The following is a 42,997-nucleotide window of genomic DNA, read 5'->3' as shown; positions in this document are numbered from 1 at the left end:
TTAGATACTATTATAAAGATAAAAATTCGTTAGACTATGTAGATTTAATTTATCAAATATCATAACTACATTATACGAGGTGGTAAGGTGGTAAGCAAAACCAAAAGGCCACCAGAGGTGGCATAAGTGCTGCACTCTGGTGGCTTAATAATTTTAAATTCTCAATTGTTAGCGAAGCGCATAAAAAGTGAATAATTAACCTATAAATGGGTAAATAAAAATGAGACGAATGAAGCAACAATCTGCAAACCATTACATGTAGAAAGCCAAAAAAAATTGTGATAGAATATCGAATAGGTTCTTTGTAATACCTACTTTAACAGTAGGTTATATTATATTAACAGAAGGAGGAAATGCAGTGAAGGGAATTGGTGCGTCACCAGGCATTGCAATCAGTAAAGCATTCGTATTAAAGGATGTTGTGATTGAAATCAATACTGCCAAAATCGACAATGTACAAGACGAATGCGCTAGACTAAAAGATGCAATTGAGAATGCAAGAATTCAAATAAATAATATAAAACAAAAAGCAATTGAAGAATTAGGTGAAGAGGAAGCTAAAATCTTTGATGCTCACTTAATGATTCTAGATGATCCTGAATATACAGGGCAAATAGAACAATTAATCAATAGTGAAAAAATTACAGCAGATAATGCGGCAAATCAAGTAACAGAGCAATTTGTAATGATCTTCGGCATGATGGAAGACGAATACATGAAAGAAAGAGCTGCAGATATTAAAGATGTTGGTTCTAGATTAATTCGAAATATATTAGGTGTGCAAACACAAAACCTAAGCGAAATTTCAGAAGATGTAATCATTATTGCAAAGGATTTAACACCATCTGATACTGCACAAATGAACAAGCAAAAAGTCAAGGGCTTTGCTACAGATATCGGAGGAAGAACTTCTCATACAGCAATCATGGCTAGAAGTTTAGAGATCCCAGCAATACTAGGATTAAAAAATATTACTTCTAGTGCAAACGATGGAGATACGATTATAATAGATGGTATGACAGGAGAAGTAATCATCAATCCTGAACAAGAAGTACTTAAGAGCTACCAAGACAAAAAAGCAGAATATGAAAATTTCAAAAAAGAGCTTGAAGAATTAAAAGAGCTTCCAGCACAAACAAAAGATGGACATGTAGTAGAACTCGTTGGAAATATTGGCACACCAAAAGACATCGAAGGCGTTATTCGAAATGGCGGACAAGGCGTAGGTCTATACCGTACAGAGTTCCTATATATGGACAGCGATGAAATGCCAAGTGAAGAAAAGCAATTTGAAGCATACAAAGAGGTTTTAGAAGGCATGAAAGACATGCCAATCATCATCCGAACTTTGGATATTGGTGGAGATAAAAAACTTCCATATTTACAATTAGATGAGGAAATGAATCCATTCTTAGGCTTAAGAGCAGTAAGACTTTGCTTTGTTGAAAAAGACTTATTTAAAACGCAACTTCGAGCCATCCTAAGAGCCAGTGCATTTGGAAAAGCACTCGTTATGTTCCCAATGATCTCAAATGTAGATGAAGTAAGACAAGCAAAAGCCATATTAGATGAATGTAGAAAAGAGCTAGATGCTGAAAATATAGCTTATGATAAAGACCTTAAAGTAGGTGTTATGGTAGAAATTCCATCTGCAGCAGTTTGTGCAGATATTATTGCAAAAGAAGTAGACTTCTTTAGCATTGGTACAAATGATTTATGCCAATACACTTTAGCAGTAGATCGAATGAATGAAAACGTAAGCTATTTATATCAACCATTCAATCCTGCAATTTTGAGATTGGTTCATAATGTAATAAAAGCTTCTCACGAACATGAAGGTAAATTCACTGGAATGTGTGGAGAAATGGCAGGAGAACCTCTTGCAGCATTAATCTTACTAGGTCTGGGCCTAGATGAATTTAGTATGAGCGCGTCTAGTATTCCACAAATTAAAAAGATCATTAGAAGCGTTACATTAAAAGAAGCTCAAGAAATCGCTCAAAAGGCGCTAGAGCTTGCAACAGCTGATGAAGTAATAGCCATGGTAACAGAAGAATTAAAGAAATTAAATATTACAATTATTTAGGAGGAAAATCAATTGGTAAATAAAGAAGTTACAGTATTAAACGCAACAGGATTACATGCAAGACCAGCATCAATGTTTGTACAAGAAGCAGGGAAGTATAAATCAGAAATCAATATTATTAAAGACGATAAAAAAATCAATGCAAAAAGCATCATGGGAATCATGGCAGCAGGCCTTTCAAAAGGCACAGTATTAACGATCGAAGCAGACGGCGAAGATGAACAAGCTGCATTAGCTGCATTAGTAGCGTTAATCGAAAGCAAATTTGGAGAAGAATAAAAAATAAAGAATGTCCTCGTAAGAGGACATTCTTTTGTTTTAGCGGAAAGCTGAATGCGGAAAGCGAAAAAAATCATACCTCGCCTCTAGGCGAGATAATAACCTGGTCTCTCGCCCAGTCATCCTGGAGCGAAGCGAAGGATCCAAGACCCGCAGAGCCCGACCCTAGAAATGCCTTTGCTGACCACCTTTTTTTTCAAAAACCTGTTTACAATCCAAATATTGGGGTATAATTTTAAAAAGTATAAATTGGAGGGAAAATTATGTCTAAAAGTTCAGATTTTATGAGTGGCGTCTTATTAGGTACAATTCTTGGAGGGATTGCTGGTATTTTATTAGCTCCAGAATCCGGAAAAGATACCATACAGAAATTAAAAGATAAAAGTGAAGATTTTATCGACAGTGTTAAAGACTTAAGCAATGATGCCGTAGATCAAATGGGTGAATACAAGGACGAAATCAACGAAAAAGTTGAAAATTTGAGTAGTAAAGTATCTGACAAAATGAAGTATTACAAAACAGAGTTAGAAGATAAACTAGAGGATATGAAGGATTCAGTAGAAGACGCTATTGACAATATAGAAGAAGAATTAGATGAAGATCCAGATCCTCAAGATACTCAAATATAGCTCAAATACACATAGAAGCTAGAAGGTGAAAGAATAATGTTTGAACCAATCCACTTATGGGAAGCGGGCATTCTTTTAATAGGAATTGCCTTTGTAGTAGGTGCTGTATACCTAGCAAAGACGATGAAAAGTTTGACAATAGCCGTAGAGGACATCACTAAAACGGTTTCGGAAAACAGAAAACAAATTGATGATATCATAAAAGATGTCCAGAGCATAACAAATAGTTCTTCAGAAGTAATGGACAGCGTAGAGGAAACATTATACTCTGTAAAGAAGTCTGTCACAGATGTACAAAAAACCGTTGCCACCACAAAGAGCTATATCCTCAGACCAGTCTTAAAAACGCTAAGATATACACATTCAGCAATTAATATTGCTCAATCACTTACAGGAAAGAAAAAAAAGCAAAAGATAAAATCATAAAGACACGTTTAACGTGTCTACCTTTTTGAACAATATTGGAACAACTTTTGAGCGATAGTTAATCCATAATAAATTTAAAATGCATAATTAGGTTAGACGAGGGGGAAATACTTTGTTATCAATAACAACAAAAATAGAACAAGATTATTACCAAATTAAGTTAAATGGTGAAGTAGATATTTACACTGTAGATCGATTAAAGGATGCTATAGATGACAAGATGAAACAAAATCCTAAAAATATTGTTTTTGACTTTGGGGATTTGGGGTACATAGATAGTACCGGTATAGGAGCACTTATAGGAATAAAAGGTAAATATAAGGATACTGACATTAAAATTATCAATTTACGCTCCAATATAAAAAGACTGTTTGAAATTACCGGAATCATAAAAATATTTTCAGTTGAATAAGTGGAGGAATTAAAAGAATGGAAAATAAAAACATGACAGTAAGCCTTACACTGCCTAATGCTCCTGAGTTTGTAAGTGTGGCTAGACTAGCGTTATCAGGCGTAGCTGATAGAATGGGATTTGATGTAGACGATATTGAAGATTTAAAGGTAGCTGTATCAGAAGCCTGTACTAATGCTCTTAAGCACGGTAGTAAAGATGAAGCTGGCAAGTATTTTGTACACTATACAATTAAAGAAAAAAAGCTTATAATTGAAGTATGTGATGATGGTAAGGGCATAGATGTAGAAAATATAAAGGCCCCAGATTTAGACCATCCAAAAGAAAGCGGCTTAGGATTATACATTATTCAGACTCTGATGGACGAAGTAGAAATTACAAATCGAGAAAATAATGGAGCCAGCATACGCATGATTAAAAACATAAGGGAGTAGTTGTATGAGTAAACGTCTATCGGCTTCTCAAGATAACAAAAGTCTTAATCGTAAGGCATATATCGATGAGTTATTCAGTGAGTATATAGCTACCAAAGATCATCAATTAAGAAATAAGATATTCGAAGAACACATCTATATAGCTGAAATCTTATCAAAAAAGTATGTGAATAAAGGTGTAGAATACGACGATATCTATCAGGTAGCTAGCTTAGGTTTGATTTATGCAATAGAAAGATTTGATCCAAGTAAAGGATTTGAGTTTTCAAGCTTTGCTACGCCTACCATATTAGGAGAAATTAAGAAGTATTTTAGAGATAAAGAGTGGATTATTAAGGTACCTAGAAGAATACAAGATTCCTACCGAAGAATAAACCAAGCAAAAGAAGAATTGCAACATAAATTGATGAAAGTACCTACAGTAGACGATATAGCAAACTACCTTAATCTTACTCACGAAGAGGTTATAGAGGCTATGGAAGGAAGTTTTGCCTATCAGCCTACATCATTAGATGTAAAAGTGTCTAATTCAAACGATGATAGCGACTTATCTTTATTTGAAGTCTTAGGTTTAGAAGATACCAAAATAGCTGAAATAGAAAATAAAGATTTCCTGCGTACGATATTTGATAGCCTATCAAAATACGATAAAAAGATTATCGTCGACAGATTCTATAATAATAAAAGCCAAAACGAAATAGCAATGGAATTAGGCGTCTCACAAATGACCGTATCGAGACTAGAAAAAAAGATCCTTATAAAATTAAGAGAAAAAATAGCTGTTTAAAATCCTCCTTATTGTGAGGATTTTTTGTAAAAACAGGTGGTCAGGTGGTAAGCAAAGGCAAAGCTCGCCGAAGGTGAGAAAAAGGCCTAGCTTCTGCAGGAGTCATTCTGGAGCGAAGCGAAGGATCTAAAGACCCAAAAGGAATACATGCAAGCTAATGACTAGAGACTAAAAGTGCCTAAGGCACTTTTTTGCAACTAAGTTTGATTAAACTATAGATATATGGTTTGAAATGATATAAAATGATAATAAGTTCACATTTTAAAAGGTTATACTAAAGTTATACTATAGCAAGATTATTTTGACGAGGAGGAAGATTCAAGATGAAAACGTATCCAACTAGGCAAATAAGAAATGTAGTATTATTGGGGCACAGCGGAAGTGGGAAGAGCACAATCCTTGAAGCGATGGCTTTCAATGCGAAAATGACCGACAGAATGGGAAGAATTGAAGACGGCAATACCTTATCCGATTTTAATCAAGAAGAAATTCAAAGACAAATCTCCATTAGCACATCTATCGTACCTATTGAATTCAAAGACCACAAATTAAATATATTTGACGTACCAGGTTACTTTGACTTCGTTGGCGAATTAGTAAGTGCAGTAAATGTAGCCAATTGTGCAGTAATCGTCATTGATTGCCTTTCAGGTCTAGAAGTTGGCGCAATAAAAGCGTGGGAGTATGTTCAAGAGAAAAAAATTCCTACCTTTATTTTAGTGAACAAGATGGACCGAGATAATGCACAATTTGAACCAGTGATGGAACAGATCAAAAACACATTAGGACCTAAGGCAGTTCCATTTGAAATTCCGTATGGAGAAGGGGCAGATTTTAAAGGTGTACTAAATGCAGTAGATATGACAGGAAGAGAAAGAAGCGGAAATTGCTGCATCGATATTGAATTACCACCAGAGACTTTAAATTCCATATCTCCTTATAGAGAGATGATTGTAGAATCCGTTGCTCAAAGCACAGAAGAACTTATGGACAAATACTTTAACGGTGAAGAGCTGACAAATGAAGAAATTCATAGAGGTTTAAGAAAAGGAGTATTAGAAGGAGAATTAGTTCCAATTTTATGTGCCTCTGGTCATTTAAATGTAGGCGTTGAAACTTTAGCAAATATGATTATTGAGTTTTTCCCGTCGCCAGAAGATATACAAAAAGAAAGAAAAATTTCCTCAGAAGCACCTGTTTCTGCATTCATATTTAAAACGATAGTAGATCCATATGTAGGGCGATTGTCGCAATTTAAGGCCATATCAGGAACGATAAAATCCGGTATGGAACTATTAAATACGAGAACAAATAAAAAGGAAAAAGTTTCTCACCTTTATGTTTTGCAAGGGAAGAAACAAATAGAAGTAGACAAAATTGAGGCAGGAGACATAGGGGCCTTTTCAAAATTATCAGATACAACCACAGGAGATACCTTGTGCGATCCAAAGGAGCCTGTGAGTTATAAACCAATAGAATTTCCAAAGCCTAATTTATCTATGGCCATTGAGCCAAAGACAAAGGGCGATGAAGACAAGATCGGCGTAGGTCTACAAAGACTACAAGAGGAAGACCCAACTATTAAAGTGTATCGAAATGACGAAACAAAACAGACGATTATATCTGGTATGGGTGAAATGCATTTAGAGATCATACAAGATAAGATGAAAAATAAATTTAGTGTAGATATCCTTCTTAAAGACCCACAGATTCCATACAGAGAAACCATAAAGAAAAAAGCTACTGCAGAAGGAAAGCATAAAAAACAATCCGGCGGTAGAGGCCAATTTGGTCATGTACTTGTAGATTTTGAACCAATAGGAACAACAGATATCGAATATGAATTTGTAGATAAAGTAGTAGGTGGAGCTGTACCTAGAAACTTTATTCCTGCGGTAGATAAAGGTTTACAAGAATGCAGAAAAGAAGGAGTTTTAGCAGGATTTCCTGTAGTAGGATTAAAGGCAACTTTACACGACGGCTCTTACCATTCTGTAGATTCCGATGAAATGTCCTTTAAAATGGCATCATCTCTAGCCTATAAAAAAGGTATGAAAGCTGCAAACCCAGTACTCTTAGAGCCTATCTACAAAGTAGAGATAACTGTACCAGACCAATATATGGGAGATGTAATAGGCGATATAAATAAAAAAAGAGGCCATGTTCTAGGTATGGAACCAGCCGATAATGGCCAAAAGATCGTAGCAGAAGCTCCACTAGCAGAAATGTTCAAATACGCCACAGAACTCCGCTCCTTAACTCAAGCAAGAGGAGAATTTGAAATGGAATTCCAACGCTACGAAGAAGTTCCAGCAAATATAGCGGAAAAGATAGTAGAAAATCAGGTGGTCAGGTAGTCAGGTGGTCAGGTGGTCAGCAAAAGCAGCGCTCGCCTTCGGGCGAGTTAGGGAACCTAGCTCCGGTAGGAGTCATCTTAAGCGCAATGAAAGTGACAAAAAGGGGACAAAAGGGCAAAGGGCAAAGGGCAAAAAGAAGGGGACACATTTATAAATGTGTCCCCTTTTTGCCCTTTGTCCTTTCCGCTTTCTACTTTTACCGAATAATTTTATCTAATGTACAAAAGATAAAGTAAATCAAAAAGAAAGGAGATTCAAATGGATAAACATACAGAGAGAAAAAAGAGTGAAGAATTCAAAGAAGCAATGCGTGATAAAACGGTAGGGGAATTTTTAAACGATCAGCTTTATGAACACGGAATAACAAATAAGGGCGATATGCTGTCCCAAGATAATACAGATTATTATCTAAAAGAAAATGAAAATAAAAATAAAATAAATAAATAAAAAATAGAAAATCGTCAATAATACTAATGAAAACTATATTAAACAAAAAAAGGAGTCCTTAACATGGAAAGAAACAACAACAATAATAACAGAAACGCACAAAACACAAGCAACAACAATAACAGAAATACTCAGAACAACAATAACAACAACAATAACAACAGAAATGCACAAAATAATAATAACAACAATACCCAAAACAATAATAACAGAAATGCTCAAAATAACAACAATAGAAATGCTCAAAACAACAACAACAGAAACAATAACTGCTAATAAAAAAGCAATCTAAATTCATGAATTGAACATAAAGTATTCAATGTATAAAAAAGTTGACAAAGAGAACGGTTCTTTTTGTCAACTTTTTGTTTACTTATAAATAGTATGGTGATAGAATAAAGTAAAGACAGGTGATAAGGTGATAAGGTGGTAAGGTGGTAAGGTGGTATGTCGTAGGTTGCTGGCTGCAGGGCCCGTCATCCAGAGCGCAGCGAAGGATGCCACTAAACGAACTACACGCAACTTAAAACTTGTAAAAGCAGAAAGCTGAAATCGCCTTTGGGCGAGATAAAGGCCCTAGCTCCTGCTCCCGTCATCCAGAGCGCAGCGAAGGATCGCACTAAACGAACTACACGCAACTTAAAACTTGTAAAAGCAGAAAGCTGAAATCGCCTTTGGGCGAGATAAAGACCCTAGCTCCTGCTCCCGTCATCCAGAGCGCAGCGAAGGATCGCACTAAACGAACTACACGCAACTTAAAACTTGTAAAAGCAGAAAGCTGAAATCGCCTTTGGGCGAGATAAAGACCCTAGCTCCTGCTCCCGTCATCCAGAGCGCAGCGAAGGATCGCACTAAACGAACTACACGCAACTTAAAACTTGTAAAAGCAGAAAGCTGAAATCGCCTTTGGGCGAGATAAAGACCCTAGCTCCTGCTCCCGTCATCCTGGAGCGAAGCGAAGGATCTTTGACCCAAAAGGAATACAAAAGCCCTTTCTGCATTCCGCTTTCAACTTTCAACATATTAATCGAGGTGGTATCTTGTCTAGAGTTCCAAGGGAAATTAGTGATTTATCCTATTATCATGTACTAGTAAGAGGAAATGACAAACAAAAGATTTTTTTTGACGATGAAGATAAGAAGAAAATCCTACAAATCTTAAAAAATTACTCTGATGTTGATTTATTAAAGCTAATCGCTTATTGCATACTTGATACCCATGCACATTTCTTATTAAAAATTGAGAAATACGATATTTCAACAATCATGAAAAAAGTAAATGTCACGTATGCATATTATTATAACTGCAAATACCAACGAACAGGTCACGTGTTTTATGATCGATTTAAGAGTACATGTATAAGAGAAAAAAAATATATTCTTCCAGTAATAAGATTTATCCACAATGATCCCATTAGTAATGGCATTGTACAAAAACACGATGCTTATAAATGGAGTAGCTATAAAGATTATATTGAGATGAATGATGATACCGTTGTTTTCTATAAAAAAATCATATTAGCTCAATTTGATTCTAATACAAGGGAAGCTGTTCATAAATTTAAAGTATATACAAAAACAGAGAACAAGGATCTGTTTTTAGATGTAAAGGACAGCGTTGAAAACAAAATTAATCGCATGTTAGAAATATATTTAGCAAAAAATGATATTAATTTAAGCGAACTGGGGTATAAACAAAATAAGTGTCATCGTACTCATCTCGTTTTAATGTTAAAAAACACAGGTATACTTTCAATACGCAAAATTGGAGAAATACTTCAGTTAAACAGAGGAGTCGTATATAAGATTATTAAAGAGCATTCAGGGGAAGATGAAATTCAGTAAGATTGTAAATTTAGCCCGTTAAGGAGGGATAATATGCTTTGTCAAAACTGTAATCAAAAGCCTGCCTCGATCCATATTACGCAGATTACCAATGGTGAAAAAAAGGAAATGCATCTTTGCGAGCAATGCTCTGTATTACAGGATACTTATAATATATCCTTTAACTTTCCAAGTTTTATTGCAAACTTTTTAGATTTAGGAGATTACTCTCAACAATCTAGCGAAATAAATGAAAATACAAACAATCTATATGTGTGCCCAGCTTGTGGCATGGACTATGATACTTTTAAGAAATATGGAAAGTTTGGATGCCGGGTATGTTATCATACATTTCGGTCACACATTAACCCTATGATCAAAAAATTGCATGGCAAAGACCAGCATATCGGTAAGCTTGTAAAGCATGGAGGCGAAAATTTAAGATTAGAAAGAGAATTGGCAGAATTAAATGCAAAATTGACAAAAGCAGTGGAGCTAGAGGAGTATGAAGATGCTGCAATATACCGAGATAAAATAAAAGCGATAAAAAAGACGATTGAAGAGCAAAATAGTATTAATAGTTAATTCTTCGAGGTGTTAAAATGTCAACTGATTATAAAGAAAAAGATATAGTAATAAGCAGTCGCGTGCGATTAGCTCGAAATATTAAGGATTTGCCTTTTGCAGCTATGATTCAAGAAGAAGATAGTAAAAAAGCAATTAAATTAGTAGAAGGGGCTCTTAACAATCAAGATCAATCTATGCCCTCTTTTAATAAAGTGGAAGTTAAGGATTTAAACACAAATGAAAAGCGAATGTTAGTAGAAAAACATCTAGCGAGCAAGGAATGGAGTAAGAATGACGAAGCCGCTGTTTTTATTCGCAAAGATGAAAATGTGAGTATTATGGTAAATGAAGAGGATCATATAAGAATTCAATGCATATTAGATAGCTTTCAATTACGCCGTGCTTTTGACATTGCCAATGAAATAGATGATATATTAGAGGAAAAAATTCGATATGCCTTTGATGACAAATACGGATACTTAACAGCTTGCCCAAGTAATGTAGGAACAGGGATGAGAGCTTCTGTTATGATTCATTTGCCTTCCTTAACTTTAGGCAATCAAATGAACGATTTGATTCAAACATTAGCTCGCTTTGGCATCACTATTAGAGGTATCTATGGAGAAGGCAGTCAATCTTTAGGTGATTTATATCAGATTTCCAATCAAATAACACTGGGACTCAATGAAGAAACTATTATTCGTAATTTACACAGTGTAATAAAAGAAATCATCAAAAGAGAAAGAAATGTAAGAAATGAAATGTTAATCAATAATAGAATATATCTTGAGGACAAAGTTTTTAGAGCTTTAGGAATATTAGAAAATGCAAGAACAATCACCGTAGAAGAAAGTATGAAGCTCATATCTCTTATCCGATTAGGAACGGATTTAGAAATTATTGAGCAGGATATTTCAGAGATTAATCGATTGATATTATCGATTCAGCCAGGGATTTTATCCCATACTTATGGGATTCCAATAACAAACAAATTAGACAACACGAGAGCAGAGCATATAAGAAAAATTTTAGGGAAAAACAATACATAGGAGGTGGCAAATATATGCCTATTTTTGGAAGATTTACAGAAAAAGCGCAAAGAGTATTAGTATTATCACAAGAAGAAGCAAAAAAACTAAATCATAATTATATTGGGTCTGAACACTTGCTTCTTGGATTAATTCAAGAAGGAGAAGGGATCGCAGCAATAGCTCTTAAGAATCTTGGTATTGAATATGAAAGTGTGTGTACAGAAATTGAAGATTTAGTAGGCAAGGGAGAAAGAGAAGTTAGTGAGATTATAGGCTATACTCCTAGAACAAAGAAAATCTTAGAACTCAGTTTAATGGAAGCGAGAGCTCTAAACCAAAGCTATATTGGAACAGAGCACATTTTACTTGGACTTATTCGAGAAGGGGAAGGTGTAGGCGCCAAAATTCTACTGGATATGAACCTGAATTTTGAAAAGATCAGAGAAGAAATCATCAAATTAATGAACAATACAGTAAATCAAAGCAATAAAAGCAATGTAGCAAAAAACAGCAATACAAAGACATTAGACAAATACGGCAGAGATTTAACCGTTATGGCATCTCAAGGTCAATTAGACCCTGTTATCGGCCGTGAAAAAGAAATAGAACGAGTCATTCAAATACTAAGCCGCAGAACAAAAAACAATCCAGTTCTAATAGGAGAACCAGGAGTTGGCAAAACAGCTGTAGCAGAAGGTTTGGCTCAAAAAATTGCGGAAGGTAATATTCCTGAAAATCTTAAAAATAAGAGAGTCGTTTCTTTAGATATGTCTTCTATGGTAGCAGGTGCTAAATATCGTGGAGAATTTGAAGACCGATTAAAAGGTGCTATGGAGGAAATAAGAAATGCAGATAATATTATTCTCTTTATAGATGAACTCCATACGATTATCGGCGCAGGCGCTGCAGAGGGCGCTATTGATGCTTCTAATATTATGAAACCTGCCTTATCAAGAGGAGAACTACAAGCAATTGGCGCTACAACTCTTGATGAGTACAAAAAACATATTGAAAAAGATGCAGCTTTAGAAAGAAGATTCCAACCAGTAAATGTTGGAGAACCAAGCAAAGAAGAAGCTGTAGAAATCCTGAGAGGTCTTCGAGATCGATATGAAGCACATCACAAAGTAACCATTACAGAAGAAGCCATTCATGCAGCAGTTGATTTGTCTTCTAGATATATTAATGACCGTTATCTACCAGATAAAGCCATTGACTTAATCGATGAAGCAGCTTCAAGGGTAAGACTTTCTCAATTAACAGCTCCACCAGATATAAAAGAAATTGAATTAAAAATTGAAAAATTAGAACAAGAAAAAGAAGAAGCCGTTGCATCACAAGATTTTGAAAAAGCTGCTGAAATAAGAGACCAAGAAAACAAAGCCAAAGAAGAGCTAAAAACCATAAAAGAATCTTGGAAACAAAAAAACAATATTAGCAAAGAAGCTGTTGTAGGAACAGAAGAAATCGCCGATATTGTAGCGAGTTGGACTGGGGTACCTGTAAGAGAGTTGTCTAAAGACGAATCTGCTAGACTTCTAGATTTAGAGGGTATTCTTCATAAGAGAGTAATCGGGCAAGACGAAGCCGTAAAAGCGGTATCTAAGGCTATTAGAAGAGCAAGAGTAGGGCTAAAAGACCCTAAGAGACCAATAGGTTCCTTTATCTTCTTAGGGCCAACAGGTGTAGGAAAAACAGAGCTCAGCAAGGCTCTTGCAGAATCTATGTTTGGCGATGATGATGCAATGATACGAATCGATATGTCAGAATATATGGAAAAACATACCGTGTCTAGACTCATTGGTTCACCTCCAGGATATGTAGGATATGACGAAGGCGGACAATTGACTGAAAAGGTAAGAAGAAAACCTTATTCTGTAATCCTTCTAGACGAAATCGAAAAAGCTCATCCAGATGTATTTAATATCCTTCTTCAAATATTAGAAGATGGTCGATTGACAGATGGTAAGGGAAGAACAGTAGACTTTAAGAACACAGTCGTTATCATGACATCAAATGTTGGTGCTCATACAATTAGAAAACAAAAAACACTAGGCTTTGCTACATCTGAAAGCGAATCCGAAAGCCAATACGAAAAGATGAGAACCAATATCATGGAAGAGCTAAGAAAAACCTTCAGACCAGAATTCTTAAACAGAATCGACGAGGTCATTGTATTCCATCAACTAGACGATAAACACATTCATTCTATAATTGACTTAATGTTAAAACAATTATCGAAACGATTAGTAGAACTAGAAATCGAATTAGAATTTGACCAAAGTGCCAAAGAGTTCATTGCTACAAAAGGAACCAATTTAGAATACGGAGCAAGACCACTAAGAAGAACCATCCAAAAGGAAATAGAAGATAAACTCTCCGAAGAAATGCTAAGAGGCAATGTACTCCAAGGAGCTAAAATCAAGGCAACAGTAGAAAATGACGAGCTGAAGTTTGTAAAGGTATAAAAAAGGCACGTATGTGCCTTTTTTGCTTGATACATAGATTGGTTTTTAGGTGGTAAGGTGGTCTGTCGTAGGTTGCGGGCTTGTAGCTCCTATTAGTCGCTACAAACCTCGCCAACCTTGACAGGGGTAATACCATTTGATTTCTCTTTGCCTTTGGTCAAGACAAATCAGGTATTACTCCCAGGTGGTCAGCAAAAGCAAAACTCGCCTTCGGGCGAGATAAGCCTTTGACCCCATTAGGAGTCATCCGGAGCGAAGCGAAGGATTTAAGATCCAAAAGAAATACCTAAACCCTGGCTGCTGACCGCTAATAGCTGGCCGCAGGCCCGGTCATCCTGGAGCGAAGCGAAGGATCTTTAACCCACCGAGACACACTCGTAGAGCCCCTACTCCAGTCATCCTGGAGCGAAGCGAAGGATCTTTAACCCACCGAGACACACTGGTAGAGCCCCTACCCCAGTCATCCTGAAGCGAAGCGAAGGATCTTTAACCCATCGAGACACACTGGTAGAGCCCCTACTCCAGTCATCCTGGAGCGAAGCGAAGGATCTTTAACCCACCGAGACACACTGGTAGAGCCCCTACCCCAGTCATCCTGGAGCGAAGCGAAGGATCTTTAACCCACCGAGACACACTGGTAGAGCTCCTATCCCAGTCATCCTGAAGCGAAGCGAAGGATCTTTAACCCACCGAGACACACTCGTAGAGCCCCTACTCCAGTCATCCTGGAGCGAAGCGAAGGATCTTTACGAACGAACTACCAAGATATACACTGCATACTATAAAGATTTACATTAATTGAAAAATAAAAAATGAACATTGAACAATGAACAGTACAAATATGCTATTCTTGTAAAGTATTCATATACTGTTAGTTACTCATTGTTCCATGTTCATCGTTCATTGCGACGTAAGTCGCATATTTGCTTACCACCTTACCACCTTACTACCTGACCACCTTACCACCTTACCACCTTAAAAAGAAAATGGAGGAATGCACATGGATCCACGAATCAAAACATTAGCCAAAAATCTCGTAAATTACTCTTGCAGCGTACAAAAGGGTGAAAAGGTACTTATCTCCTTGTCCGGCATAGAGGGGAAGGATTTAGTTAAACAATTAGTTAAAGAAGTATACGCTGTTGGCGGATACCCTTTTGTAGAAATTGGAGATAGTTCCGTTAGCAGAGAAATATTAATGGGAACTAGTGAAGAACAATTACAGATTCAATTAGATTATAGTTTACACAAAATGAAACAAATGGATGCGTATATTGCCATTAGCGCAAGTCCGAATACATCAGAATTATCGGATGTTCCCTCTGAAAAATTAGTCCTACAGAGCAAGATTTTAAGACCAGTATTAGATTATCGTGTAAATAAAACAAAATGGGTAATACTAAGATACCCAAATTACGCTATGGCTCAACTTGCTACTACTAGTTTAGAAGCTTTTGAGGACTTTTATTTTGATGTATGCAATGTAGACTACGGAAAAATGTCCGTAGCAATGGATTCTTTAGTTAACTTAATGAACAAAACAGACAAAGTAAGAATTACAGGACCAGGAACAGACTTACGTTTTTCTATTAAAGACTTACCAGCAATAAAATGTGATGGAAAAGAAAATATTCCAGACGGTGAAGTATTCACAGCACCTGTCAAAGATTCTGTTAATGGAGTAATTACGTACAACACACTATCAGAATACCAAGGCTTCACGTATCAGGACATATGTTTTGAATTTAAAGATGGAAAAATTATTAAGGCTACTTCCAATAATACAGAGAGATTAAATCAAGTACTAGACAGCGACGAAGGTGCTCGATATATAGGAGAATTTGCTATAGGCGTAAACCCTTATATCATCCACCCAATGAAAGATACTTTATTCGATGAAAAAATCATGGGAAGTTTCCACTTTACCCCAGGAATGGCATACGAAGAAGCGAATAACGGAAACAAATCCTCCGTCCACTGGGACCTAGTAAACATCCAAACCCCAGAATACGGCGGAGGAGAAATCTACTTTGACGACGTTCTTATTCGAAAAGACGGTATATTCGTCCTCCCAGAGCTGGAATGTCTGAACCCGGAAAGACTAAAATAAGGTGGTAAGGTGGTCTGTCGTAGGTTGCGGGCTTGTAGCTCCTATTAGTAGCTACAAACCTCGCCAACCTTGACAGGGGTAATACCATTTGATTTCTCTTTCCCTTTGGTCAAGACAAATCAGGTATTACTCCCAGGTGGTAAGCAAAGGCATTTTAGCCACCCTTGGTGGCTTAATGGCGCAACGACGAGGGCGTCGTTCCCAACAATACCTCGCCCGAAGGCGAGTAAAGGACCCAAGCTCCTGCTTTTGTCATCCTAGAGCGGAGCGAAGGATCTTGCTTTTCCTTACCTCGCCCGAAGGCGAGTAAAGGACCCAAGCTCCTGCTTTTGTCATCCTAGAGCGGAGCGAAGGATCTTGCTTTTCCTTACCTCGCCCGAAGGCGAGTAAAGGACCCAAGCTCCTGCTTTTGTCATCCTAGAGCGGAGCGAAGGATCTTGCTTTTCCTTACCTCGCCCGAAGGCGAGTAAAGGACCCAAGCTCCTGCTTTTGTCATCCTAGAGCGGAGCGAAGGATCTTATTTTTCCTTATCTCGCCCATAGGCGAGTGTTTTTGCTGACCACCCGCACTCACCCAATCTGATACTGATCTTCTTCCTGCAGTACACTCAATAAGTAGTCGATGACATCCTGCCTTCTAATAATGCCTATAAAGGTTCCATTGTCATCTGTCACAGGGATGAAGTTTTGATGTTTTGCCATATTAATAATCTCTTCTAGAGGTTGATCAATTCTAACAGACTCAATTTTTTTATGTAGGGTAATATCCTTTAAATCATATTTACCACAGTTGTCAAAATGAATATGAGGATTATTTTTAAATGCCCAAAGCAAATCCCCTTGTGTAACGGCTCCTATATATTTACCTCTGTCGCTTATTATGGGGATTGAGCTATAATCATTTGTCTCCATTACCTCCAAAGCAAATTTCAACGAACAATTAACATTCAAGAAAACAACATCCTTCTTCGGTAAAAGAAAAAACAAAATATTCTTCAAGACATCTCCTCCAAAACAAATATTAATAAATCTTAACATAATTATTATACAACATTTAACAATCAATTTAAAGCGGAATGCGGAAAGCGAAATGGGGAAACTTTTAAAGTTAGAATTGTGAAGAGGAGAAAATAGTCAGGTGGTCAGGTGGTCTGTCGTAGGTTGCGGGCTTGTAGCTCCTATTAGTCGCTACAAACCTCGCCAACCTTGACAGGGGTAATACCATTTGATTTCTCTTTCCCTTTGGTCAAGACAAATCAGGTATTACTCCCAGGTGTTAGCAAAACCAGAACTCGCCTTTAGGCGAGATAAGCCTTAGACCCCAGAGGAATACCCAAGCTCTGGTGGCTGAACGCTGATCGCTGGCCGTAGGGCCTGTCATCCTGGAGCGAAGCGAAGGATCTAAGACCCCAAATCCTGACCCTAGAATGCTTTTTCTGACCACCTTGTTCAATAAATTCTCAATTGTTCGCGAAAGCGCACTAAATAAACTATTATAAACCAATCTTATTTTAGTAACAAAATTTAATATAAAGTTCCGCTTTCCACTTTCCGCTTTTAGCTAAAGTGTGGTATAATTCCAACAGATGTATTTTGGAGGGTAAAAATGTTAGATAAATTAGAAGCAATAGAACGTAAATTTATAGATCTTGAACAAAAAATCAGCGATCCTGAAATCATTGGGAATCAAACGGAATGGAAAAAGTTTGTCAAAGAACACGCAAAATTAGATCCCATTATCGTCAAGTTTAGAGAATACAGAGATATATTAAATTCAATAGAAGAATCAAAAGAAATGCTTCAAGAAGAGTCCGATAAAGAATTTAAAGAAATGGTACAAGTAGAATTAAACGAATTAGAAGAAAAAGAAAAAACTTTAAAAGAAGAATTAAAAATCCTTCTTTTACCTCAAGATCCTAATGATGATAAAAGTGTTATTGTAGAAATCCGGGCAGGTGCTGGTGGTAGTGAGGCAGCTCTTTTTGCAGGGGATTTGTTTAGAATGTATACGCGATATGCGGAAAGACAAGGCTGGAAATATGAAATCATGAGTTCAAATATTCCAGAACTCGGTGGTATAAAAGAAATTGTATTCTCTATTAATGCAGACGGCGTTTATAGTAAACTAAAATACGAAAGCGGTGTTCATCGAGTACAAAGAATACCAACTACAGAATCAGGTGGACGAATTCATACATCCACTATAACTGTAGCTGTATTACCAGAAGCAGAAGATGTAGAAATTGATATCAATCAAAACGATCTAAAAGTAGATGTATATCGTTCTTCTGGTAATGGAGGGCAAAGTGTCAATACCACAGACTCAGCAGTGCGTATTACCCATTTACCAACAAACTTAGTAGTAACTTGCCAAGATGAAAAATCACAGCTAAAAAACAAAGAAAAGGCCATGAAAATTTTAAAGGCTAAACTATACGAAATAGAGCAAAGCAAACAAAATGCCGAAATAGCTGAAAATAGAAAGAGCCAAGTAGGAACAGGAGACCGAAGCGAAAGAATCAGAACCTACAACTTCCCACAAGGTCGAATAACCGACCACAGAATAGGTCTAACCATCTACAAACTAGATGCCTTCCTAGACGGTGAAATCGAAGAAATGATCGAAGCCCTAGTAACAACAGATCAAGCTGAAAAATTGAAGAGTCAAGCATAACAAAAAAGCTTCCGTAAGGGAGCTTTTTTGTTATGCAGGTGGTCAGGTGGTCAGGTGGTCAGGTGGTCAGGTGGTAAGGTAAATCCTAGTGCGTGCCTTCCAGCCAGATAATGATTATTTGTAGTTTCACGGCTTCTACATCTAAAATCTTAGTGGCGGATGACCTGATCCGCCTAAAGAGACACCCGCAGAGAGGACCCGAAAGGAATACCCAAACACTGACCGCTGACCGCTGGCCTCGTCATCCTTGAGCGTAGCGAAGGATCCCTACGCACTAACTATTAAGCAAATAAACCATGTAATAAGCTATCATTAGAACAAAATAAAAAAACCTTTAAAGAACAATGAAAAATGAACATTGAACATTGAACACAGAACAGTACAAATATGCGACTCAACTACCCTTTATATTGTTCATTATTCATTGTTCCATGTTCACTATTCACTGCGACGTAAGTCGCATATTCGATCACCTGACCACCTTAATCCCCCCCCTCAATTCACTTCTAATTTCTCCCCAAACCGAATATAAATAAAAAATAACAAATCTACATAAAAAAACACAGGGGGCTTTTGAATGAACTTTGATACATTGTTTAAAATCACACTGCTAGGATTTCTAGCTGGGACTATTGGGACAGGATTGGGAGGCTTTTCTTCTTTTGTAATTACAAACCCATCTAATCGCCTCTTTAGCTTTACCCTAGGTTTTTCGGGTGGACTAATGATTTCTATCGTATGTTTTGACTTATTGCCTGAAGCTTTTATGTCTGGATTAGGAATATCTATAATAGGGATCATAATAGGGGTAGCATTAATTAGTGCAGTTGATCAGGTGCTTTCTTTTCATTTCTCAGGGAGTCATATGAAAAATGAATTTCTCAAAACTGGAACATTAATGGGCATTAGTATTGCAGCCCATAATTTTCCCGAAGGACTAGCTATAGGTTCAGGCCTTGTGGCAGATCCACACTTAGGAATTAGCTTGGCAATTATTATCCTCATCCACAATATACCAGAAGGCATGGCTATGGCAGCCCCTTTAAGTATTAGTGGAATCTCAAAAATTAAAATACTCCTCTACACTATATATGCAGGGGTGCCCATGGGCATAGGGGCCTGGATAGGGGGCTATATCGGAAATGTATCAAAAAACTTCATAGGCTTGTGTCTAGGCTTTGCAGGGGGAGCTATGTTATTTATCACCTGCCAAGAAATCATCCCCAAATCCAGCGCCCTCTGGAAAGGCCGCACCTCTGGTTTTTCTATTATATTTGGAATCATATGTGGAATACTGCTGACCAAATGGCTGGGGTGAAGTCAGGTGGTCAGGTGGTAAGGTGGTAAGGAGGTGGTAAGGTGGTCAGCAAAACCAAAACTCGCCTAAGGCGAGCTAAAGACCCAAGCTCCTGCAGTAGTCATCCTGGAGCGAAGCGAAGGATCTAGGACCTGCAAAGCCCAACCCAAGCAATGCCTTAGACTCCGCCAGTAGTCATCCTTGAGCGAAGCGAAGGATCTAGGACCTGCAAAGCCCAACCCGAGCAATGCCTTAGACTCCGCCAGGAGTCATCCTGGAGCGAAGCGAAGGATCTAGGACCTGCAAAGCCCAACCCAAGCAATGCCTTAGACTCCACCAGGAGTCATCCTTGAGCGAAGCGAAGGATCTAGGACCTGCAAAGCCCAACCCAAGCAATGCCTTAGACTCCGCCAGGAGTCATCCTGGAGCGAAGCGAAGGATCTAGGACCTGCAAAGCCCAACCCAAGCAATGCCTTAGACCCGCCAGGAGTCATCCTGGAGCGAAGCGAAGGATCTAGGACCTGCAAAGCCCAACCCTAGCAATGCCTTAGACCCGCCAGTAGTCATCCTGGAGCGAAGCGAAGGATCTAGGACCTGCAAAGCCCAACCCAAGCAATGCCTTAGACTGCGTCAGGAGTCATCCTGGAGCGAAGCGAAGGATCTAGGACCCCCGGACCCAACCCAAGCAATGCCTTAGACTCCACCTCAGAGATCCATTTCACTCTCGCACAAATTTCCGCTCTATGTTATAATTCCTATTAATAGTAAATCCAGACAGTAAAGCAAAGGAAGTAAATTATATGACAAAAGTATTTAATATAAGCAGCGAAAATCTAAATATGGAATTGATTCGACAGGCTGCGGATATTATCAATAATAAAGGAACGGTAGCTATGCCAACGGAGACGGTCTATGGTTTAGGTGCAGATGGTTTAAATGAAGAGGCCGTAAAAAAAATCTATATTGCTAAGGGTAGACCTTCTGACAATCCCTTAATCCTTCACATATCCAATATGAATATGTTAGAAAAGCTGGTTGAAGAGATACCTGAGACAGCCAAACTTCTAGCCAAAACCTTTTGGCCAGGTCCGTTGACGATGATCTTTAAAAAATCAAGCATCGTTCCAAGGATTATTACAGCAGGCCTTGAAACAGTGGCCATTCGAATGCCTTCTAATAAAATCGCAAGATGTTTAATAGAAGAAGCCAATACACCAATAGCTGCCCCTAGTGCCAATATATCAGGAAAACCTAGCCCCACAAAGGCAAAGCATGTTATTGAGGACTTAGATGGAAGAATAGACGCCATTATCACATCTGACGACAGCACCATAGGATTAGAATCCACCGTAATTGATCTAACAGAGCCTATTCCTAATATCCTTAGGCCAGGAGCGATTACCTTCGAGGCAATAAAAGAAGTAATAGGACAGGTTCAAATAGATCAAGCAATCCTACACCAAACAACGCGAATAAAAGCAAAATCCCCAGGGATGAAATACAAACACTACGCTCCAAAAGCACCTATGAAAATCATAAAAGGGGATAGGGTAAAAGTAGTAAAAGCCATAAACGAACTCACCCAAGAATATCAAAAACAAGGGAAAAAGGTAGGCGTCTTAGCCACAGAAGAAACAAAAAAAGAGTACAAAGCCGACAAAGTAATCACCATGGGCCAACGCTCCAAACCAGATACCATAATGGCAAAACTATTTGACTCCCTAAGAGCCTTTGATGAAGAAGACATACAAATCATCCTATCCGAAGGATTCAGCAATCAGGGCAAAGAACTAGCCATATCCAATAGGCTGAATAAGGCTGCGGGATTTGATATAATTGAAGTGGAATAAGGTGGTGAGAAATAATATGAAAAATATCTTATTCGTCTGTACAGGCAATACTTGCCGGAGTAGTATGGCTGAGGGAATAATGAAGGATCTTCTTAAAGGTGAAGACATTATAATAAAATCAGCAGGCACCGATGTGTTCTTCAGCGAGCCTGCAAACCAAAAGGCCATTGATGTCATGTCGAAAATGGGCATAGACATAAGAAATCACATCTCGCAAATACTAACGGAAGAGCTAATAGAAGAAGCCGATTTAATCCTAACCATGACTCACTACCATACAGACAGTGTAATACGCAAATACGCCAAGGCCATAGAAAAGACCTTTACACTAAAAGAATACTTATCTTTACTCCTAGAAAAAAAAGGACGAACACAAGACCCAGATTACCAATTAAACATAGACCAAATGAACCTAGCCGACCCTTACGGTCAGTCGATTGGCGTTTATAGGGAAACTGCGAAAGAAATAAAGAGGATATTGGAGAAGATTTTGAAATTAGTACTTTAGGTGGTCAGGTGGTCAGCAAAAGCAATACTCGCCTTCAGGCGAGAAAAGGACCCTAGCTCCTGCTTTTGTCATCCTGGAGCGAAGCGAAGGATCTAAGACCTACAGAGCCCAGCTAAGCAATGCTTTTGCACGACCTTATAAAAAAAGGAGATCCGTACTCAAATGAAAAACATACTCTATCTTGAATGCTACTCAGGCATAAGCGGTGATATGACTGTTGCGGCTTTGCTTGACTTAGGAGCAGATGAAGAGACTTTACTACAAGGCCTCAAAAGCCTTAATATAGATGGATATAAAATAAAAATATCCCAGACAAGTAAATGTGGGATTTGTGCCAAGGATTTTAATGTGATATTAGAAGAGCATCACAAACAACATCACTTCCACAGAAATATCAAAGACATCAATCAAATTATCTCAAGCTCTAATATTACGCAAAACGCTAAAGAAATAGCTCTAAAAACCTTTAAAATTATAGCCGAAGCAGAAGCTAAGGTTCATGGCAAGAGCATAGAAGAAGTGCATTTTCATGAGGTAGGAGCTATTGATTCTATTGTAGATATTGTAGCTGTAGCTATTTGCATTGACAATCTAAAAATCGAACAAGTTATCGTATCTCCTATATACGAAGGTCATGGACATGTAAAATGTCAGCATGGAATTATCCCAGTACCTGTTCCTGCAGTAGTGGAAATTGCAAAAGGAGAAAATCTTCAACTAAAATTAACAGACACAGAGGGAGAAATGGTGACGCCAACAGGTGCAGCTATAGTAGCAGCATTAAAAACAAGGAATCAATTACCTAAGAACTATATCATTGAAAAGATTGGAATTGGCGCCGGTAAAAAGGACTTTCCAAAAGCAAATATTCTTAGGGCATATATATTACAAGCTATCGATAATAATGAAGATCAAGTTATTTTGCTTCGGTGCAATATAGACGATATGACTGGAGAAGAACTAGGTTTTGCCTTAGAGGTGATTATTGAAGAGGGAGCACTAGACGCAAATTTCACCCCCATTTTCATGAAAAAAAACCGACCAGCCTATGAACTAACCGTCATCTGCAAAGAAGAAGACCATACGAGACTAAAAAAAGTCATCTTTAAATACACAACCACCCTAGGTATAAGAGCCATCCCATCCACGAGATCCATCATGAAAAGAACCATAACAAACTTCTCATCAACACTGGGAGAAGTAAAAATAAAAGAAGCAAAATACGAAGACATCACCAAAAGAACAATAGAATACGAAGACGCAAAGAAGATTGCGAAAGAACATAATTTATCTGTAGGTGAAGTATTTAGAACTATATATAGTGAACTAAGGTGGTAAGATTAATAAGGTGGTCAGGTGGTCAGGTGGTCAGGTGGTCAGGTGGTCAGCAAAAGCAACTCGCCGAAGGCGAGGTAAAAACCCCAGCTCCTGCTTTTGTCATCCTGGAGCGAAGCGAAGGATCCTTGACCCCAAAGCCGACCCAAGCTCCTGCTTTTGTCATCCTGGAGCGAAGCGAAGGATCCAAGACCCAAAAGCCGGCCCAAGCTCCTGCTTTTGTCATCCTGGAGCGAAGCGAAGGATCCAAGACCCCAAAGCCGACCCCAGCTCCTGCTTTTGTCATCCTGGAGCGAAGCGAAGGATCCAAGACCCCAAAGCCAACCCAAGCTCCTGCTTTTGTCATCCTGGAGCGAAGCGAAGGATCCAAGACCCCAAAGCCGACCCAAGCTCCTGCTTTTGTCATCCTGGAGCGAAGCGAAGGATCCTTGACCCCCAAGCCGACCCAAGCTCCTGCTTTTGTCATCCTGGAGCGAAGCGAAGGATCCAAGACCCCAAAGCCAACCCCAGCTCCTGCTTTTGTCATCCTGGAGCGTAGCGAAGGATCCTTGACCCCCAAAGCCAACCCAAGCTCCTGCTTTTGTCATCCTAGAGCGTAGCGAAGGATCCTTGACCCCAAAGCCAACCCAAGCTCCTGCTTTTGTCATCCTGGAGCGAAGCGAAAGATCCAAGACCCCAAAGCCGACCCAAGCTCCTGCTTTTGTCATCCTAGAGCGAAGCGAAGGATCCAAGACCCCAAAGCCGACCCAAGCTCCTGCTTTTGTCATCCTAGAGCGAAGCGAAGGATCCAAGACCCCAAAGCCGACCCAAGCTCCTGCTTTTGTCATCCTAGAGCGAAGCGGAGAATCCCTAGGAACGACCTACACGCAACCTAAAAATGTTAAAGCAGAACACTAATCCGCGTTTTTCCACATTCCGCATTCCACTTTCCACCAAAAATATTTAAACCTAATTAGTTACAAAAGACAACGATACATCAATAACAAACTGAAAGGTAGGAGATACCATGCAAAAACCAGAATGGTTAAAAATAAAAGCCAGTGCTACAAAAACGAGAGAAGTAACTGAAATGCTTCGAAGCTTAAATCTGCATTCTGTATGCGAAGAAGCAAACTGCCCTAATAGAATGGAATGTTTCGAAAAGAAAACAGCTACTTTTATGATACTAGGAAAACACTGCACTAGAAACTGTACTTTTTGTAATGTAGATAAACAAAAACCCGGTCAAGTTGATGAAAATGAACCTTTAAACGTAGCAGAAGCCATTAAGAAAATGGGCATGAAGCATGTGGTAATTACATCCGTAACTAGGGACGATTTACCAGACGGTGGTGCGGGACATTTTGCAAAAGTTATTAAAGAAATCAGAAACTTAAATCAAGGTATAACAGTAGAAGTTCTTATTCCAGACTTCCAAGGGAATGAGGAAGCCTTAAAAAAGGTTATAGATGAAAAACCAGAAATACTTAATCACAATATTGAAACCATTCCACGCCTTTACCCAGAAGTGCGCCCAAAAGCCGTATACGAAAGATCTCTTGAATTACTCCAAAAGGCAAAAAAAATAGATCCAAAGACTATAACCAAATCAGGAATCATGGTAGGCTTGGGAGAAACCTTTGATGAAGTAATCCAAACTTTTAAAGACCTAAGAGCAGTAGACTGTGACCTACTAACAGTAGGTCAATACCTAGCCCCATCAAAACAACACCACGAAGTAGTAGAGTATATCCACCCCGACACCTTCGCAGCCTACAAAGCCCAAGCTCTAGAACTAGGCTTCAAATACGTAGCCTCAGATCCATTTGTAAGGAGCTCGTATAATGCCTTCGAAGCCATGGATAGCCTCGAAGGTGGTAAGCAAAACCCTTAGAGTGGAAAGTGGAAGGTGGAAAGTGGAAAGTGGAAGGTGGAAGGTGGAAAACTCGCCTTCGGGCGAGGGAGGGAACGGTGTTTCACCGTTCCGCATTAAGCCACCTAATGGTGGCTATTATTGACCCGAGCCCCTGCATTGTCATCCTAGAGCGTAGCGAAGGATCTTAGACCGCAGAGAAAGACCCCAGCCCAAGACCCAAAAGGAATGCTTAAAATGCCTTTCCCGACCAACCGTCTAATGAACCAACAAAAAGGAGTTGAACACATGCGTCCATCATGGGATGAGTATTTTATTGAAATGCTCGATGTCGTAAAGAAAAGATCTACCTGCCTACGTAGGCAAGTAGCTGCAATAATTGTAAAAGACAAAAGAATCATCGCCACAGGCTATAATGGAGCTCCATCGGGCATTGCCCATTGTGGAGATATAGGTTGCCTTAGGGAGCAGCGTGGGATACCTTCTGGTGAAAAGCACGAACTCTGCCGAGCTATCCACGCAGAGCAAAACGCAATCATCCAAGCTGCCGTCCACGGAGTAAGCATAGCAGAAGCCACAATCTACATCACCCACAGTCCCTGCGTCCTCTGCGCCAAAATGCTAATCAATGCTAATATAAAACGAATCGTCTACACCTCCGATTACCCCGATCAGTATGCCATGAGCTTGTTAGAAGAAGCAGGAATACTTATGATAAGGTGGTAAGGTGGTAAGGTGGTAAGGTGGTAAGGTAGTAAGCAAAACCTTACTCGCCTTCGGGCGAGGTAAAGGCTCGCAACGTCATCTTAAACTCCTCGTTTTATAATTCTAAATTCTAAATTGATTACGCCCAGCGTAATCTCATCTAATTTTTTAAAACCCACAATTAAAATAAAAAAAATGAATAAAGAAGTATAAAAACCCTTCCTCAGGTAATACTTCTAATGAACAAGGAAGTTACAAGTACTTTAATATTGTTTTATCCCCCTTTTACAATATAAGAGAGATACTTATAACTTCCTTTTTACATAAATAAGGTGGTAAGGTGGTAAGTGGTAGGTTGCGGATTTCTAGCTCCTTCTAGTCGCTACAAACCTCGCCAACCTTGACAGGGGTAATACCACTTGATTTCTCTTTCCCTTTGGTCAGGACAAATCAGGTATTACTCCCAGGTGGTAAGAAAAATCTTACTCGCCTATAGGCGAGATAGCCCTGACCCCAGAGGAATACTTAAGCTCTGGCGGCTGAACGCCGATTGCTGGCCACAGGCCCCGTCATCCTGGAGCGAAGCGAAGGATCTTTACAAACTAACTATAAGCATATGAACCATATACGAAACGATCATTAGAACAAAATGCAAAAACCTTCAATGAACAATGAAAAATGAACACTGAACATGGAACAGTACAAATATCCCACTCAATAATCCTTTATATTGTTAACTATTCATTGTTCCGTGTGCATTATTCACTGCGACGCAAGTCGCATATTTGCTTACCACCTTACCACCTTACCACCTTACCACCTTACCACCTTACCACCTTACCACCTTACCACCTTACCACCCTACCACCTTGAAAAAAAGGAGTTGCCCGCCCAATGAAAAAAGCCATTCTAATCCTAAGCCTTATAACCTGTATTTCCTTTACCATAGGAAGTGCCTTTTATCCCTTCCAAAAGGACGAAGAGAAAGTTCTCGCGAAAAGCTTTGAAGCTACAGATGCCCATTTAGACAGCATTGAAGTACATATTGATTTAAAAACGCCAATAGACATAGACGAAATAAAGACCACATTAAATATAGACAAAAGCCAAACAACTTCTATACAAATGCCTCATAAGGAGATTTGTTATGTTGGGGAGCAGAAGAGCGTGTTTCACAAAATTGAAAATGACCTGGTAACCAGTGTTGATTTCATTTTAAAAGATAAAAAGGATCTAAATCTGTACAGGGAAATAAAAAAGACATTAGCAAAGTCAAATACAGAATACCAAATTTTCTTAATGTATAAAGGAAGTTTCGATAGAGAAATTATGGAACAAGAAATGAAAGATATTACAGCAAAAGCACTACAAGAAACAAATACAGATTTCATAGAAGGTGGTTTTATCCGCGAAAACTTCTTAACCACCAGTGGCTACAACAAAACAATCCAAAATCACATCACCACCGGAGGAAATAAAGTCAATATGAATATAGCGATAAAATGCAATGCTGATGAGGATAGAGCGTATGTTATTGTAGGCACACCGCTTATATATGGAGATTATTAATTAAGGTGGTAAGCTTCAAGGTGGTAAGCTTCAAGGTGGTAAGGTGGTAAGCAAAACCTTACTCGCCTTCGGGTGAGATAAGCCCTTGACGCCGGAATACCTAAACCCTAACGGCTGGACGCTGATTGCTAGCCGCAAGCGCCGTCATCCTGGAGCGAAGCGAAGGATCTTTACAAACTAACTATAAGCATATGAACCATATACGAAACGATCATTAAAACAAAATGCAAAAACCTTCAATGAACAATGAAAAATGAACACTGAACATGGAACAGTACAAATATGCGACTGAATAAGCCTTTATATTGTTTATTATTCATTATTCACTGTTCCATGTTCACTGCGACGCAAGTCGCATATCTGCTTACCACCTTACCACCTTACCACCTTACCACCTCATATCAGTATACCTTTTTCAGCTCCACTCCCGTATAATAATGCTTCAATATCTCTACATAATCAAACCCTGCTTCTGCCATGCCATTGGCGCCGTATTGGCTTAGGCCTACGCCGTGGCCGTTGCCATTAACAGTAAATACTAGCTTGTTGCCATCTTGTTTTATTGTAAAATTATTAGATCTTAGGTTTAATAGTTCTCTGATCTCTCTACCAGTTAAGGTCTTATTTCCTACTCGAATTTCATCTACTCTTCCGCTTTTCGTCCTACTAATAATTTCTAGATTATCAATCATCTTATTTTTCTTTAATACGATGTCAGGATATTTATTTTTGAGAGTTTTCTCAAAATCATCTTCACTAATATCAAAATTTGTGCTTATATAGGGCGAATTTGTCTCATATTCGCTGGACACGCTTCTAAGGTAGGGCAATGAGGCAGAAAAATAATCTTCAGAGTTTTCTGTTACACCGCCACTACTTGAATGAAAAAGAGGGTCAATCAATTCTCCATTATAGATAAGAGATTCTCCTTTTGTAGAATCTACAGCTTCCTCAATTTTGCTCCAAAGCTCTATACTATTTAAAGCAGATAGCTCCGTATTTTTAGACCAAGCAACTAGGCGATCATCCTTACTTATCCATGCCTGACAGTGTCTATAATCTGTGCACAGCTCGTACTGAGGGTGCACGTCATCTGGCTTACCCCCAAATTCTTCTAGTCTATTTAATGTATAAGTCCTTGCTGCAACAGCCTGTGCTTTTAGAGCCTCTAATTCAAAGTTAACAGGCATTTCTGCAGCTACTACACCTTTAATATACTCATCTGTTGTCAATTCCATAGTCGTATTGTCCTCTGTATTAAGAACTGTTACATACACCTGATCTTTTTCCTCAATCACATCAGGCTCATCATCCCTTTGATTAATAGCCTCACAAGAGCTGATAATAAAAAAGGGGATAATCATTACAATCAAAAACAACGCTAGTATCATTAAGCCAATTTTTCTCATGTTATACCTCCGATATGTGCATATAGATATATATTCGTCCTTGGGAGAAAATATTTCTATAATTCTAGATTAGTTGGAAAAGGAAAAGCATGAAGCGCTGGGGGAGAAAGATAGGTGGTCAGGAAAAGCAATACTTGCCTTGGCGCGAGATAAGCCTTGACCCGAGAGGCATACCCAAGCCTTGGCGGCTGAACGCCGATTGCTGGCCGCAGGCCCCCGTCATCCTGGAGCGAAGCGAAGGATCTTTACAAACTAACTATAAGCATATGAACCATATACTAAACGATCATTAAAACAAAATGCAAAAACCTTCAATGAACAATGAAAAATGAACACTGAACATGGAACAGTACAAATATGCGACTCAATAACCCTTTATATTGTTAATTATTCATTATTCCCTGTTCATTGTTCACTGCGACGTAAGTCGCATATTTGCTTACCACCTTAAAAAATATCCACAATTTTCATATTTTTAGGTATAAATACCAAGTTTGCAGGCAATAATGTCTTCAGGAGGTGCGAATATGAAGAAAAAAATATTCAAAGATGATAATTCTAGTTTTAAAGAAAGAGCACTCAAATTAGCAAACAAAGAAGGTTTCTACGTTGCAATTTTCTTATGTATTACATTAGTCGCTACAATGTTAGTATACTTCGTTAACGACAATGCATCAAACAAAGATATAGCCAATAAAGATACAGCTATAGTAGAACAAGAGACTACTGATCCAGTAGATAACACCAACGCAATTATCGACGAAGATACAATAGGAGCAGAAGAACCAGCAACGGAAACAGCTACGCAAGTAGACAAAACAACAAAAGAGGAAGAACCAAAGACAGAAGAACCAAAAACGGAACAGCCAAAAGAGCAGGCGCCGCAATCTAATACAAATCTAAAAGATATGGTAAGCCCTGTTGGCGCAAAAGAAGTAGTAATGGCCTTTAGTATGGGTGGGGAACCAGTATATTCTCAAACATTGCAGGAATTTACATCTGAACATACAGGAGTAGACCTCAAAGCAGAAGAAGGTCAAGAAGTAAAGGCAGCTTTAAATGGAAAGGTAACAAAAATCTACAAAGATGGAAAACTAGGACAAACCATCATCATCCAACATAGTAATGGTATTGAAACAAGATACAGTAACTTAGAAGAAAAGGTAGCTGTTACTCTAAATCAATCCGTATCTGCAGGAGATGCAATAGGTAAAGTTGGCAAAACAGCCACTTTCGAATCCGAAGATCCGTCACACCTACACTTTGAAGTATGGCAAAACGGCAAATGCATAGACCCAAGTGAATACTTGTAAAAGAACGACCCTTCGGGGTCGTTTTTTGCTGGACGGTTGGTTCGTTAGACCGTTGGACGGGAAAAACTAAATAGCGGAAAGCTGAATGCTGAAAGCGGAACTTTTTAGTTAGGATCCTAGAAATACTCGCCTTCGGGCGATATAATGAACGATGCCTTCAACGTTCTACATTACACCACTGTGGTGGATATTATACTTAAGCTCCGCTAAGAGTCATCCTGGAGCGAAGCGAAGGATCTAAGACCCTAGAGCCAACCCCAATATGCTTTTGCTTACCACCTTATTCCAATATTTTTCCTCTCTCGCGTCTAATTTAAGCAATTCCTGCATAAATTTTATTAATGATAATGTTGGGGGGTTACTTGATGTGAAGGACTACATAGAAGAAAGAGTATTGAGTATAGCGAATTATATAATAGAATCAGGAAATACAGTAAGAGAAGCTGCTAAAGTATTTAAAGTCAGCAAAAGTACTGTTCATAAAGATATTACGGAAAGACTACCAGATATAAATCCAACAATTTACAAAAAAGCTAGAGAAATACTCGACAACAACAAAGCTGAGCGTCATCTAAGAGGGGGTATGGCAACGAAACAAAAATATAAAACAAAGTGCAAATGCAAAAAGGTAAAAATAGCTGAAGAAACTGAATAATCAAAGGCATCTGTCCCAAAGTACATACAAGCCCAGCTGGGCTTTTTTTGTGCGCCAAGCAATCAGCAATCAGCAATCAGCAATGAATAATGAATAATGAACAATGAACGCACAGCCACCACCGGTGGCCAAATGTTTTTGCTGACCACCTTACCACCTTAATTTTACATTTTTTTAGCACTAAAGATTTGAATTTACGCAACTTATGTTATAATATACTCTTAGTAGAAAGTAATTAAGGAGAGGATACTTAGAGATGCCCTTTAGAAGAGATATAGGAATTGATTTAGGTACGGCAAATATTCTGGCATATGTTAAAGGCAAGGGAGTAATATTACAAGAGCCTTCTGTTGTTGCAATTGATACAAACACAAACGAAATTAGAGCCATTGGTTCTGAAGCGCGGGCTATGCTTGGAAGAACGCCTGGAAATATACAAGCTATCCGCCCTCTAAGAGATGGCGTGATTTCTGATTTTAAAATTACAGAAAGAATGCTAAAATATTTTATCGAAAAAGTATGTGGAAAAAGAAGATTGTTTAGACCAAGAGTAGTTGTAGGAATTCCAAGCGGAGCTACCGAAGTCGAAAAAAGAGCAGTAGAACAGGCTGTTCTCGCTGCAGGTGGGTCAAACCCTGTTATCGTAGAAGAACCAGTAGCAGCCGCTATAGGAGCTGGCATTGACATTACGGCACCTACGGGAAATATGGTCATTGACATCGGTGGAGGCACAACAGATATTGCAGTATTATCCTTAGGGGGAATTGTAGAAAGCATTTCTATAAAAATAGCAGGAGACAAATTTGACGAGGCTATTGTCCGATACATGAGAAAAAACCATAATGTACTCATCGGGGAAAGAACTGCAGAAGATTTGAAAATCAATATCGGTGCAGTACACCCTAGTGTAGAAGAAAAAGAAATCGAAATAAGAGGTCGAGATCTTTTATCTGGTTTACCTAGATCCATCCTAGTGCGTTCTGAAGAAATCAGAGTATCTCTTCAAGAGAGTATTGATACGGTTATAAATGGCGTTCACGCTGTATTAGAAAAAACACCACCAGAATTAGCAGCAGATATTAGCGATATCGGTATTTATTTGACAGGTGGCGGTGCTTTAATCCCAGGATTGGATATACTAATAGAGGAGAGAATAGGCGTGCCAGTAAAAATTGTTGAGGATGCAGAAATGGCTGTAGCCATAGGAACAGGAAAAATCCTTGACAATGTTCACCTGTTAATGGGATCAAGAAAATCTTACGAATAAAGTGAATGAAAGCATATACAGGCACTTTACTCCCATGTTTTAAGGGGGGTTAATACCTATTATGAGAGATAAACACGGATAATTCCGTGTTTTATTTCTAATCACGTTTGAACAATAGTTAAACAAATGAGGGAATTTATGAAGACTACAGTAGGAACTATGAGCAAACAGCGTGTAATGATTTTTTTAGTAATAATACTTGTAATATGTATTGGAGTAGGTATCAAACTTTTTTCCGACATGAGAAATCCAGAAAAGATATTTCAAGCAGGGAAGGATTCTGAGGATTCAGAAAATGTAGAAGATTCATTTCCAGACAGTAAAATCAATATCCTGATTTTTGGTTTAGACAAGGATTATATTCGTGAAGAAGTACAAAAATATGGCGTATATCGATCGGATACGATGATGTTGGCTACTCTGGATTTTGAAAAGAATACTCTAGACCTTGTATCCTTGCCAAGGGATACCTATGTGCCCATTTACAATCAATATGGCAAAGATAAGCTCAACTCTTGTTTTATGTACGCAAGTGAAGACGCAGAGGATAAAGGTGAAGTCATTCCTTTAGGAATTGAGTACTTATCCAATACGGTGAGCAATGTTCTAGGGGACATCCCCGTGGATTATTATGTAGGTATAACAGATATGGAAGTAGTATCAAAAATCATCGACGAGATAGGTGGTATTGAAATCGATGTGCTCCATACTCTTTATGCAGACAAGGGAAAAGACCATAGCCAAGTAGTAGTTGAGAAAGGCTTGCAAAAACTTAATGGTGAGGAGCTACTGTACTACGCTAGATACAGAGCTTATCCATTAGGGGATATTGATAGAGTTGCTAATCAACAGCATATCATGAAGAGCCTTTTACAAAATATGAAGAAGGCCAATACTTTAATTAAGATTCCGCAAATATACAGTCTGGTTAAAGATAATTTGACTACTAATTTAAATATGAAACAAATCACTGCATTATCTTTATTTGCCGTCAATATTGAGGCTATGGAAACCTATACTCTACCAGGTAGTTTTGGAGATTTTGCAGGAATATCCTATTGGATTATGGACCAAGAAAAAATAGCAGAATTAGCTCAAAAGATTTACGGAATTACGATAGAAGAAAGAGATCAAGAAGAGTTTTCAGGCGGATTGTCTCATTTGACAGCATCTGTTGGAAATTCAAACTTACGAGTAGGAAATAGAACTACGCTGACTATTGCAGGGACTACCGTATCGGGACAGGTGCATTATTATCAAATCAATGACACAAACTATAGTGTATCAAACCCAGGAGTTATTCAGCTCAATGCAGACAATACTATCGTAGCAAAGAAATCAGGAACTACGACGATAACCATAGAAGCAGGTGGCTATACGGTTACAACAAGTATAAGGGTAACGGCAGCTCAGCAAACACCAGCGCCTGCACCTCAACCTGCACCCACACCAAAAGAAGAGACACCAAAACCCCCAGCACCAGACCCAACACCAACACCTGAGCCTACGCCAGACCCAACACCAACACCTGAGCCTACGCCAGACCCAACACCAGCACCAGTAGAGCCAACCCCAACACCCGAACCAACGCCAGGTGAACCGACCGTAGGAAATACAGACTCTAATATAGGAACGGATCAATAGGAGCGTTACCAGCAATCAGCGGCCAGTCATCAGCTTCCAGTAGCTCTAAACCAAATTAATTACCCCCACGTCACCTACAGGAGCGAAACGATGAAGGATCCGTGCGAATTAAATACTAGTCATAAATTATATAATAGTTCTAATTTAACTAGTACTATAACAAAACACGAAAATCTTCAATGAAGAATGAACATTGAACACTGAACATGGAACAGTACAAATATGCGACACAATAACCCTTTATACTGTTCATTATTCATTATTCTGTGTTCATTGTTCACTGCGACGCAAGTCGCATATTTGACCCACGAAGCTCAACCCGAGAAATGCTTTTGCTGACCACCCGACCACCTGACCACCTTATCACCTATCTTTTTCAAAAGGAGTAACTATGTCTTTATTAAGCAACCCATTAAATATGATAAAAGAAAATATAGAAAATGCCGGAATAACCTTTGAAATGTCTAAAAAAGAGCTTGAAAAAAAATACACAGGTACAGCTTTAGGATTATTGTGGGCATTAGTCAAACCAGTACTCTATATCTCTGTGTACTGGTTTGCCATTGAAATAGGTATAAGAGGATCTAGAAATGAAATATCCGGATTCCCTTTTATTCTCTGGCTTATTGCAGGGATTATTCCATGGTTTTATATATCAGAAACCTTAATATATGGCGGCACATCTTTTAGACAAAACAAACACCTCATTACGAAAATCGTCTACCCAGTGTCCACCATTCCAACCTTTAGGATGTTTTCACAGCTATTCGTACATATAGCTTTAGTGTTCATCCTAATAGCCATTTTTTGGTTTGCAGGATATCCACCAGATATTTATTATCTACAAATATTCTACTATATGTTTTGTATGTTCGCCTTTATGACCGTACTTTCCTGGACAACAGCATCTCTGATAGTAGTTAGCCGAGACTTCGAACACCTTCTCAAATCCATCACCACCATGCTGTTCTGGCTGACCCCCATCCTATGGAAAATCGAAAATGTCCGAGGCATCCTAAAATACATCATCCTAGCAAACCCCTTTTATTATTTCATAAAAGGCTATCGAGATACCTTCATCAACAAAGAATGGTTCTTCCAAAACCTTCCCTATACCATATACTTTTGGGGAGTGATGTTGGTACTGAGCATCTTAGGGGGATATATATTTAAGAAGTTAAGAGGGGAGTTTGCAGATATTCTGTAAAGGCAGGTGGTCAGGTGGTCAGCAAAACCACCACTCGCCGATAGGCGAGGTAGAGAAAAGCAAGATCCTTCGGCTAAAGCCTCAGGATGACTTTGTTGCCATACGCAAGTAATTATGTAGAAAGGATCCAAGACTTCAGAGCCATCGCAAGCTCCTACCCGAGTCATCCTAGAGCGAAGCGAAGGATCCAAGACCCCAGAGCCATCGTAAGCTCCTACCCGAGTCATCCTAGAGCGAAGCGAAGGATCCAAGACCCCAGAGCCATCGCAAGCTCCTATCCGAGTCATCCTGGAGTGAAGCGAAGGATCCAAGACCCCAGAGCCATCGCAAGCTTCTACCCGAGTCATCCTGGAGCGAAGCGAAGGATCGAAGACCCCAGAGCCATCGCAAGCTCCTACCCGAGTCATCCTGGAGCGAAGCGAAGGATCCAAGACCCCAGAGCCATCGCAGGCTCCTACCGAGTCATCCTAGAGCGAAGCGAAGGATCCAAGACCCCAGAGCCATCGCAAGCTCCTACCCGAGTCATCCTAGAGCGAAGCGAAGGATCCAAGACCCCAGAGCCATCGTAAGCTCCTACCCGAGTCATCCTAGAGCGAAGCGAAGGATCCAAGACTCCAGAGCCATCGCAGGCTCCTACCCGAGTCATCCTGGAGCGAAGCGAAGGATCCAAGACCCCAGTGCCATCGCAAGCTCCTACCCGAGTCATCCTGGAGCGAAGCGAAGGATCCAAGACTCCAGAGCCATCGCAAGCTCCTACCCGAGTCATCCTGGAGCGAAGCGAAGGATCCGTGCGCACTAAATATTAAGCATATAAACCATATAATAAACGATCATTAGAACAAAATGCAAAAACCTTCAATGAACAATGAAAAATGAACACTGAACATGGAACATGGAACAGTACAAATATGCGACTCAATAACCCCTGATATTGTTAACTGTTCATCGTTCATTATTCACTATTCACTGCGACGCAAGTCGCATATTTGCTTACCACCTTAATAAGGAGAAACACATGGAAAACGCTATAGAAATCAAAAACTTATCCAAACTATACAAAATATACAAAAAGCCTTGGCATCGGGTTGTAGATGTCTTTTCTGAGAAGACAAGGTACAAGCCTTATTACGCCTTAAAAGACCTTACAATATCTATCCCTAAGGGAGAGGCAGTAGGCGTACTTGGTAAAAACGGGGCGGGGAAATCTACTCTTTTAAAGATTATCACCGGTGTGACAGAGCCTACAAAAGGAAATATAAAAATAAACGGAAAAATAGCTGCCTTACTAGAACTTACTTCAGGCTTTGATCAAGAGCTGACAGGCATCGAAAACATCTACCTAAAGGCCCTGACCATGGGTATGCAGCGAAAAGATATGGACGATCAAATTGATAATATTATCGAATTTGCCGATATTGGAGACTATATCTATCAGCCTGTAAGAACTTATTCTAGCGGTATGAAATCCCGCTTAGGCTTTGCCATTTCCGTCAATGTAAATCCAGACATCCTCATTGTAGACGAAGTCTTATCCGTTGGAGATGATGTGTTTAAACTAAAGTGCATTGACAAGATGGAGGAATTCAAAAGGCAAGGCAAGACCATCTTCTTCGTAAGCCACTCCCTATTTACGGTCAAGTCCTTCTGCAATAAATGCATGTGGATTAAAGATGGAGAGCTTATGTGCTACGGCGAAACAGGGGAGATTATGGTTCAATACGAGAATTTCCTAAAAGAAGAAAAAGCCAAGGAAAGAGAAAAGAAAAAACAAGAAGCCCTCGAAAGCAACAAGACAGCTCAAATCATGAGCAAAGCAGACCTTCTTCAATTTTCAGATTTTGCCTTCATCAATAGCCAAGGGGAGAAGACCAACAAATTCCAATTTGGAGAAGAAATCACCTTCCAAGTAAACTACGAAATCAAAAAAGAAATGGAAGACCTAATCTGGTGTTTCACCATTAGAGACGCCGAAACGAACGAAATCTTCGGCAGCGACAAAAAATCCCCCCAAAACGCTCTAATCAACACCATAGGCACCCACACCCTAAAAGTAACTCTAAAACAAATAAAACTCCTCCCCGGCAAATACCTACTATCCGGCGAAGCCACAACACAAACAGGAGCGTTATACATGAGCTATTCGAATAAAAGGCCGTTTTATGTGGAGCTCGACACATTTCGAGGCACTGGGGTACATTATATTGAGCACACGTTTGAGAATTCGTAGAAGAAATGACCTCTTAGCTGAAAGCTGAATGCGGACAGCGGAACTCTAGCGGAAAGTGCAAAGCCAGAATATGAATACTTGCCTACGGTGAGATATGCGGTGCAATCTTAAATACTTCTTTTTTAATCTCGAATTTATAGGAGGTTGCCTATGTATGGTGCTACACATAGCTTAAAAGTTTGGCAAGAGGCACATGAGCTTGTACTTAGAATATATGCAGTTACCAAGACATTCCCTAAAGAAGAGCTATACGGATTGACATCTCAAATAAGAAGAGCAGCAGTATCAATTCCTAGTAATATAATTGAAGGTAAGGCAAGAGGGACAGCTAAGGAATTACAGAGATTCCTACTAATTGCACGAGGTTCTTTAGAAGAGCTAAAATATCAAATTTTGTTAGCAAAAGACCTAGAGTACATGGATAAAAACACATACAGCGATATAGTAACTCAAGCTAATATAGTAGGAAAATTGCTAAACGGTTTTATAGTTTCAACAAAACAAAATTAAAAAGATTAAAAATCGAAGAAACCTGCAACCAAAGCTAAAGGGAAATTTTATTAGCTTAAAACATTGAAAAATGCAGTATGAAGTCACCGAAGGTGACCAAATTTCAGCTTTCTGCTTTCCGCTTTCTGCTGAACAAGAACAAACTATATGTTAGAATAAAAAATACAACCATAAAATCACCGCAAAGGAGAGAAATAACCATGCACGTTCGCAAAGCAGTCATACCAGCTGCTGGTTTAGGAACTCGATTCTTGCCAGCTACGAAAGCAATGCCAAAGGAGATGCTTCCTATTGTAGACAAGCCCACCATACAATATATCATTGAGGAAGCTATTGCGTCTGGAATCGAAGAGATTATCGTCGTTACTGGACGGAGCAAAAGAGCTTTAGAAGATCACTTTGACAAATCCATAGAATTAGAACTTGAACTAAAAGAAAAAGGCAAGGATGAGCTTCTGCAATTAGTAGAAGACATTTCCAATATGGTAGATATTAACTACGTAAGGCAAAAAGAACCTAAGGGATTAGGTCATGCAATACTTTGCGCTAGATCCTTTGTAGGCGATGAGCCCTTTGCCGTATTATTAGGAGATGATATTGTCTATAACCCTGAAAAACCAGCTCTAAAACAACTAATCCAGGTTTACAATGACAAAAAAGGGTCTATACTAGGAGTACAGAGCGTAAAAAGAGAAGATGTAAACAAATACGGTATCGTATCTGGAAAACAGATTGAAGACCGCCTTTTTACTGTAGATGATTTAATAGAAAAACCATCTATAGAAGAAGCCCCAACAAACGTAGCCATCCTAGGCAGGTACATCATAAGCCCAGAAATCTTCCCAATACTCGAACGCACAGGAAAAGGCGCCGGTGGAGAAATCCAACTAACAGACGCCCTAAAACAACTAGCCAAACAAGAATCCATGTACGCCTACGACTTCCAAGGAAAGAGATACGACGTAGGAAACAAACTAGGCTTCTTAGAAGCAACGGTAGAGTTCGCGCTGAGAAGAGAGGATCTTCAAGAGGAGTTTAGAGACTATTTGAAGGGCTTAAATCTGTAGAAGTAAGTGGTAAAGCGGAGAATGATAGGTGGTCAGGTGGTCAGGTGGTCAGGAAAAGCGTAAAAGCTGAATGCCGAACTTTTTATGTGGTTGGACGGTTGGATGGGATATGCGCCTCGCGCGATTGAGAATTTAGAATTGTTGAAGGCTAAAGGCTAAAGTCTGAAGGCTGAATGTGGAATGTGGAATGTGGAAAACTCGCCTGAAGGCGAGGTAGAGGACGGTGCCCTCACCGTTCCGCCACTAAGCCACCCAATGGTAGCTACCTTGCATCAGACTCCTGCAGTAGTCATCCTGGAGCGCTAGCGAAGGATCTTGACCCCCAGAGCCTGACCCAAGTCATCCTGGAGCGTTAGCGAAGGATCTTGACCCTCAGAGCCTGACCCAAGTCATCCTGGAGCGCTAGCGAAGGATCTTGACCCCCAGAGCCCTACCCAAGTCATCCTGGAGCGCTAGCGAAGGATCTTGACCCCCAGAGCCTGACCCAAGTCATCCTGGAGCGTTAGCGAAGGATCTTGACCCCCAGAGCCCTACCCAAGTCATCCTGGAGCGCTAGCGAAGGATCTTGACCCTCAGAGCCTGACCCAAACAACGCTTTTGCTGACCACCCGACCACCTGACCACCTGACCACCTTATAAACGGAGGAATCTATGCCAAAGGTATCCATCATCATGCTTGCTTGCAACTCGCAGTTCCATCTAGACAAATCCATACAATCGATACTCAATCAAACCTACAAAGACTTTGAGTTCATTATCATAGACCAAGGCTCGACAGACGACAGCCTTTCCATAATAGCAAAATACCAAAAGGAGCATCCTGATCGTATCCAACTTATTAGCCAACAAAACTATGGAACTTCCGTTGCCTTGAATTTAGGTATAGATAAGAGCAATTGTCCATATATTATGTTTGTAGATAGAAATGACTATTTACAAGAAGAAATCCTTGCTCTTATGATGGAAGAAGCAAAGGAAACCGATGCAGATCTAGTTCTAACCAATGCCCGAATAATAGAGGACCAAGAGCAAAAACACGTACAGGTTCGTTTTTCAGGTAAGATGAAAGCACGAGTAGAATCCATCTACGAAAACAAAGATCTACTTAACACCATCCTACCATTCTTTTGGGGGAAGCTATATAAAAAGACCCTGTTCACCGACAATCACATCTACTTTCCATTAGGGCTTAGAGATCAAGACCTAGGAACCATCCCAAGGCTACTACTTCACGGTAATAAAATAGCCAAAGTAAACCGAGCCCTGTGTCACTACAATTACTACCAAGACGACGATATCAAAAAACACAATTACAAGATTTTAGAAACAGTCAAAAACCTAAGAATCGTAAAAAACTATTACCAAGAACAAAAACAAGACGAAGAATTCGCCGACCAACTAGAATACCTCTTCATCTACCATCTCCTATTCCGCTCACTCGAAAAAGTAAACAAAATCCCTGACGCCGGAATCAGATCAGACCTCCTAGAAGAACTCCACCAAGCCATAAAAAGAGAATACCCAGAGTGGGTGAATAATCCCATGATAAAAGATCTACCACTGAGGAAGAGGATGTATTTGAAATTTGTAGATGTGAAGTCAGGTGGTAAGGTGGTAAGGTGGTAAGGTGGTAAGGTGGTAAGGTGGTAAGCAAAACCAATACTCGCCTGGGGCGAGGTTTGCTGACCACCTGACTACCCGACCACCTGACCACCTTATCTAATAAGCCCCAATTTTAAATCGTAGATCCAAAATTATGCAGAACACGCATATGCCGTGAGGTAACAAGATGGAAGATATAAAAGTATACCTATTCTGCTGCGCGGTTTCTATGGCAATTACTCCATTTATAGCAAAACTAGCCCTAAAAATCGGTGCAGTAGATAAGCCTAATAAAAGAAAAGTACACAAACAACTCATGCCAACTATGGGAGGGCTGTCTATATTTATAGCCTTTATTTTAGGGCATGCTTTATTTGGGTATCCTCATTTTCAGTTTAATGCCATACTGATTGGCGCTATTATTATTCTAATCTCAGGCATTGTAGATGATAAATATGAAATGAGCCCTAAGGTAAAAATTCTCTTCCAACTAGCAGCAGCTACTGTAGTAATCTTTTATGGCGGCATCTACCTAAAAAGCATTACTCTACCCTTTATCGGTCGAATCCAGCTGACCTACCTAGGCTATTTTGCCACGTATCTATGGATTATCGGAGTAACCAATGCAGTTAACCTAATTGACGGCTTAGACGGCCTGGCATCAGGAGTATCCACTATTACGTTTATGACCATGTACATTCTAGCTATTGTAGAAGGGGACTATTTTGTCATGTCCTATGCTCTAATTCTAGCAGGTAGCTGTACGGGTTTTTTAGTCTATAATTTTCACCCTGCAACAATATTTATGGGGGATACAGGAGCACTATTTTTAGGCTATATTATATCTGTCTTATCCCTAATGGGCTTTAAAAACACCACATTTATCTCCCTAATCGTTCCAATACTAATACTAGGAGTGCCCGTATTTGACACCTTCTTTGCCATTATCAGAAGAAAGCTAAGAGGTCAATCCTTCGCCCAAGCCGACAAAGAACACCTTCACCACCTACTAATGACGACCAACAGTTCCCAAACCAAAACCGTCCTGACCATCTACGGCATGAGCATCATCTTTTCCACCGTATCCGTAATCTATTCCCAAGTCTCCCGAGAACTAGGTCTAGTCATACTAGTAATCCTATTTATCCTAATACAATACATTGCAGGGAAGATTGGCTTGCTAGGGAGGAAGGTACTATATTCTCATAGGCAAGAGGAGCAAGAGAAGCAAGAGGAGTATGAGGATGAAACGGGTGATGAAGAAAGCGGAAAGCGGAAAGTGGAAAGTGGAAAAAAACAAACTCGCCGATAGGCGAGATGAAGAAAAGCAAGATCCTTCGCTTCGCTCCAGGATGACTGTGGTTGTGATTAGGGGTCTTTTTTAAGTGCCAGAGGTATTCTTTGACCCTAGCTCCTGCTTTTGTCATCCTGAGGCTTTAGCCGAAGGATCTTGCTTTTCTCTACCTAACCCTTGAGCTGGGTTGTTTTTTCGTTTACGGCTTTTAGATTTTTGTTTTTATGTTTTCTATATTGGCGGGCTCCAGGATGACTGTGGTTGGAATTTGGGGTCTTTTTTAAGTGCCGAGGTATTCTTTGACCCTAGCTCCTGCTTTTGTCATCCTGAGGCTTTAGCCGAAGGATCTTGCTTTTCTCTATCTAACCCTTGAGCTGGGTTGTTTTTTCGTTTACGGCTTTTAAATTTTTGTTTTTATGTTTTCTATATTGGCGGGCTCCAGGATGACTGGCGTTGGGATTAGGGGTCTTTTTTAAGTGCCAGAGGTATTCTTTGACCCTAGCTCCTGCTTTTGTCATCCTGAGGCTTTAGCCGAAGGATCTTGCTTTTCTCTACTAACCCATGAACTGGGTTATTTTTTCGTTTACGGCTTTTAGATTTTTGTTTTTGTATTTTCATAATTGGCGGGCTCCAGGATGACTGTGGTTGGGATTAGGGGTCCTTTTTAAGTGCCAGAGATATTCTTTGACCCTAGCTCCTGCTTTTGTCATCCTGAGGCTTTAGCCGAAGGATCTTGCTTTTCTCTATCTAACCCTTGAGCTGGGTTATTTTTTCGTTTACGGCTTTTAGATTTTTGTTTTTGTGTTTTCATAATTGGCGGGCTCCAGGATGACTGTGGTTGTGATTAGGGGTCTTTTTTAAGTGCCAGAGGTATTCTTTGACCCTAGCTCCTGCTTTTGTCATCCTGAGGCTTTAGCCGAAGGATCTTGCTTTTCTCTATCTAACCCTTAAGCTGGGTTATTTTTTCGTTTACGGCTTTTAGATTTTTGTTTTTGTGTTTTCATAATTGGCGGGCTCCAGGATGGCTGTGGTTGGGATTAGGGGTCTTTTTTAAGTGCCAGGTATTCTTTGACCCTAGCTCCTGCTTTTGTCATCCTGAGGCTTTAGCCGAAGGATCTTGCTTTTCTCTATCTAACCCTTGAGCTGGGTTATTTTTT

35 protein-coding genes are annotated in these 42,997 nt (G+C 39.4%); 33 read left to right on the top strand and 2 right to left on the bottom strand.

Annotated elements, in window-relative coordinates; translation table 11 throughout:
• Positions 1-358: 358 nt before the first annotated feature.
• From ptsP to DES36_RS13125, 15 genes are all read left to right on the top strand, one after another.
• Positions 359-2,086 carry a phosphoenolpyruvate--protein phosphotransferase gene (ptsP, locus tag DES36_RS13190; RefSeq protein ID WP_113921682.1) on the top strand — a complete coding sequence of 576 codons (1,728 nt, stop codon included), beginning with the start codon at positions 359-361 and terminating at the stop codon, positions 2,084-2,086.
• A 12-nt stretch (positions 2,087-2,098) separates the two neighbouring features.
• Positions 2,099-2,365, top strand: a complete 267-nt coding sequence (locus DES36_RS13185; protein WP_113921681.1) for an HPr family phosphocarrier protein — start codon at positions 2,099-2,101, stop codon at positions 2,363-2,365.
• Between the two features lie 263 nt (positions 2,366-2,628).
• Positions 2,629-2,994, top strand: a complete 366-nt coding sequence (locus DES36_RS13180; RefSeq protein ID WP_113921680.1) for a YtxH domain-containing protein — start codon at positions 2,629-2,631, stop codon at positions 2,992-2,994.
• A gap of 36 nt (positions 2,995-3,030) precedes the next feature.
• On the top strand, positions 3,031-3,420 hold the full coding sequence (locus DES36_RS13175) for a DUF948 domain-containing protein (RefSeq protein WP_113921679.1): 390 nt from the start codon (positions 3,031-3,033) through the stop codon (positions 3,418-3,420).
• 112 nt (positions 3,421-3,532) lie between these two features.
• Entirely contained in the window at positions 3,533-3,832 is a 300-nt protein-coding gene (locus DES36_RS13170; protein WP_113921678.1) for an STAS domain-containing protein, read from the top strand.
• Positions 3,833-3,849: 17 nt separating this feature from the next.
• Positions 3,850-4,266 carry an ATP-binding protein gene (locus DES36_RS13165; protein ID WP_242981774.1) on the top strand — a complete coding sequence of 139 codons (417 nt, stop codon included), beginning with the start codon at positions 3,850-3,852 and terminating at the stop codon, positions 4,264-4,266.
• Positions 4,267-4,270: 4 nt separating this feature from the next.
• Positions 4,271-5,053 (top strand): SigB/SigF/SigG family RNA polymerase sigma factor, encoded by a 783-nt coding sequence (locus tag DES36_RS13160; RefSeq protein WP_113921677.1) that lies wholly within the window; start codon positions 4,271-4,273, stop codon positions 5,051-5,053.
• A 323-nt stretch (positions 5,054-5,376) separates the two neighbouring features.
• Positions 5,377-7,410, top strand: a complete 2,034-nt coding sequence (gene fusA, locus DES36_RS13155; RefSeq protein WP_113921676.1) for an elongation factor G — start codon at positions 5,377-5,379, stop codon at positions 7,408-7,410.
• A gap of 258 nt (positions 7,411-7,668) precedes the next feature.
• Positions 7,669-7,857: a hypothetical protein gene (locus DES36_RS13150; protein ID WP_113921675.1), complete on the top strand. Its 189-nt coding sequence runs from the start codon at positions 7,669-7,671 to the stop codon at positions 7,855-7,857.
• A gap of 63 nt (positions 7,858-7,920) precedes the next feature.
• Positions 7,921-8,133, top strand: coding sequence for a hypothetical protein (locus DES36_RS14655; RefSeq protein ID WP_146953657.1), 213 nt, complete (start codon positions 7,921-7,923; stop codon positions 8,131-8,133).
• 764 nt (positions 8,134-8,897) lie between these two features.
• Positions 8,898-9,701: a transposase gene (locus DES36_RS13145; RefSeq protein WP_170128313.1), complete on the top strand. Its 804-nt coding sequence runs from the start codon at positions 8,898-8,900 to the stop codon at positions 9,699-9,701.
• Positions 9,702-9,734: 33 nt separating this feature from the next.
• Complete coding sequence (locus DES36_RS13140; RefSeq protein WP_113921673.1) at positions 9,735-10,265, top strand: UvrB/UvrC motif-containing protein; 531 nt, start codon at positions 9,735-9,737, stop codon at positions 10,263-10,265.
• A gap of 17 nt (positions 10,266-10,282) precedes the next feature.
• Positions 10,283-11,296, top strand: a complete 1,014-nt coding sequence (locus DES36_RS13135; RefSeq protein ID WP_113921672.1) for a protein arginine kinase — start codon at positions 10,283-10,285, stop codon at positions 11,294-11,296.
• Positions 11,297-11,310: 14 nt separating this feature from the next.
• Positions 11,311-13,746, top strand: coding sequence for an ATP-dependent Clp protease ATP-binding subunit (locus tag DES36_RS13130; protein ID WP_113921671.1), 2,436 nt, complete (start codon positions 11,311-11,313; stop codon positions 13,744-13,746).
• A gap of 1,000 nt (positions 13,747-14,746) precedes the next feature.
• Complete coding sequence (locus DES36_RS13125; protein WP_113921670.1) at positions 14,747-15,856, top strand: aminopeptidase; 1,110 nt, start codon at positions 14,747-14,749, stop codon at positions 15,854-15,856.
• A 569-nt stretch (positions 15,857-16,425) separates the two neighbouring features.
• Here DES36_RS13125 and DES36_RS13120 read toward each other — a convergent pair.
• A complete protein-coding gene (locus DES36_RS13120; RefSeq protein WP_113921669.1) occupies positions 16,426-16,893 on the bottom strand; it encodes a CBS domain-containing protein in 468 nt (155 codons plus the stop codon).
• Positions 16,894-17,461: 568 nt separating this feature from the next.
• Here DES36_RS13120 and prfA point away from each other — a divergent pair.
• The 8 genes from prfA (at position 17,462) to DES36_RS13070 (ending at position 27,645) form a co-directional block, all read left to right on the top strand.
• Positions 17,462-18,529, top strand: a complete 1,068-nt coding sequence (gene prfA / locus DES36_RS13115) for a peptide chain release factor 1 (RefSeq protein ID WP_113921668.1) — start codon at positions 17,462-17,464, stop codon at positions 18,527-18,529.
• A gap of 577 nt (positions 18,530-19,106) precedes the next feature.
• Positions 19,107-19,847 (top strand): ZIP family metal transporter, encoded by a 741-nt coding sequence (locus tag DES36_RS13110; protein ID WP_113921667.1) that lies wholly within the window; start codon positions 19,107-19,109, stop codon positions 19,845-19,847.
• Positions 19,848-20,626: 779 nt separating this feature from the next.
• Positions 20,627-21,676 (top strand): L-threonylcarbamoyladenylate synthase, encoded by a 1,050-nt coding sequence (locus DES36_RS13105; RefSeq protein WP_113921666.1) that lies wholly within the window; start codon positions 20,627-20,629, stop codon positions 21,674-21,676.
• Between the two features lie 16 nt (positions 21,677-21,692).
• Positions 21,693-22,184 carry a low molecular weight protein arginine phosphatase gene (locus DES36_RS13100; protein ID WP_113921665.1) on the top strand — a complete coding sequence of 164 codons (492 nt, stop codon included), beginning with the start codon at positions 21,693-21,695 and terminating at the stop codon, positions 22,182-22,184.
• A gap of 162 nt (positions 22,185-22,346) precedes the next feature.
• On the top strand, positions 22,347-23,522 hold the full coding sequence (gene larC / locus DES36_RS13095; RefSeq protein ID WP_113921664.1) for a nickel pincer cofactor biosynthesis protein LarC: 1,176 nt from the start codon (positions 22,347-22,349) through the stop codon (positions 23,520-23,522).
• Positions 23,523-24,525: 1,003 nt separating this feature from the next.
• The gene (gene lipA, locus DES36_RS13080; RefSeq protein WP_113921661.1) at positions 24,526-25,392 is read left to right on the top strand and encodes a lipoyl synthase; all 867 of its coding nucleotides are present in this window, start codon (positions 24,526-24,528) and stop codon (positions 25,390-25,392) included.
• A 267-nt stretch (positions 25,393-25,659) separates the two neighbouring features.
• On the top strand, positions 25,660-26,097 hold the full coding sequence (locus DES36_RS13075) for a deoxycytidylate deaminase (protein ID WP_113921660.1): 438 nt from the start codon (positions 25,660-25,662) through the stop codon (positions 26,095-26,097).
• Positions 26,098-26,970: 873 nt separating this feature from the next.
• Entirely contained in the window at positions 26,971-27,645 is a 675-nt protein-coding gene (locus tag DES36_RS13070) for a YwmB family TATA-box binding protein (RefSeq protein ID WP_113921659.1), read from the top strand.
• Between the two features lie 401 nt (positions 27,646-28,046).
• On the opposite strand, the gene spoIID is transcribed toward DES36_RS13070, so the two are convergent.
• Positions 28,047-29,054 (bottom strand): stage II sporulation protein D, encoded by a 1,008-nt coding sequence (gene spoIID / locus DES36_RS13065; RefSeq protein WP_113921658.1) that lies wholly within the window; start codon positions 29,052-29,054, stop codon positions 28,047-28,049.
• A gap of 527 nt (positions 29,055-29,581) precedes the next feature.
• Here spoIID and DES36_RS13060 point away from each other — a divergent pair.
• From DES36_RS13060 to DES36_RS13010, 10 genes are all read left to right on the top strand, one after another.
• Positions 29,582-30,367, top strand: a complete 786-nt coding sequence (locus DES36_RS13060) for a M23 family metallopeptidase (RefSeq protein WP_170128312.1) — start codon at positions 29,582-29,584, stop codon at positions 30,365-30,367.
• A 367-nt stretch (positions 30,368-30,734) separates the two neighbouring features.
• On the top strand, positions 30,735-31,022 hold the full coding sequence (spoIIID, locus tag DES36_RS13055; protein WP_113921656.1) for a sporulation transcriptional regulator SpoIIID: 288 nt from the start codon (positions 30,735-30,737) through the stop codon (positions 31,020-31,022).
• 256 nt (positions 31,023-31,278) lie between these two features.
• On the top strand, positions 31,279-32,289 hold the full coding sequence (mreB, locus tag DES36_RS13050) for a rod shape-determining protein (protein WP_113921655.1): 1,011 nt from the start codon (positions 31,279-31,281) through the stop codon (positions 32,287-32,289).
• 138 nt (positions 32,290-32,427) lie between these two features.
• A complete protein-coding gene (locus DES36_RS13045; RefSeq protein WP_170128311.1) occupies positions 32,428-33,933 on the top strand; it encodes an LCP family protein in 1,506 nt (501 codons plus the stop codon).
• 391 nt (positions 33,934-34,324) lie between these two features.
• Complete coding sequence (locus tag DES36_RS13040; RefSeq protein WP_113921653.1) at positions 34,325-35,140, top strand: ABC transporter permease; 816 nt, start codon at positions 34,325-34,327, stop codon at positions 35,138-35,140.
• Between the two features lie 1,015 nt (positions 35,141-36,155).
• Positions 36,156-37,367: an ABC transporter ATP-binding protein gene (locus tag DES36_RS13030; protein ID WP_113921651.1), complete on the top strand. Its 1,212-nt coding sequence runs from the start codon at positions 36,156-36,158 to the stop codon at positions 37,365-37,367.
• A gap of 150 nt (positions 37,368-37,517) precedes the next feature.
• Entirely contained in the window at positions 37,518-37,877 is a 360-nt protein-coding gene (locus tag DES36_RS13025; RefSeq protein ID WP_113921650.1) for a four helix bundle protein, read from the top strand.
• Positions 37,878-38,077: 200 nt separating this feature from the next.
• Complete coding sequence (gene galU / locus DES36_RS13020; protein WP_187387076.1) at positions 38,078-38,944, top strand: UTP--glucose-1-phosphate uridylyltransferase GalU; 867 nt, start codon at positions 38,078-38,080, stop codon at positions 38,942-38,944.
• A 651-nt stretch (positions 38,945-39,595) separates the two neighbouring features.
• Positions 39,596-40,570 (top strand): glycosyltransferase family 2 protein, encoded by a 975-nt coding sequence (locus DES36_RS13015; RefSeq protein ID WP_113921649.1) that lies wholly within the window; start codon positions 39,596-39,598, stop codon positions 40,568-40,570.
• A 163-nt stretch (positions 40,571-40,733) separates the two neighbouring features.
• Positions 40,734-41,858, top strand: coding sequence for a glycosyltransferase family 4 protein (locus DES36_RS13010; RefSeq protein ID WP_113921648.1), 1,125 nt, complete (start codon positions 40,734-40,736; stop codon positions 41,856-41,858).
• Positions 41,859-42,997: the final 1,139 nt, after the last annotated feature.

The organism is Alkalibaculum bacchi, from assembly GCF_003317055.1.
GTDB lineage: Bacteria > Bacillota > Clostridia > Eubacteriales > Alkalibacteraceae > Alkalibaculum > Alkalibaculum bacchi.
The sequence above is the reverse complement of the archived record's forward strand: the minus strand, read 5'-3'. Positions and strand labels throughout refer to the sequence as shown.

Excerpts from the sequence above, each read along its gene's own strand:
- DES36_RS13180 (WP_113921680.1), top strand. The coding sequence starts at position 2,629 with ATGTCTAAAAGTTCAGATTTTATGAGTGGCGTCTTATTAGGTACAATT.
- DES36_RS13175 (WP_113921679.1), top strand. The coding sequence starts at position 3,031 with ATGTTTGAACCAATCCACTTATGGGAAGCGGGCATTCTTTTAATAGGA.
- DES36_RS13165 (WP_242981774.1), top strand. The coding sequence starts at position 3,850 with ATGGAAAATAAAAACATGACAGTAAGCCTTACACTGCCTAATGCTCCT.
- DES36_RS13160 (WP_113921677.1), top strand. The coding sequence starts at position 4,271 with ATGAGTAAACGTCTATCGGCTTCTCAAGATAACAAAAGTCTTAATCGT.
- fusA (WP_113921676.1), top strand. The coding sequence starts at position 5,377 with ATGAAAACGTATCCAACTAGGCAAATAAGAAATGTAGTATTATTGGGG.
- DES36_RS13150 (WP_113921675.1), top strand. The coding sequence starts at position 7,669 with ATGGATAAACATACAGAGAGAAAAAAGAGTGAAGAATTCAAAGAAGCA.
- DES36_RS14655 (WP_146953657.1), top strand. The coding sequence starts at position 7,921 with ATGGAAAGAAACAACAACAATAATAACAGAAACGCACAAAACACAAGC.
- DES36_RS13140 (WP_113921673.1), top strand. The coding sequence starts at position 9,735 with ATGCTTTGTCAAAACTGTAATCAAAAGCCTGCCTCGATCCATATTACG.
- DES36_RS13135 (WP_113921672.1), top strand. The coding sequence starts at position 10,283 with ATGTCAACTGATTATAAAGAAAAAGATATAGTAATAAGCAGTCGCGTG.
- DES36_RS13130 (WP_113921671.1), top strand. The coding sequence starts at position 11,311 with ATGCCTATTTTTGGAAGATTTACAGAAAAAGCGCAAAGAGTATTAGTA.
- DES36_RS13125 (WP_113921670.1), top strand. The coding sequence starts at position 14,747 with ATGGATCCACGAATCAAAACATTAGCCAAAAATCTCGTAAATTACTCT.
- DES36_RS13120 (WP_113921669.1), bottom strand. The coding sequence starts at position 16,893 with ATGTTAAGATTTATTAATATTTGTTTTGGAGGAGATGTCTTGAAGAAT.
- prfA (WP_113921668.1), top strand. The coding sequence starts at position 17,462 with ATGTTAGATAAATTAGAAGCAATAGAACGTAAATTTATAGATCTTGAA.
- DES36_RS13110 (WP_113921667.1), top strand. The coding sequence starts at position 19,107 with ATGAACTTTGATACATTGTTTAAAATCACACTGCTAGGATTTCTAGCT.
- DES36_RS13105 (WP_113921666.1), top strand. The coding sequence starts at position 20,627 with ATGACAAAAGTATTTAATATAAGCAGCGAAAATCTAAATATGGAATTG.
- DES36_RS13100 (WP_113921665.1), top strand. The coding sequence starts at position 21,693 with ATGAAAAATATCTTATTCGTCTGTACAGGCAATACTTGCCGGAGTAGT.
- larC (WP_113921664.1), top strand. The coding sequence starts at position 22,347 with ATGAAAAACATACTCTATCTTGAATGCTACTCAGGCATAAGCGGTGAT.
- lipA (WP_113921661.1), top strand. The coding sequence starts at position 24,526 with ATGCAAAAACCAGAATGGTTAAAAATAAAAGCCAGTGCTACAAAAACG.
- DES36_RS13075 (WP_113921660.1), top strand. The coding sequence starts at position 25,660 with ATGCGTCCATCATGGGATGAGTATTTTATTGAAATGCTCGATGTCGTA.
- DES36_RS13070 (WP_113921659.1), top strand. The coding sequence starts at position 26,971 with ATGAAAAAAGCCATTCTAATCCTAAGCCTTATAACCTGTATTTCCTTT.
- spoIID (WP_113921658.1), bottom strand. The coding sequence starts at position 29,054 with ATGAGAAAAATTGGCTTAATGATACTAGCGTTGTTTTTGATTGTAATG.
- DES36_RS13060 (WP_170128312.1), top strand. The coding sequence starts at position 29,582 with ATGAAGAAAAAAATATTCAAAGATGATAATTCTAGTTTTAAAGAAAGA.
- mreB (WP_113921655.1), top strand. The coding sequence starts at position 31,279 with ATGCCCTTTAGAAGAGATATAGGAATTGATTTAGGTACGGCAAATATT.
- DES36_RS13045 (WP_170128311.1), top strand. The coding sequence starts at position 32,428 with ATGAAGACTACAGTAGGAACTATGAGCAAACAGCGTGTAATGATTTTT.
- DES36_RS13040 (WP_113921653.1), top strand. The coding sequence starts at position 34,325 with ATGTCTTTATTAAGCAACCCATTAAATATGATAAAAGAAAATATAGAA.
- DES36_RS13030 (WP_113921651.1), top strand. The coding sequence starts at position 36,156 with ATGGAAAACGCTATAGAAATCAAAAACTTATCCAAACTATACAAAATA.
- DES36_RS13025 (WP_113921650.1), top strand. The coding sequence starts at position 37,518 with ATGTATGGTGCTACACATAGCTTAAAAGTTTGGCAAGAGGCACATGAG.
- galU (WP_187387076.1), top strand. The coding sequence starts at position 38,078 with ATGCACGTTCGCAAAGCAGTCATACCAGCTGCTGGTTTAGGAACTCGA.
- DES36_RS13015 (WP_113921649.1), top strand. The coding sequence starts at position 39,596 with ATGCCAAAGGTATCCATCATCATGCTTGCTTGCAACTCGCAGTTCCAT.
- DES36_RS13010 (WP_113921648.1), top strand. The coding sequence starts at position 40,734 with ATGGAAGATATAAAAGTATACCTATTCTGCTGCGCGGTTTCTATGGCA.